The sequence below is a fragment of the Halomonas sp. XH26 genome (assembly GCF_024138895.1).
GTDB classification, from domain to species: Bacteria; Pseudomonadota; Gammaproteobacteria; order Pseudomonadales; family Halomonadaceae; genus Vreelandella; species Vreelandella alkaliphila.
In genome coordinates, this window is record NZ_CP071889.1 from 1,153,433 (window position 1) to 1,211,103 (window position 57,671).

49 protein-coding genes and 7 tRNA genes (1 of these 56 cut by a window edge) are annotated in these 57,671 nt (G+C 52.5%); 30 read left to right on the forward strand and 26 right to left on the reverse strand.

Annotated elements, in window-relative coordinates:
* Positions 1-56: 56 nt before the first annotated feature.
* Positions 57-539 carry a peptidylprolyl isomerase gene (locus J4377_RS05280; RefSeq protein WP_009722554.1) on the reverse strand — a complete coding sequence of 161 codons (483 nt, stop codon included), beginning with the start codon at positions 537-539 and terminating at the stop codon, positions 57-59.
* 179 nt (positions 540-718) lie between these two features.
* On the opposite strand from J4377_RS05280, the gene J4377_RS05285 reads away from it, so the two are divergent.
* Positions 719-1,000 carry a hypothetical protein gene (locus tag J4377_RS05285; RefSeq protein WP_120385505.1) on the forward strand — a complete coding sequence of 94 codons (282 nt, stop codon included), beginning with the start codon at positions 719-721 and terminating at the stop codon, positions 998-1,000.
* Between the two features lie 122 nt (positions 1,001-1,122).
* On the opposite strand, the gene J4377_RS05290 is transcribed toward J4377_RS05285, so the two are convergent.
* The 9 genes from J4377_RS05290 to J4377_RS05330 form a co-directional block, all read right to left on the reverse strand.
* A complete protein-coding gene (locus J4377_RS05290) occupies positions 1,123-1,590 on the reverse strand; it encodes a glycine zipper 2TM domain-containing protein (RefSeq protein WP_030070161.1) in 468 nt (155 codons plus the stop codon).
* A 269-nt stretch (positions 1,591-1,859) separates the two neighbouring features.
* Positions 1,860-3,458 (reverse strand): isocitrate lyase, encoded by a 1,599-nt coding sequence (locus tag J4377_RS05295; protein WP_120385504.1) that lies wholly within the window; start codon positions 3,456-3,458, stop codon positions 1,860-1,862.
* Between the two features lie 448 nt (positions 3,459-3,906).
* The gene (locus tag J4377_RS05300) at positions 3,907-4,329 is read right to left on the reverse strand and encodes a GNAT family N-acetyltransferase (RefSeq protein WP_198348432.1); all 423 of its coding nucleotides are present in this window, start codon (positions 4,327-4,329) and stop codon (positions 3,907-3,909) included.
* Between the two features lie 6 nt (positions 4,330-4,335).
* Positions 4,336-5,517: a cupin domain-containing protein gene (locus J4377_RS05305; RefSeq protein WP_253487272.1), complete on the reverse strand. Its 1,182-nt coding sequence runs from the start codon at positions 5,515-5,517 to the stop codon at positions 4,336-4,338.
* A gap of 55 nt (positions 5,518-5,572) precedes the next feature.
* The gene (gene purB, locus J4377_RS05310) at positions 5,573-6,958 is read right to left on the reverse strand and encodes an adenylosuccinate lyase (protein ID WP_095602361.1); all 1,386 of its coding nucleotides are present in this window, start codon (positions 6,956-6,958) and stop codon (positions 5,573-5,575) included.
* 93 nt (positions 6,959-7,051) lie between these two features.
* Positions 7,052-7,690 carry a high frequency lysogenization protein HflD gene (gene hflD / locus J4377_RS05315; RefSeq protein WP_095602360.1) on the reverse strand — a complete coding sequence of 213 codons (639 nt, stop codon included), beginning with the start codon at positions 7,688-7,690 and terminating at the stop codon, positions 7,052-7,054.
* Positions 7,687-8,829, reverse strand: a complete 1,143-nt coding sequence (mnmA, locus tag J4377_RS05320) for a tRNA 2-thiouridine(34) synthase MnmA (protein WP_198348431.1) — start codon at positions 8,827-8,829, stop codon at positions 7,687-7,689. The genes hflD and mnmA overlap by 4 nt, the downstream gene beginning before the upstream one ends.
* Before the next feature lie 73 nt (positions 8,830-8,902).
* Positions 8,903-9,352, reverse strand: a complete 450-nt coding sequence (locus tag J4377_RS05325; protein WP_253487274.1) for an NUDIX domain-containing protein — start codon at positions 9,350-9,352, stop codon at positions 8,903-8,905.
* 8 nt (positions 9,353-9,360) lie between these two features.
* Positions 9,361-9,963 (reverse strand): pseudouridine synthase, encoded by a 603-nt coding sequence (locus J4377_RS05330; RefSeq protein ID WP_253487275.1) that lies wholly within the window; start codon positions 9,961-9,963, stop codon positions 9,361-9,363.
* Positions 9,964-10,268: 305 nt separating this feature from the next.
* Here J4377_RS05330 and J4377_RS05335 point away from each other — a divergent pair, with 305 nt between their 5' ends.
* The 3 genes from J4377_RS05335 to clpA all read left to right on the forward strand — a co-directional run bounded on the left by J4377_RS05335 (position 10,269) and on the right by clpA (position 15,575).
* Positions 10,269-12,506, forward strand: a complete 2,238-nt coding sequence (locus J4377_RS05335) for an NADP-dependent isocitrate dehydrogenase (RefSeq protein ID WP_095602356.1) — start codon at positions 10,269-10,271, stop codon at positions 12,504-12,506.
* A 309-nt stretch (positions 12,507-12,815) separates the two neighbouring features.
* The gene (gene clpS, locus J4377_RS05340) at positions 12,816-13,160 is read left to right on the forward strand and encodes an ATP-dependent Clp protease adapter ClpS (protein ID WP_174412716.1); all 345 of its coding nucleotides are present in this window, start codon (positions 12,816-12,818) and stop codon (positions 13,158-13,160) included.
* A gap of 138 nt (positions 13,161-13,298) precedes the next feature.
* Entirely contained in the window at positions 13,299-15,575 is a 2,277-nt protein-coding gene (clpA, locus tag J4377_RS05345) for an ATP-dependent Clp protease ATP-binding subunit ClpA (RefSeq protein ID WP_095602355.1), read from the forward strand.
* 171 nt (positions 15,576-15,746) lie between these two features.
* Here clpA and infA read toward each other — a convergent pair whose 3' ends face one another.
* The 3 genes from infA to aat form a co-directional block, all read right to left on the reverse strand.
* Positions 15,747-15,965, reverse strand: coding sequence for a translation initiation factor IF-1 (infA, locus tag J4377_RS05350; RefSeq protein WP_007111068.1), 219 nt, complete (start codon positions 15,963-15,965; stop codon positions 15,747-15,749).
* A gap of 139 nt (positions 15,966-16,104) precedes the next feature.
* On the reverse strand, positions 16,105-16,839 hold the full coding sequence (locus tag J4377_RS05355) for an arginyltransferase (protein ID WP_038482539.1): 735 nt from the start codon (positions 16,837-16,839) through the stop codon (positions 16,105-16,107).
* 46 nt (positions 16,840-16,885) lie between these two features.
* Positions 16,886-17,638, reverse strand: coding sequence for a leucyl/phenylalanyl-tRNA--protein transferase (aat, locus tag J4377_RS05360; protein ID WP_120385496.1), 753 nt, complete (start codon positions 17,636-17,638; stop codon positions 16,886-16,888).
* Between the two features lie 118 nt (positions 17,639-17,756).
* On the opposite strand from aat, the gene J4377_RS05365 reads away from it, so the two are divergent.
* A complete protein-coding gene (locus J4377_RS05365) occupies positions 17,757-21,206 on the forward strand; it encodes a DNA translocase FtsK (RefSeq protein WP_253487282.1) in 3,450 nt (1,149 codons plus the stop codon).
* Positions 21,207-21,374: 168 nt separating this feature from the next.
* Entirely contained in the window at positions 21,375-22,028 is a 654-nt protein-coding gene (lolA, locus tag J4377_RS05370; RefSeq protein WP_038482548.1) for an outer membrane lipoprotein chaperone LolA, read from the forward strand.
* Positions 22,029-22,092: 64 nt separating this feature from the next.
* On the opposite strand, the gene J4377_RS05375 is transcribed toward lolA, so the two are convergent.
* The gene (locus J4377_RS05375) at positions 22,093-23,427 is read right to left on the reverse strand and encodes a replication-associated recombination protein A (protein ID WP_198348426.1); all 1,335 of its coding nucleotides are present in this window, start codon (positions 23,425-23,427) and stop codon (positions 22,093-22,095) included.
* A 254-nt stretch (positions 23,428-23,681) separates the two neighbouring features.
* Between J4377_RS05375 and J4377_RS05380 the strand changes: the two genes are divergently transcribed.
* From J4377_RS05380 to J4377_RS05400, 5 genes are all read left to right on the forward strand, one after another.
* Entirely contained in the window at positions 23,682-24,227 is a 546-nt protein-coding gene (locus J4377_RS05380) for a hemerythrin domain-containing protein (protein ID WP_038482554.1), read from the forward strand.
* Positions 24,228-24,340: 113 nt separating this feature from the next.
* Positions 24,341-25,138 carry a glutamate racemase gene (gene murI / locus J4377_RS05385; protein ID WP_038482557.1) on the forward strand — a complete coding sequence of 266 codons (798 nt, stop codon included), beginning with the start codon at positions 24,341-24,343 and terminating at the stop codon, positions 25,136-25,138.
* A 58-nt stretch (positions 25,139-25,196) separates the two neighbouring features.
* Positions 25,197-26,312: a tRNA (uridine(54)-C5)-methyltransferase TrmA gene (gene trmA, locus J4377_RS05390; protein WP_038482560.1), complete on the forward strand. Its 1,116-nt coding sequence runs from the start codon at positions 25,197-25,199 to the stop codon at positions 26,310-26,312.
* Positions 26,313-26,506: 194 nt separating this feature from the next.
* Complete coding sequence (locus J4377_RS05395; RefSeq protein ID WP_038482563.1) at positions 26,507-31,330, forward strand: NAD-glutamate dehydrogenase; 4,824 nt, start codon at positions 26,507-26,509, stop codon at positions 31,328-31,330.
* Between the two features lie 271 nt (positions 31,331-31,601).
* A complete protein-coding gene (locus tag J4377_RS05400; protein WP_120385490.1) occupies positions 31,602-32,615 on the forward strand; it encodes a quinone-dependent dihydroorotate dehydrogenase in 1,014 nt (337 codons plus the stop codon).
* Positions 32,616-32,686: 71 nt separating this feature from the next.
* Here the strand turns inward: J4377_RS05400 and rmf are convergent, their stop codons facing one another.
* Positions 32,687-32,896, reverse strand: coding sequence for a ribosome modulation factor (gene rmf / locus J4377_RS05405; protein WP_009722578.1), 210 nt, complete (start codon positions 32,894-32,896; stop codon positions 32,687-32,689).
* A 341-nt stretch (positions 32,897-33,237) separates the two neighbouring features.
* On the opposite strand from rmf, the gene rlmKL reads away from it, so the two are divergent.
* Both rlmKL and J4377_RS05415 read left to right on the forward strand, forming a co-directional pair.
* On the forward strand, positions 33,238-35,460 hold the full coding sequence (gene rlmKL, locus J4377_RS05410; RefSeq protein WP_253487300.1) for a bifunctional 23S rRNA (guanine(2069)-N(7))-methyltransferase RlmK/23S rRNA (guanine(2445)-N(2))-methyltransferase RlmL: 2,223 nt from the start codon (positions 33,238-33,240) through the stop codon (positions 35,458-35,460).
* A 19-nt stretch (positions 35,461-35,479) separates the two neighbouring features.
* Entirely contained in the window at positions 35,480-35,815 is a 336-nt protein-coding gene (locus tag J4377_RS05415) for a glutaredoxin family protein (protein ID WP_095602345.1), read from the forward strand.
* 98 nt (positions 35,816-35,913) lie between these two features.
* On the opposite strand, the gene J4377_RS05420 is transcribed toward J4377_RS05415, so the two are convergent.
* Positions 35,914-36,195 (reverse strand): hypothetical protein, encoded by a 282-nt coding sequence (locus tag J4377_RS05420; protein ID WP_038486583.1) that lies wholly within the window; start codon positions 36,193-36,195, stop codon positions 35,914-35,916.
* An 84-nt stretch (positions 36,196-36,279) separates the two neighbouring features.
* Here J4377_RS05420 and pdxB point away from each other — a divergent pair, with 84 nt between their 5' ends.
* Entirely contained in the window at positions 36,280-37,455 is a 1,176-nt protein-coding gene (gene pdxB, locus J4377_RS05425) for a 4-phosphoerythronate dehydrogenase PdxB (protein WP_120385489.1), read from the forward strand.
* Between the two features lie 97 nt (positions 37,456-37,552).
* Here the strand turns inward: pdxB and htpX are convergent, their stop codons facing one another.
* The 4 genes from htpX to msrB all read right to left on the reverse strand — a co-directional run bounded on the left by htpX (position 37,553) and on the right by msrB (position 41,340).
* Positions 37,553-38,458, reverse strand: a complete 906-nt coding sequence (gene htpX, locus J4377_RS05430; protein ID WP_038482579.1) for a protease HtpX — start codon at positions 38,456-38,458, stop codon at positions 37,553-37,555.
* Positions 38,459-38,564: 106 nt separating this feature from the next.
* Positions 38,565-39,812: a pyridoxal phosphate-dependent aminotransferase gene (locus tag J4377_RS05435; protein ID WP_038482582.1), complete on the reverse strand. Its 1,248-nt coding sequence runs from the start codon at positions 39,810-39,812 to the stop codon at positions 38,565-38,567.
* Between the two features lie 55 nt (positions 39,813-39,867).
* Entirely contained in the window at positions 39,868-40,821 is a 954-nt protein-coding gene (gene ylqF, locus J4377_RS05440; RefSeq protein WP_193085087.1) for a ribosome biogenesis GTPase YlqF, read from the reverse strand.
* 120 nt (positions 40,822-40,941) lie between these two features.
* A complete protein-coding gene (gene msrB, locus J4377_RS05445) occupies positions 40,942-41,340 on the reverse strand; it encodes a peptide-methionine (R)-S-oxide reductase MsrB (protein WP_038482587.1) in 399 nt (132 codons plus the stop codon).
* Between the two features lie 338 nt (positions 41,341-41,678).
* Between msrB and J4377_RS05450 the strand changes: the two genes are divergently transcribed.
* The 13 genes from J4377_RS05450 to J4377_RS05510 all read left to right on the forward strand — a co-directional run bounded on the left by J4377_RS05450 (position 41,679) and on the right by J4377_RS05510 (position 47,358).
* Positions 41,679-41,754: transfer RNA gene (locus J4377_RS05450), tRNA-Glu, on the forward strand.
* A 55-nt stretch (positions 41,755-41,809) separates the two neighbouring features.
* A tRNA-Gly gene (locus tag J4377_RS05455) sits at positions 41,810-41,884 on the forward strand.
* A gap of 21 nt (positions 41,885-41,905) precedes the next feature.
* Positions 41,906-41,981: transfer RNA gene (locus J4377_RS05460), tRNA-Glu, on the forward strand.
* Positions 41,982-42,008: 27 nt separating this feature from the next.
* Positions 42,009-42,083: transfer RNA gene (locus tag J4377_RS05465), tRNA-Gly, on the forward strand.
* 21 nt (positions 42,084-42,104) lie between these two features.
* Positions 42,105-42,180 (forward strand) — tRNA-Glu (locus J4377_RS05470).
* A gap of 32 nt (positions 42,181-42,212) precedes the next feature.
* Positions 42,213-42,287 (forward strand) — tRNA-Gly (locus J4377_RS05475).
* Positions 42,288-42,552: 265 nt separating this feature from the next.
* The gene (locus tag J4377_RS05480; RefSeq protein WP_198350203.1) at positions 42,553-43,515 is read left to right on the forward strand and encodes an ABC transporter ATP-binding protein; all 963 of its coding nucleotides are present in this window, start codon (positions 42,553-42,555) and stop codon (positions 43,513-43,515) included.
* Entirely contained in the window at positions 43,512-44,285 is a 774-nt protein-coding gene (locus J4377_RS05485) for an ABC transporter permease (protein WP_038482594.1), read from the forward strand. Before J4377_RS05480 ends, J4377_RS05485 begins: the two co-directional genes overlap by 4 nt.
* 58 nt (positions 44,286-44,343) lie before the next feature.
* A complete protein-coding gene (gene queF, locus J4377_RS05490) occupies positions 44,344-45,177 on the forward strand; it encodes an NADPH-dependent 7-cyano-7-deazaguanine reductase QueF (protein WP_253487302.1) in 834 nt (277 codons plus the stop codon).
* Between the two features lie 47 nt (positions 45,178-45,224).
* Positions 45,225-45,785 (forward strand): nitroreductase family protein, encoded by a 561-nt coding sequence (locus J4377_RS05495; protein WP_120385486.1) that lies wholly within the window; start codon positions 45,225-45,227, stop codon positions 45,783-45,785.
* A gap of 5 nt (positions 45,786-45,790) precedes the next feature.
* Complete coding sequence (locus J4377_RS05500; protein WP_038482601.1) at positions 45,791-46,309, forward strand: YiiD C-terminal domain-containing protein; 519 nt, start codon at positions 45,791-45,793, stop codon at positions 46,307-46,309.
* Between the two features lie 93 nt (positions 46,310-46,402).
* Positions 46,403-46,490, forward strand: a tRNA-Ser gene (locus J4377_RS05505).
* A 385-nt stretch (positions 46,491-46,875) separates the two neighbouring features.
* A complete protein-coding gene (locus J4377_RS05510) occupies positions 46,876-47,358 on the forward strand; it encodes a hypothetical protein (protein ID WP_253487304.1) in 483 nt (160 codons plus the stop codon).
* Between the two features lie 379 nt (positions 47,359-47,737).
* On the opposite strand, the gene J4377_RS05515 is transcribed toward J4377_RS05510, so the two are convergent.
* The gene (locus J4377_RS05515) at positions 47,738-48,523 is read right to left on the reverse strand and encodes a CLCA_X family protein (RefSeq protein ID WP_253487312.1); all 786 of its coding nucleotides are present in this window, start codon (positions 48,521-48,523) and stop codon (positions 47,738-47,740) included.
* 158 nt (positions 48,524-48,681) lie between these two features.
* Here J4377_RS05515 and J4377_RS05520 point away from each other — a divergent pair, with 158 nt between their 5' ends.
* Both J4377_RS05520 and J4377_RS05525 read left to right on the forward strand, forming a co-directional pair.
* Positions 48,682-49,419 carry a MauE/DoxX family redox-associated membrane protein gene (locus J4377_RS05520; RefSeq protein WP_198350206.1) on the forward strand — a complete coding sequence of 246 codons (738 nt, stop codon included), beginning with the start codon at positions 48,682-48,684 and terminating at the stop codon, positions 49,417-49,419.
* Between the two features lie 108 nt (positions 49,420-49,527).
* Positions 49,528-50,214: a type 1 glutamine amidotransferase domain-containing protein gene (locus tag J4377_RS05525; protein WP_253487314.1), complete on the forward strand. Its 687-nt coding sequence runs from the start codon at positions 49,528-49,530 to the stop codon at positions 50,212-50,214.
* Positions 50,215-50,343: 129 nt separating this feature from the next.
* Here J4377_RS05525 and J4377_RS05530 read toward each other — a convergent pair whose 3' ends face one another.
* From J4377_RS05530 to J4377_RS05545, 4 genes are all read right to left on the reverse strand, one after another.
* Positions 50,344-52,002 carry an alpha/beta-hydrolase family protein gene (locus J4377_RS05530; RefSeq protein ID WP_198350207.1) on the reverse strand — a complete coding sequence of 553 codons (1,659 nt, stop codon included), beginning with the start codon at positions 52,000-52,002 and terminating at the stop codon, positions 50,344-50,346.
* Between the two features lie 116 nt (positions 52,003-52,118).
* Positions 52,119-52,916: a MipA/OmpV family protein gene (locus J4377_RS05535; protein WP_038482627.1), complete on the reverse strand. Its 798-nt coding sequence runs from the start codon at positions 52,914-52,916 to the stop codon at positions 52,119-52,121.
* Between the two features lie 320 nt (positions 52,917-53,236).
* Positions 53,237-53,452, reverse strand: coding sequence for a hypothetical protein (locus J4377_RS05540; protein ID WP_253487316.1), 216 nt, complete (start codon positions 53,450-53,452; stop codon positions 53,237-53,239).
* A gap of 390 nt (positions 53,453-53,842) precedes the next feature.
* The gene (locus J4377_RS05545; RefSeq protein WP_253487317.1) at positions 53,843-55,141 is read right to left on the reverse strand and encodes a M20/M25/M40 family metallo-hydrolase; all 1,299 of its coding nucleotides are present in this window, start codon (positions 55,139-55,141) and stop codon (positions 53,843-53,845) included.
* 157 nt (positions 55,142-55,298) lie between these two features.
* Between J4377_RS05545 and J4377_RS05550 the strand changes: the two genes are divergently transcribed.
* Positions 55,299-56,762, forward strand: coding sequence for a sodium-dependent transporter (locus J4377_RS05550; protein ID WP_253487325.1), 1,464 nt, complete (start codon positions 55,299-55,301; stop codon positions 56,760-56,762).
* Here the strand turns inward: J4377_RS05550 and J4377_RS05555 are convergent.
* Positions 56,724-57,671, reverse strand: the 3' portion of a protein-coding gene (locus J4377_RS05555; RefSeq protein ID WP_253487332.1) for a Y-family DNA polymerase. The gene runs 399 nt beyond the window's last position; only the last 948 of its 1,347 coding nucleotides appear in the window; its start codon lies beyond the right edge, outside the window — the gene reads right to left on this strand; its stop codon occupies positions 56,724-56,726. The two genes, J4377_RS05550 and J4377_RS05555, sit on opposite strands and share 39 nt — an antisense overlap.

Sequence of the window (57,671 nt, forward strand, 5' to 3'; positions counted from 1 at the left end):
GAGCGCCCATTAAAAAGGGCGGCTCTAGGCCGCCCTATAAGCACGCGTTAAGCAACTTAGTGCTCTACGCCGCCTTCGCCGTGCACATGACCGTGCTCGACTTCTTCCTGGCTCGCTTCACGAACGGTTGCAATCTCAACATCGAAGTTAAGATGTTGGCCAGCCAGCGGGTGGTTGCCATCAACTACAACTGTGTCGCCTTCAACTTTCTTGACGGTCACCATCAGCGGGCCGCCTTGAGTCTGGGCTTGGAACTGCATGCCCGGCTCAATGCTTTCAACACCTTGGAACGCATCGCGAGGTACTTCTTGCATCAGCTGTTCTTGAACTTCACCGTAGCCCTCTTCAGGGGTTACTTTTACGTTCAGCTTATCGCCTTCGGCACGGCCTTCGAGTTCTTTTTCCAGACCCGGAATAATGTTGCCAGCGCCGTGTAGATACGTCAGCGGCTCACGGCCTTCGGAACTGTCTAGCACTTCACCTGCATCATTGGTCAGGGTGTAGTGGAACGCGACAACCGAGTTTTGCGCAATTTGCATTTAATAACCTTTCGGTGAGTGCATGTCCCAACATGGTAACGCGTGAGAGCCTGCTTGTCAGGGGGTAAGCAGGCTTTTTCCTCCTCTCACTCCTTTGGCGCTATTGCGCCACGGGGTAACCGGGGATACCCTACGACAACTTCTTTTCCCCCTTTAGACAACATTCACTGGAGCTGGTTATGACGATCTTCTTGATTTGGGTTATCGCCTTTGTGCTAATTGCCTACTTTGCGAACAAACGCTGGGATAGCAGTGTCAGTCAGGGGCTGGATAAAATGCTGCCTGAGGTATTAAAAACACATGGTGAAAATCGCTATTTATGGGTGGCAGCATTAGCCGTATTGGGGGCTACAACGCTGATTCGTCCAGTCGATATCCTTCTGGTCGTTATCCTGTTGACCATTATTGGTTTAGTAATCGCAAAGCTGGCAAGCTGGGCGAGCAATAAAGTAGCTCACTAAATTATGCCTTGTTAGCCATTAACGAAGGCGACAAAAATGCCCGACCAAGTAGGCTTGGTCGGGCATTTTTCTATTACGGCGCTACCTGTGTTACTGGCTAGGAAGCGTTTGGTAATACGAACTTAGTATGGAGCTACGCTTAAGTTAGCGCCGCTACCGATCAGGCGAACACGCTGGCCTGCTTGATATTGACGGTCTGCGCTTTGAACCACGATCACATCTGTGCCGTCGTCGCGACGAATTTCCATTTCCAGCGCATTAATGCGGTTAGCGCGATCTTCTGCTGCGGTACCGGCAATTGCGCCACCTAATGCGCCTGCAACGGTTGCTAGCTGACGACCAGAACCACCGCCAACTTGACTGCCCAGCAGGCCGCCGATGACCGCACCGCCACCGCCGCCCAACAGGTTGCCTGTACGGCTGTCTGCCTGGATTTGTACAGGACGGACCGCCACGATGGTGCCATAGGTCACGCTTTGGCCTGTTTGCGCTTGATTACCACGGTACACATCACCTGAATAAGGCGCAGTGTTGGCACAGCCTGCCAGCGTGAGAATGCTCAATGCTGCAATAGGTAGTAAACGTTTCATTCAAACCTCCAGTGTGTCTTGACCCGCATGGCTGCTAAGCCGTAGCGGTGGTAATACGTAAGCTAGTTATAGAACAGCGTTCGCCAAAGATAACCTAAGCGGCTAGTTTTGACTAGCCATCAGCAAGAAAGATCACGAACTTAAGTGTAGACAAGTATTAAGAAAGCAATGTGTAAAAGCGTGCACAGTGTTTGAGAAGGAGGGGGGAGGGAGTGCTATAAAAAATACAGGGAGCCTAAGCCCCCTGTTGTGTCGTGATAATTAAGTGATTAGCCGAACTGGTTCATGGTGTTGTCTTTACCACCAGCTTTAAGTGCCGCATCTCCGTGGAAAAACTCTTTATGGTCGTCGCCAATATTAGAGCCAGCCATGTCCTGGTGTCTTACGGTAGCGATGCCTTGACGAATCTCCTGACGCTGTACCCCTGCGACGTAGGCCAGCATGCCTTCATCACCGAAGTAGCCTTTAGCCAGGTTATCAGTTGATAGTGCCGCTGTGTGGTACGTCGGCAGAGTGATTAGGTGGTGGAAAATACCGGCTTCACGAGCGCCATCGCGTTGGAAGTTACGTGTCCACTCATCCGCTAGTTGGCCAAGTTCAGTGTTGTCGTATTCAACACCCATTAGCTTGTCACGCTGGTAAGCGGAAACATCTTTGCCTTCTTTTTCCCAGGCATCAAATACTTGCTGGCGGAAGTTCAGCGTCCAGTTAAATGACGGTGAGTTGTTGTAAACCAACTTGGCATCGGGCACGACGGCGCGGATGCGGTTAACCATGCTGGCAATTTGGCCGACGTGTGGCTTCTCGGTCTCAATCCATAGCAGGTCAGCACCGTTTTGCAGGCTGGTGATACAGTCAAGCACAACGCGGTCTTCGCCAGTGCCCGGTTTGAACTGGTAGAGGCCTGACGCTAAACGCTTCGGCTTAACCAGCTTACCGTTTTGTTTGATAACCACGTCACCATTATTGATGTCGCTAGCATTTTCGATGACATCGCCATCTAAGAAGCTGTTGTATTGGTCACCTAGATCGCCAGGTTCGTTAGTCACTGCAATTTTCTGAGTTAAGCCTGCGCCTAGCGAGTCAGTACGCGCCACGATAACGCCATCTTCGATGCCGAGCTCAAGGAAGGCATAACGCACTGCATTGATTTTTGCCAGGAAGTCTTCGTGGGGAACGGTGACTTTACCATCTTGGTGGCCACACTGCTTCTCATCGGAAACTTGGTTTTCAAGCTGGATACAGCAAGCGCCCGCTTGGATGAATTTCTTGGCCAGCAGGTAAGTCGCTTCAGCGTTACCAAAACCGGCATCGATATCAGCAATGATCGGTACGATATGTGTCTCGTAGTTATCGATTTTGCTGATTAGCTCTTGCTCTTGAGCGCTGTCGCCTGCTTCTTTGGCCTCATCCAGGGCACGGAACAGGTGGTTAAGCTCCCAAGCATCTGCCTGCTTCAGGAAGGTGTACAGCTCTTCGATCAGATCAGCGACGGATGTTTTTTCATGCATGGACTGATCGGGCAGTGGGCCGAACTCGGAGCGTAAGGCGGCTACCATCCAGCCTGACAGGTAGAGGTAACTGCGCTTCGTCGTGCCAAAGTGCTTTTTAATGGAAATCAGTTTTTGTTGGCCAATAAAACCGTGCCAGCACCCCAGAGACTGCGTGTACTTAGACGTGTCGGCGTCGTAGGCCGCCATATCGTCACGCATAATTTTTGCAGTGTAGCGTGCAATATCCAAACCGGTATGAAAACGGTTCTGAGCACGCATGCGTGCAGCGTATTCAGGTTTGATCGCTTCCCATTTGCCGCCTTGAGCTTCGCGCAGTTGGGCCATTGCTTTGATATCGTCGAGCAGTCCTGACATAAGCTGTTTCCTCCGGGGTCATGATAGCTATTTCGCAAGTTAGCTTATTCTTATGCTGCACCTGCGAAGATGTGTTCAGCATTATCGAAATTTAAAGCGCTGTCTCTACGCCAATTGTCTCTGAGCAAAACGTCTCTTAGTCAAACGTCGCATCGGAGAGTAGTCATTGTTGAGACGCTTGTTTAAACGTCGGTTACAGCGTTTCCAGTTTGGCTACCTTCGATGTTGCGCCATAACGCTGCGGTGCAATAACTATCAACGAGAACGGCAGGTTCAACAATTGTCACTTGGGGGCAGAAGGGGTTGTAGTTCAACTACAGGAGCGTGCTGAAACGCTCTGTTTGTGTAGTCGTTTTTCGTCAGGTGAGCTGAAAATGGAGCAAAAAAAAGCGCCACATAGCAGTGGCGCTCTCATTGATTGATCACAATCGTAGTGAAAAAAAAGCAACTACAGCGTTAGCAGCATTTCCCGGTGAGGTATTCCGGCATCCATAAAGGTGCCACCATGCGCCACAAATCCCAAGCGCTGGTAAAAGGCGAGAGCGTGCAATTGAGCGCTCAGCGCTACATGGGTATGGCCTGCTTCTCGAGCAGCCTGAATGGCAGCTTCCATGAGTTGATAGCCAATGCCAGCGCCACGCGCGCTATCGAGTACCGCGACGCGCCCAATATGGCCATCGGGCAGCAGTCGCGCAGTCCCCACGGGCTGATCCTCAAGATAGGCAATGAAGTGGCTGCACTCATCGTCATGGCCATCCCACTCCTCCTCTTGGGGCACGCACTGTTCTTCGATAAACACCACGCGGCGGATCTCGGAAGCTATATCCTTTAGCGTACTCCAATCACCGTTAATAATTGTTGTCGTCGACACCGCTAGCTACTCCTCATCATCCTCTTCGCCCATAAAGCCTAAGCTTCCAGTGTTTACTAACTGTGTTATCAGCGCTGCTGCCCCATCAATGGCAAGTACGTCTTCATACATAGGCGATGGGTCTGCAAGCCGCTTGGCTAACTCGATTGAACAGGAGTGTCCGTCGCCGTCGACAAAGAGCGTGGTGCCGTTGGCATCGCTTCGCCAAGCAACGCGGGAACCCGGCATATGAAAAAGTGGTTCACCGTCTTGTAGTTGCGCAACAAGGTCAGCTTCCGTCATTGGCTCTTCAAGGGGCGCTACTTGGTCAATGTATTTCGGTTGGGTCATGACGCGACCAAACCACTGGGCTATTTGCTCAGGATTGTCCAAGGTGGAAAGTACGAACTGGCGCATACGTTCAACGGCCGCATCATCTAGTTCACCAACTTGGCTTGCAGGAGACATGCCTGCATCGCTATAGCGGTGGGAGTCAGAAAGCTGCTCTCCTAGATAGTCGGCGTAGGATGTGAGGGCTTCATCCGCTGATGGTGCCCTAAACCCCACTGAAACAGTCATGCAGTCGTCGGTTTGGCTAACGCCGTGGTGCGCCCAGCCAGGGGGGAGATACAGCATATCGCCCGGTGATAGTGTCCAGTCAGAGTCAGCTTCAATCTCAAAGGTTTCAAGAATACGTAGATCGATACCTTGGATAATGGGCGCGTTGTCTGGCTGCTTACCGCCTAGTTGCCAACGCCGGTGGCCGCTAGCCTGTAATAGGAAAACATCGTATTGGTCGATATGTGGGCCGACGCTACCACCGGGTGGCGCATAGCTGACCATGATGTCGTCTAACCGCCAACGGGGAAGGAAATCAAATTCATCCATTAGTGCAGCGATAGACGGTACATAGTGATCGACGGCTTGAACCAGGAGGCTCCAGTTGCCTTCCGGTAACCGCTCAAAGGTAGCGTCGTCAAACGGGCCGTGGGAAACCTGCCAGGGGCCATCAGGCCCATTTTCTTCCACAAGGCGCGCTTCTACACCGGGTTCGCAGGCAAGCCCGGCTAGCTCATCGGGGTCGATGGGGCTAATAAAGTCGGGGATAGCGCCACGAATCAGCAGCGGCTTCTGCTGCCAGTAATTGGCCAAGAAGTCTTCGGGCGTTAAATCGCCCAGCAATGTGAGTGGCTTATCGTGTTGGCTCATGGCGTTATCCTAGTTCAAATGAGCGCTGCGTCTTACTAAGGACGCAGTGCGTCGTTTAGAGTGCAGCAAGCCGCTGGTTAAGTGCTTCGGCTTGAGCCTTCGCATTACCAATATAGCTGGCAGGAGAGAGGGCTTTCAGCTCATTTTTAACCGGCTCGGGTAGTTCAAGCGTATCAATAAAAGCAGCAAAGCCTGCTTGGTCAATACGCTTGCCGCGGGTTAATTCTTTAAGCTTTTCGTAGGGTTTTTCGATGCCATAGCGACGCATGACCGTTTGAATTGGCTCAGCCAGTACTTCCCAGCTGTTATCCAGGTCTTCAGCTAGACGCTCAGGATTTGCTTCAAGCTTACTGATACCCTTGAGGCTAGCGTGATAGCCAATCAGGCCGTAAGCCAAGCCAACGCCTAAGTTGCGCAACACAGTGGAATCCGTTAGGTCGCGCTGCCAGCGTGAAATCGGTAGTTTCTGGGCCAAGTGATTAAGCACGGCATTGGCCAACCCAAGGTTGCCTTCCGAGTTTTCAAAGTCAATTGGGTTAACTTTATGCGGCATGGTCGATGAGCCAATTTCGCCTTCGACGGTGCGCTGCTTGAAGTAACCCAGCGAAATATAGCCCCACACGTCGCGATCAAAATCGATCAAAATGGTGTTGAAACGGCAAACTGCATCGAAAAGCTCGGCAATGTAGTCGTGGGGCTCAATCTGTGTGGTATAGGGGTTGAAGCTTAGTCCTAAACCTTCGACAAAGGTGCGTGCGTTGGCTTCCCAGTCAATGTCTGGGTAGGTCGTCAGGTGGGCGTTGTAATTGCCTACAGCACCGTTAATTTTACCCAGAATCTCAACGCGTTCGATTTGTTTGAGCTGGCGCTTAAGCCGGTAGGCCACGTTGGCCATTTCCTTGCCTAGCGTTGTAGGGCTGGCGGTTTGTCCATGGGTGCGCGATAGCATCGGTTGAGCCGCATGCGCAATGGCCAATTTGGCAATCTCATCAGCGACTTCATGCAGGGTAGGTAGAGTGGCTTTTAGACCATCTGCCAGCATAACGCCGTAGGAAAGGTTATTGATGTCTTCGCTGGTGCAAGCGAAGTGAATAAATTCAGTGACCGCGTTGAGCTCGGGCTGCCCCGCAATCTTCTCTTTCAAGAAATACTCAACCGCTTTGACATCGTGGTTGGTGGTGCGCTCTATTTCTTTAATGCGTTCGGCATCTTCGACAGAAAAGTCACGAATCAGCTGCTCAAGAAAAGCCGTCGCTTCCACTGACAGCGGCGGTACTTCGACAATTTGGCTGTGGTCCGCAAGGCGCTGCAGCCAGCGCACTTCCACAATCACGCGAGCACGGATAAGACCGAATTCGCTGAAGTGCTCCCGTAGTGCGGCGGCTTTTGCGCCGTAGCGTCCGTCAACGGGGGAGAGGGCGGTCAAAGCAGAGAGTTGCATGGCTTAGTTTCCAAGGTGGTCTGAAGTCAATGGTTCGAACAGCAATATGTCGAAAAGAAATCGCTCGAAGTGCCTCGATGATCTTTGGGCGCTTTAGCCAAGGCTATCAAGCGCGCGCCTCAACGCTTTACGCTGGAAAACAAGCTTCCAGCGACGGCCGCCTTGCTGGTGCCATAGCAGCGCAAAACGTATGCCCGCCATCAAACAAGCGCGCACCCGCTCGGGCATCATGCGAGTCTGCAGTAAAGAGGGGTCGCCCTGAACCACGATGCGGGTTTTGAACGTCGAAATGGTTTCTTGGTAGGCATCGCCCAGGCTTGCAATCACATTTTCATGAGTGCTGCCGAAGTGCTCTGCCTGTCCCTGTACGTGGGATAGCTTTTGACCAAGTAAATCCATCATATGGCGGTCAGTGCGCAGTTTATTCATTAACAGTAGCAGCGAAAAACCGTAGCGGAGAACCACAGGATTGGCTTGTTTGCGGCCAACAAGGGCTTCGAGTGTTTCTAACCCGCGGCGTAAATTATTGGGGTGGCCGCCATAAATAGCTTCAAAGCTTTCCGGGTTGGTGTCCACGGTTGCATTGATGAGTGTTTCCCAGGCGCGAGGATCTACTTGCCCAGTACGCGCGAGTTCATCTACCAAACTAGCGGATTGGAAGACGCCGGCCAGTGCCAGTGCTTGGCGAGCGGCTTGAGAATCCGGCGCGCGATGAATAGGGGTAGCGCTCATGCAGCGGCCTCCGTGGTATTCCAAGTGGCGCGAATAACGCCGCCGCCTAAGCAAATTTCACCATCATAAAGTACCAATGACTGGCCTGGTGTGACCGCCCACTGAGGATCATCAAACACCACCTCAACAGTGCCGTCGGGCAGCGCATGGATTTCACATGGGCAATCACTTTGACGATAGCGGGTTTTGGCGGTGTAACGGCCCTGTGCGGCAGGCGGTTCACCTGCTACCCAATCCATGGCTTCAGTGGCCAACGCATTGGTGAACAGCAGGTGGTGATGCTTGCCTTGGACGACAATCAATACATTACGCTCAAGGTCTTTGGCCGCTACGTACCATGGGTCTTCCGAATAGTTGGCGAGACCACCAATGCCTAACCCTTGGCGCTGCCCGAGGGTGTAGTACATCAGTCCCATATGCTTACCAATGACATCGCCTTCGGGCGTTTCAATATTGCCGGGTTGTGCGGGCAGGTATTGCTGCAAAAAGTCGCGGAAGCGGCGCTCGCCGATAAAGCAAATACCAGTAGAGTCTTTTTTCTTGGCGGTAATAAGATCGTGCTGTTCAGCCAAGGCTCTAACGGCAGGTTTTTCAAGCTCACCAACCGGAAACAGGGTGCGCGCAATCGCTGCTTCAGGCACCGCGTGCAGGAAATAGCTTTGATCTTTATTGCTATCCACACCTTTTAGCAGGCGCGGGCGTCCTCCGCGAACTCCTTGGCGAACATAATGCCCGGTTGCGATTTTATCTGCGCCTAACATTTCAGCGTAGTCTAGAAAGACCTTAAACTTGATCTCTCGGTTGCACAGGATATCGGGATTGGGCGTTCTGCCCGCTTTATATTCGGCTAAAAAATGCTCGAAGACGTTATCCCAATACTCGGATGCGAAATTGGCCGTATGCAATTTGATGCCCAGCTTCTCACACACAGCTTCTGCATCGGCAAGATCTTCTTTTGCCGTGCAGTATTCGGTGCCGTCGTCTTCATCCCAATTCTTCATAAACAGGCCCTCAACCTCATACCCTTGTTGGAGTAGAAGGAGAGCAGAAACCGATGAATCAACGCCGCCCGACATGCCAACAATTACTTTTTGGGCCTCGGGCGCTTCAGGAATAGACGTGCCATGGGTGGATGTCATTGGCATCCTCAGTTGAAGTGGTGTGCAATTGGATGCTGATTATACACGATGGAGGCTTGGTGCTTCGAGTGCTTCACTCATGAATCACGGCCAGGGGATAACATTGGCCGTTAATGGCGTTTTCGATCCGTTTAAGCACCAGGGGGCTGCGCAGCCTACCGGCATTGCCGAGGGCTTTGATGTCATTTAATGTGAGCCAGTGAGTGGCGGTGATGTCGCTATCAATGGGGGACGAGAGCATGACGTCTGGTGTGGCTATAAAACCATGGCTATGAAAGGTAAGGCCTTCTGGCGTGTGGAAGACATAAAGACCTAAGTAGTCGGTTAGCGTCACCTGCCAAGCAGTTTCTTCTTGCACTTCACGCAAGATGGCTACCATAGGACCTTCGCCTTGCTCTACATGTCCAGCCGGTTGGTTAAACACGGTTTGCCTACCGCCGCGGGCTTCTTCCACCATCAAAAAGTGGTCATTGCGCTGAATCACGCAGGCAACGGTACTTCTGATGATGGCATTTTTTATCATCTCACTGCTCATTTGGAGTGCCTGTGCCGAGATGCGCCGCTGCGCTTTGGCGCTTTAGTGGGGCGTGGAGCGTGCAGTGTTTGTTTGCGCCACTCGCCTGGGGCCAAGTCGCCAAGTTGCCATGTGCCAATCGCCGCGCGTATCAATCTCAACGTCGGAAACCCTACATGGGCGGTCATGCGCCGTACTTGGCGGTTGCGGCCTTCGCTGATTGTTAACTCTAACCAACTGGTGGAGGGGTGGCGCTTAGGGTCAATCCTTGGGTCGCGTTGTGCGATGACCGGTGGCTCAATGCGCCGGGCTTTTGCTGGCTGGGTTGGGCCATCTTTTAAGGTGACACCGTTTTTCAGAGCACTAATTGCCTCATCATTAATCTGCCCTTCGAGCTGCACCCAGTAAGTTTTGGGCTGCTTGTGACGTGGGTGAGCGATACGGTGAATGAGGCTGCCGTCATCACTTAATAACAGCAGGCCCTCAGAGTCATAATCAAGCCGCCCTGCGGCGTACACGCCAGGCACATCTATAACATCGGCTAATGTGGCGCGGCCTTGTTTGTCGGTAAACTGAGAGAGCATACGATAGGGTTTATGCAGTAAATATAAAGTGCTCATGATCTCTTTAGAAGGGTGCCCTTGATTTGTCGACAATCTCTCATGCGATTAAAATGCAGCGCTGGTATACTTTGAGGCTAATATTTCAAAGGCAGTTCTTGAAAAGCCGCCTTTGAATAGCGTTTATGTCGTGCCGGAGTTGTCGTAATTTCCACTGAAATAACCACCGTAAAAACCACCGATTGATAACCGGGAAAGCCAAATTAAATGGCCCCGCCTGCTTCGCGGCATGGTCTCTCGTTGAAGAAGTCGCGTCGCTCAGGATCTCTATAATCACAGCGATAGAAAAAAGAGGTTAACGCAAAATGTCTAAAACGCCGAAGATCATTTACACGCTCACCGACGAAGCGCCTGCGCTCGCGACATACTCTTTGCTACCGATTATTGACGCTTTCACCGACGCTGCGGGTATCGAGGTGGAAACCCGGGATATTTCCCTGGCGGCTCGCGTTCTCTCTTTATTTCCCGACTACTTGACCGAAGAGCAGCGTATCGAAGACCACCTGGCCGAATTAGGTGCGCTGGCTAAGGTTCCCGAAGCCAATATCATCAAATTACCGAATATCAGCGCCTCTATGCCGCAGCTGCGGGCGGTGATCAAAGAGCTGCAAGAACAAGGTTACAAGCTGCCCGAGTATCCGGATGACCCAAGCAGCGATGAAGAGAAAGATATCAAGGCGCGCTATGACAAAGTGAAAGGCAGCGCAGTTAACCCCGTATTGCGTGAAGGTAACTCTGATCGTCGCGCACCGAAGGCCGTGAAAGAGTACGCCCGCAAGTACCCGCATTCTATGGGGGAGTGGAGCCAGGCGTCGCGTACCCATGTTTCACACATGCATAGTGGCGACTTCTACCACGGCGAGAAGTCGATGACCTTGGATCGCGCACGCAACGTCAAGATGGAGCTGATCACTGCCAGCGGTGAAACCAAGGTGCTCAAGCCTCGGGTCGAGCTGCTGGACGGCGAAATCATTGACAGCATGTTTATGAGCAAGAAAGCGCTGCTGGAGTTTTACGAGCGTGAAATCGAGGATGCGCGTAAGACCGGTGTGATGTTCTCATTGCACGTAAAAGCGACGATGATGAAGGTCTCGCACCCCATCGTGTTCGGGCACTGCGTCAAAATTTTCTACAAGGACGCCTTTGAGAAGCACGGTGAGCTCTTCAAAGAGTTGGGTGTCGATGTTAACAACGGCATCGCTAATCTCTACGATAAGATTGCGACCTTGCCAGAATCCCAGCGTGATGAAGTCATTAGTGACCTGCATGCGTGCCATGACAAGCGCCCAGAGCTGGCGATGGTTGATTCGGCTCGCGGCATCACCAACTTCCACTCACCCAGTGATGTGATTGTCGATGCTTCGATGCCGGCGATGATTCGCGCTGGCGGTAAGATGTACGGTGCTGATGGTCGTCTCAAGGACGTCAAAGCCGTTATGCCTGAGTCGACGTTCGCGCGTATTTATCAGGAAATGATCAACTTCTGTAAATGGCACGGCGCGTTTGATCCGGCCACAATGGGTACCGTTCCCAATGTTGGTTTGATGGCGCAAAAAGCCGAAGAGTATGGTTCTCACGATAAGACCTTCGAGGTGCCAGCGGATGGTGTTGCCAACATCACTGATCTGGACACGGGTGAAGTACTGCTATCACAGACAGTGGAGCAGGGCGATATCTGGCGCATGTGTCAGGTCAAAGATGCGCCGATTCGCGACTGGGTGAAGTTGGCGGTTGAGCGCTGCCGTGATTCTGGTATGCCGACGGTGTTCTGGCTTGATCCTTACCGTCCGCACGAGAATGAGCTGATCAAAAAGGTCAAAACGTACCTTAAAGATCACGATACAGATGGCCTCGAAATCCATATCATGTCTCAAGTTCGGGCGATGCGTTACACCCTTGAGCGCGTGATTCGTGGTCTCGATACGATCTCGGTGACGGGCAATATTCTCCGTGATTACCTGACAGACCTATTCCCGATTCTTGAGTTGGGCACTAGTGCCAAAATGCTTTCTATCGTGCCGTTGATGGATGGCGGTGGTCTGTTTGAAACGGGTGCCGGTGGTTCCGCACCTAAGCACGTTCAGCAACTGCTTGAAGAGAACCACCTACGTTGGGACAGCCTTGGCGAGTTCCTGGCGCTGGTTGCTTCTTTGGAACACCTCGCTAAACGTTTTGGCAATGACCGTGCTAAGTTGCTGGCGAAAGCGTTGGATGAAGCTAACGGCAAGTTCCTTGAGAGCAATAAATCACCTTCGCGCAAAGTGGGTGAGCTTGATAACCGAGGAAGCCACTTCTATCTAGCGCTCTATTGGGCAGAAGCACTAGCCGCTCAGGATCAAGACGCTGAGCTGAAAACACGCTTTGCCCGTTTGGTAGAAACGCTGAAAGCCAATGAAGCTAAGATCATTGACGAACTGAATGGCGTGCAAGGCCAGCCTGTTGACCTTAAAGGCTATTACCACCCGAATGGGGAAGTGGCTAGTCAAGTCATGCGCCCAAGTAAGACGCTCAATGAAGCCCTTGCAATGGTCGCAAACGGTTAAGACTTAAATCACCAGCAGTCTGCGTTGCCGCTGGGCAATACGCATGAAAACGCTGTGATATCCCTCGCCCGCTTTGGTGGGCGAGGGTTTTTTGTCTTATTTAGTATGCTAATTTTGTATTTTCCATGAACCCTTGCTGGTAACGGGCGTCTTACTTTGGAGAGCAAAATCAGAGTGATTAAATCTAGCTTAGTTAAAGTTAGTGAGTTTCAAGCTAGGATGGATGATTCAAGCGCCGTAAGACACCACTTGCCAGCTAAGAGACAATAACCCTTGCTGCTTATGCCTACTACAGACAGCCCATACGTCATGGCTATCCTGCACGCAGGAATGACTCGGCCAGATGCGCCTGAATATGATGATGATCTAGCCGTTCAGCCAGCTGAGCCAGAGCTTGCTCGGCCGCCGTTGTACAAAGTGATACTTCACAATGATGATTTCACACCGATGGAGTTTGTTGTTGAGGTATTACAGGAATTTTTTAATATGGATAGTGAGCAGGCGGTTCAGGTCATGCTTGCGGTGCATACCCAAGGTAAAGCGACGTGCGGTATCTTTACACGGGATATTGCAGAAACGAAAAGTTACCAAGTCAATGAATATGCCCGCGAATGCGAGCATCCTTTAATGTGTGATATCGAAGCTGCTGACTGAAAGCGTTGAAAAAAATTAGCGATGGGCCTTGCAAGTGCGCCATTTGTACCCGATGTTGAAAGTGCCGGTCGACTAAACTGATCCGACGCAAGCCCTAGGTGGCGACACGCCCTAGGTAGTAGCGAAAAGGGGACTGCCATGCTGAGCAAAGAACTTGAACTTACCCTGAACACGGCCTTCACCGTGGCTCGCTCAAAGCGCCACGAGTTTATGACCGTTGAGCACCTGCTCCTGGCGTTGTTGGATAATGCGTCAGCAGTTGACGTGTTAAAGGCGTGTGGGGCGAATCTCGATAAGCTGCGGTCCGATCTGCAGGATTTTATTAATTCGACCACACCATTGATTCCTGAGAGTCAGGCGGATCGCGAAACCCAGCCTACCCTTGGGTTTCAGCGCGTATTGCAACGTGCTGTATTTCATGTGCAGTCATCTGGAAAGAGTGAAGTGACTGGCGCTAATGTGCTGGTCGCTATTTTCTCTGAGCAGGAAAGCCAAGCCGTTTACTTCCTCAAGCAACAAAGCGTTGCGCGCGTAGACGCTGTTAACTATATCGCTCACGGTATTTCTAAGGTGGCTGGCCATGGGGCTGCTCCATCGCCGTCTTCTCAAGAGAGTGAAGATGCTGAAGAGGGTAGTTCTGAAGGGGCTGCGCATCCGTTAACCGGTTATGCTACCAACCTGAATGAGCAGGCGCGTCAAGGCAAAATAGATCCATTGATTGGTCGCGATCATGAACTTGAGCGCGTGGTGCAAATCCTTGCCCGCCGGCGCAAGAATAACCCGCTATTGGTCGGCGAGGCTGGTGTTGGTAAAACCGCTATCGCAGAAGGCTTAGCAAAGCGCATTGTTGAAGAAGATGTGCCGGATGTGATTGCCGATGCAGTGGTTTACTCGCTTGATATGGGAGCGTTGTTAGCGGGTACTAAATACCGCGGTGATTTCGAGAAGCGCCTAAAAAGCTTGCTTAGTGAATTACGCAAGCAGCCTAACGCCGTGCTCTTTATTGACGAGATTCATACCGTAATAGGCGCGGGTGCTGCCTCGGGTGGCGTAATGGATGCGTCTAACTTGCTGAAGCCCTTGCTTTCCTCCGGTGAGTTGCGGTGTATCGGTTCGACAACGTTCCAAGAGTTCCGCGGTATTTTTGAGAAAGATCGCGCCCTGGCTCGTCGGTTCCAAAAAGTGGATGTGCTAGCACCCTCTGTGGATGACACCATCAAGATCCTCAAAGGGTTACGTTCGCGCTTTGAAGAACACCATGAGCTTAAGTACACCGATGGCGCGCTAGAGAGTGCCGCTCGTTTGGCTGATCGCTATATCAATGACCGTTACCTACCCGATAAAGCCATCGATGTGATTGATGAGGCAGGCGCGCACCAGCGTATGCTACCGCCAGAAGTGCGGACTAACACTATTGATGTTGAACAGGTAGAAGCGGTAGTGGCGTCTATTGCGCGCATTCCGCCAAAGAGTGTTTCAAGTTCTGATCGTAAGTTGCTAGAGAAGCTCGACCGCGACTTGAAAATGTTGGTGTTCGGTCAAGATGAGGCCATCGATACTCTCTCCGCTGCCATTAAGCTTTCCCGTGCCGGTTTGAAATCGCCAGATAAGCCAGTAGGTAGTTTCTTGTTTGCTGGCCCAACCGGCGTTGGTAAAACCGAAGTGGCTAAGCAGTTGGCGCATATCATGGGTATCGAACTAGTACGCTTTGATATGTCGGAGTACATGGAGCGTCATACTGTTTCACGCTTGATTGGTGCCCCTCCAGGCTATGTTGGCTATGACCAAGGGGGCCTGTTAACGGAAGCCGTCACCAAGCAGCCGCATTGTGTATTGCTGCTAGATGAAATTGAGAAGGCGCACCCTGAAGTGTTTAACCTGCTTCTGCAGGTTATGGATCACGGTCGTTTGACAGACAACAATGGCCGCGAGGCGGATTTCCGTCACGTGATCCTGATCATGACCTCGAACGCAGGGGCAGAGCAGGCATCACGGCGCTCTATCGGTTTCCAAAGCCAAGACCACTCAACCGACGCGATGGAAGTGATTCGTCGCACCTTCTCGCCTGAGTTCCGCAACCGCTTGGATGGTATTATCCAGTTCCATGCGCTGCAAACGTCTGTTGTGCGTAACGTAGTCGATAAGTTCCTGATCGAGCTACAGGCACAGCTGGACGAAAAGCGTGTACAGCTTGAAGTGGATGATACCGCGAGAGACTGGTTGGCAGAGAAGGGTTACGATCCCGATATGGGAGCACGCCCAATGGCTCGCTTGATCCAGGAGAAACTGAAGAAGCCGTTGGCTGAGATGATCCTATTTGGCGAGCTGGCTGATCAAGGCGGCATTGTGCACGTTAGCCTTGAAGAAGGTGAGCTGCATTTGTCAACGGAGTCGGAGATGGCGGATGCGCCCTGAAAAGGGCGCTAAGTCTACATTAAGCCCTTATCTCATGCCTCACTAAAGCACAGCGCCCTGTCATCCGACGGGGCGTTGTCGTTTCCAGAGAGCGGCGCCGTACTTACGCTATATTTTCAGTCAAGATGCGTGCATGCGCGGGCAGTATTTGCTTGTAGGCGTTACCAAGGCTTAGCGCGAGCGATAAACAATACGGCCTTTTGACAGATCGTAGGGCGTCAGCTCTACTTTTACCTTGTCACCTGTCAGGATGCGGATGTAGTTTTTGCGCATCTTGCCTGAAATATGAGCGGTGACGACGTGGCCGTTTTCCAGCTCAACACGGAACATGGTGTTGGGAAGGGTATCAACAATAACGCCTTCCATTTCAATATGATCTTCGCGTGCCATATAGGCAGATCCTCACTTATTTAACGTAATGGTTTGGTCTAATTAGTCACTTCAATGGGTGTCGTCAGGTGACGGTTACCCAGCAAGCAGCGCTATATTGTGCCGTAAGCCTGCCATCAAGGCAAAAAAGCTGGCAAGTTTAGCAAATTAAAGGCCGCCAATGTCGCCCGTCGAGCACCTCTATTGGGGTGAACGCGCGCTTGTAACGCATCTTACGGCACTCTTCAATCCAATACCCAAGATACAAGTGGGGGAGAGACTTTTCACCACACAGCTCAATAAGTTTGAGAATAGCAAACGTTCCCAGTGATCGCTTTTCCAAGGCCTTATCGACACTGAAAAACGTGTAAATAGCCGATAGCCCATGTTCAAGTTGGTCAAATGCCGCGACCGCGACGAGCTTCCCATCCAGGTGCATCTCTAAAAGGTGTGCATAGGGTTCTTCGAGCGTTAAAAAGGTACGATACTGCTCCCGGCTAGGCGGATACATGTCACCATCGGCGTGGCGTAAGCGGATATAGTCTGCATAGAGTGCATAATGCTCTGCCTCATAGCGTGCAGGCACTACACGTGTAGCAATATCGGCATTAAGACGCCGGAGTTTGCGTTGGGTGCGATTAGCGCTAAAGTCGCTGATAGGAATGCGTACTGAGCGACAGGCATTGCAACCCTCGCAGTGAGGGCGATATAGGTGGCGACCGCTGCGACGAAAGCCGAGTAACGAAAGTGAGTCATAAACGCCGGGAACGGGAGATTCCTGGGGATCCAGAAACAGAGTGGTTGCCTCTTTGCCAGGAAGATAGCTGCAGGCGTGGGGAACGGTTAGGAAGAAGCGCAAATCCCGCACAGGGCGGCGAGGAGCGTTACTACTCACGGCTTGCCTCCTTGCTTAGTTTGAACATGGACTAGTTTGAATACGCTTACCATTCTGAAGAGTGGCCTGAGGCAATGGCACCAAGCCACGGTGATCCAGGTATAGTAGGTGCTTCATTGGTCATATTCGTTAAGTTAAATGCCTCGTTAGGCAACCACTTTTCAAGATAGTTGATGAACGTCTTACGAGCGACTGTTGTCGCACCAAGGCTCGCCAAGTGAGGTGTGTGCATCTGGCAGTCGATCAGTTTACCCTCATGGTGTTGCATAGCATGGGCTAAGTGGGCGAGGGCGATTTTAGAGGCATCGGGCACTTGCGAGAACATTGATTCACCAAAGAAGATTGGCCCCATTGCTAATCCATAAAGCCCGCCAACCAGTTGGCCTTCAAGATGTACTTCAATGCTATGCGCGATGCCTAGCTCATGTAGACGTTGGTAAGCGTGACGCATATCTTGATTGATCCAAGTGCCTGGCTCCCCAGAGCGTGGCGCAGCGCATGCTTTAACAATGTTTTCAAACTGTTGATCCACAGTGACGATAAAGCCACCATGACGCAATCGCTTAACAAGGCTACGACGTCGTTTAAACTGTGGTGGTTGCAATACCATACGTGGGTTGGGGCTCCACCACAAAATAGGTTCATCATCGCTATACCATGGAAAAATACCTTTTCGGTAAGCGTGGATTAACCAGTGGGGGGAGAGCTCTCCGCCTGCGGCAAGAAGGCCGTTCGGTGACTCGAGGGCAAGGTCGGTAGACGGAAAGATAGGCTGTGGCGATGAAAGCCAAGGTAGCATTGTTTGCTCCTGTTACTGAACACTTCGATAGAAGCGCTGTGACGGCGAAAGGATGCTCGGTATGATGCAAACTCGCAAGTGGATTAAAGACACCATTGAGGTGTAAAGGGAGAATCGCTTGAAAGTAAATAAGGCGGTAGACAAGCGAACGCAACGTAACTCGCGTCAACCATCATCAACGGCCTCAACTGGGCGAGTTAAAGCCGCAAAGGATAAAGCTCGTCGATTTGGCCTGCGCTTGCAGGGCTCGGCGCGCGAAGGCGTGGTCGTGGTGCTGCTTGCGCTGTGCGTATTTTTGTTATTGGCACTGTTTAGTTATGACCCTGCCGACCCAGGTTGGTCTTATCAAGGGCCGGAAACGGATGTTCATAACTGGATGGGGCCTGTTGGTGCTTGGCTTGCGGACGTGCTTTATTCGCTGCTGGGAGCAAGTGCCTTGTGGTGGCCGGGAATGTTTGGTTATGCAGCCTGGTGGCTAATGAGGTCACGCCAAGTGCGGTTTGATATCGATCCGGTAGCGATTGCTGTCCACACCGGAGGATTAGTGCTGCTTATCTTCGGCACGACGATGTTGGGTGCGCTGCATTTTTATCATCCTGACAGCATTTTGCCTTACGCCTCTGGCGGTATATTGGGCGAAGGGTTAGTCAGCACTCTAAAACCACTTGTCAGCAATGGTGGTGTTGGTCTTATTTCTGCTGCGCTAATCTTGATCGGTTTTCCACTGTTTAGCGGCATGTCGTGGTTACAGGTGGCTGATGAGCTTGGTCGTCGTCTGTGTAAAGTAGGGGGCTGGTTCAGCGCTCGGCGTGCTAAAGGGCGTGAGAGGCGCTCCCAGCGTGCTGCTGTGCGTGCCGCCGCGAAAGCGGCGTCTCAGAAAGTAAAAGAGAAACCACTAGCTGAATTTAAAGCGGCTAAGCCAGAGAGTGACTCGCAACGCCCAAGTCCAAAAGAGAGTAGTCACCAGCAAGCACCCGCCCAAGAAAGCAGCCGCGTACGTCGTGAGCCTAGTTTTTCAACCACTACGACAGATACCTCAATTCCATGGGCAGCGGCTGCATTTTCAGGGGCGTTGCCTGAGGAAGAGATGCCCAAGCGTGCATCCTCAACTGCGGCTGAACAGCCTGCTTCTGAGATGGACGCCCCTCAGGATGTTCCGTCGGTTGAGCCTAATGACCAGCCGCTTGAAACCACGGCTGAAGAGCGGCGTGAAGCTAAAGCAGAAGTTAAAACAGAGCCTAAAATAGAGCCTGTTGTGAACAACGATGTGGAAAAGGTTGCGGAAGACGCTGTAGAAGACGCCGAGGAAAAATTGCCCAGCGCGCCTCGCGAGGATGCTTTTGCGGTGCGCATCAAGGACGAAAGCAGCGAGCCAACACTTTCAGTACCGCTCTCCGCGAGAGAGGCAGAGCCAACGTTCGATCGGCCAGCGCGTGATGAGCTAGCCGGTGAAAAATCGGCTTCTCATCCTGCACCTAGTTTTCAGCCAGCAGAAACGCAGCCATTTACTTCATCGGCAGACGTATCACGCGATGAAACAGAGCATCAAGCTACGTCTCAGGCGATGTCTTATGCAGCGCATGAAATAAAACAGCATGATGCAGCTAAGCAAGGCGACGACGTTGAACGCGAGATGGCGCCTGTTTCTACCAGCATGCCTGAACCCGAGCATACGCCCGCAATCACGCTGCGAGATGCTGGTGACTCTCGCCCTGTACATGCGACGCCCCCTGAGCCTCGTTCCGAACGAGTACCTGAAGTCGTGCCAGAGCCAGTATGGGATGATGAGGAAGATGATCTCCCTGTCGCACGACCAGCCGTTACTGCTACGCGCCAAGAGCCAACGCTACATGATTCTGATGTATCCAGGACTGAGGTATCCAGGGCGGAGGCACCCAGGGTTGGGGTTCCCCAAGGTGAGTCTTCTGAGACGGTGGATTCAAATGACATGTCTGCCGACGAGGCGTCTTCTGAGGAAAAAGAATCTGACAATGGGCCTACTCTGTGGACCGTTGAGCATCTGCAGAGCCAGCGTCCAGCGTTTGAAACATTTGATGAGCCAGAAGGGGATGTGCCCAGTCTCCAGCTGCTGACGCCTCCAGAGCCGCATGAGCCAAATTACACGGACGAGCAGCTTGCTGATATGGCGGAGCTCTTGGAAGTGAGGCTGCGTGAGTATGGTGTTAAAGCGGAAGTCGTTGATACATGGCCTGGCCCTGTGATCACCCGATTTGAAATTAAGCCAGCGGCTGGGGTGAAGGTTTCCAAAATCAGTAACCTTGCTAAAGACCTAGCACGCTCGTTAATGGTCAAGAGTGTACGTGTGGTTGAGGTAATTCCTGGACGTCCAACGGTCGGCATTGAAATACCTAATCCCCATCGAGCAATGATTCGTCTGCGTGAAGTAATTGACTCTGACCGTTATCAACAAGAAAGCTCGCCACTGACCATGGCGTTGGGTCAGGACATTGGCGGCGGGCCCGTTGTCGCTAATCTAGGTAAGATGCCCCATCTTCTGGTTGCTGGTACGACGGGGTCTGGTAAGTCAGTGGGTGTTAATGCCATGCTGATTTCCATGCTGCTAAAAGCGACCCCAGATGAGCTGAAGCTGATCATGGTTGACCCAAAAATGCTGGAGCTGTCAGTTTACGATGGCATTCCACACCTTTTGGCTCCCGTGGTCACGGATATGAAAGAAGCTGCAAATAGTCTGCGCTGGTGTGTTGCGGAGATGGAGCGCCGCTACAAATTAATGGCGGCAATGGGGGTGCGTAACATTGCAGGCTTTAATGGTCGTTTAGATGAGGCTGAGAGTGCCGGCGCACAAGTTGCCGACCCGCTTTGGGAGCCACAGCCATGGGAAATGCATCAAACGCCGCCAATCCTTGAAAAACTGCCCTACATCGTGGTGGTGATCGACGAATTCGCCGACATGTTTATGATCGTCGGGAAGAAAGTTGAAGAACTCATTGCTCGCTTGGCACAAAAGGCGCGTGCAGCGGGTATCCACCTGATTTTGGCTACTCAGCGCCCCTCTGTTGATGTGGTGACCGGGCTGATTAAGGCGAATATTCCGTCGCGAATGGCCTTCCAGGTATCGTCGCGGATTGATTCGCGTACCATTCTGGATCAGGGGGGCGCCGAGAGCCTGCTCGGCCATGGTGATATGCTTTACTTACCCGCTGGCTCAGGGCCACCTAACAGGATTCATGGTGCTTTTGTAGACGATGACGAAGTGCACCGGGTCGTGGATGATTGGAAGCGACGTGGCGCGCCTGAGTACATTGAAGAGATTTTGTCAGGCGGTGTAACCGCCGATGCACTGACGGGTCTTGAGGCTGAGGGCGTAGATGGCGATGATGCTGAGCAGGATGCGCTTTATGATGAGGCGGTTCAGTTCGTTACCGAAACACGCAAAGCTTCTATATCTGCCGTTCAGCGTCGCTTCAAAATCGGTTATAACCGCGCTGCACGCCTGGTGGAAGCAATGGAAGGTGCCGGTGTGGTTACCTCTATGGGATCTAACGGTGCCCGTGAAGTGTTGGCACCGCCACCGATAGGCCACTGACTTGTCTGTTAATTAGTGCCCGGCGCTTGGCTCAATAATGCAATAAGCGTGAAAGTCGCGCCGTAGGTGAAACCCTGCGGCGCGTTTTGCGTCTGAGAGGCTACACGGATCGTCTTAACGCTCCTTGCCTTGTCCGCTATCCGGCAATGACTGCCTAGGGAGAATATAATGCGCGATACACATACTCGACGCTCATCAGCGTTAGCGTTAGCAGCCAGTGCGCTAGGGTTAGCCTTTGCATCGCCTATTGCGTGGGCAAACGAGGCTGCAGAGCGCCTTACTGAGCGGCTTGACCCGCTTGAGAACTATCAAGCGACGTTTGAACAGCAAATTTTGGACGGTGGAGGTGAGCGTTTACAAAGCGCGCGTGGAGAAATGTGGCTCTCGCGCCCTGGCATGCTACGTTGGGAAGTAGATGCGCCTTATACGCAAGTCGTCGTCTCGGATGGTGATGATGTTTATCTCTATGACCCTGATCTTGAGCAAGTCACCGTTCAGGCAATGGATGACCGGGTCACTCATACACCCGCGCTGTTGCTTTCAGGCAGTGCAAGCGATTTAACTGCTAGCTATGACGTATTTCATGAGCAGCAGAACGGTGATGACGTATTTACGCTGATTCCTATCTCAGCGGATACGTTATTTGAAGAGCTAAGCATGGTCTTTGACAATCAGACCTTAACGGAACTGTGGATGATGGACAGTACTGGTCAGCGTACCGCGATTACGTTTAGCGACATTACCCGTAACGGTAGCATTGACCGCAGCTTATTCAATTTTGATATTCCTGAAGGTACGGATGTTATCCGCGAAGAGCTGTAAAAAATGTTGTGAGAAGAGCAATACACTCTCGCAATAATGTCGCACGATGAATAGATCAGGCACCTTATGGTGCCTGATCTGCTTCTAGGTCCTGCTGTTCCCGCCACGCCATTATCTCACCAAAGCGTTTCTCCTGACCAAAGACGCTCGGTTCATAAAATCGTGTTTTAGGTAAATCATCAGGCCAACAGTCATGAGCGCTGCCAGCAGGGTAGCCATAAGTTTCGTTATGCGCGTAGCGATAACCTTGGCCATGTCCTAGCTGCTCCATCAGTTTGGTGGGAGCGTTACGAAGATAGCTGGGAACTTCCAGCTGTGGTTGCTGCTGCACAAACTGCTGTGCAGCCTTCCAGGCACGATCAATACGATTACTTTTAGGAGCAACCGCTAAATGAATAGCGGCGTGGGCGATCGCCCGCTGGCCCTCGTAATCGCCTAAACGTAAATAGGCATCCCAGGCAGCAATGACCAGGGGGAGTGCTCGAGGGTCAGCATTTCCTACATCTTCTGAGGCAATCGCCGTTAAGCGGCGCACAATATCAAGCGGGTCGCCGCCGCCCTGTAAAAAGCGTGCCATATACAGCAGGGCTGAATCAGGACGTGATGAGCGAATTGATTTATGAACGGCTGATAATAAATCGTAATAAGCGTCACCCTGCTTATCAAAGGCGCTTGATTGATGACCTACCACATCGGCTAACACCGCTTTGTGTAGCACCTCTTTATCACCATGCTGTTCAGTAAAGTCGCAGGCCGTTTCTAGTAGTCCCAGCGCGCGACGTGCGTCGCCTGCACTGGCATGAGCAAGTGCCTCTAATACTCCCTCTTCCATCTCGATGCGGCGCTTCCCCAGGCCATGCTCCGCATCGTTTAATGCTTGAGATAACACCTGTAGAAGTTCGTCATGGCTCAGCGGTTTAAGTACATAGACCCGAGCACGGGAAAGTAGCGCTGAGTTGACCTCAAAAGAGGGGTTTTCTGTTGTTGCGCCGATCAGTGTTAGCAGGCCGGACTCCACATGGGGCAGCAACGCGTCTTGTTGACTCTTGTTCAATCGGTGGATTTCATCTAAGAATAGAAGTGTGGGTGATGTGCGTTGCTGTGCTCGCTCTACTGCTAAACGAATTTCTTTTACACCGGCCATGACGGCACTTAAATGCTCAAGATGAGCGCCAGAAGCGCGTGCTAGTAACTCTGCTAGCGTTGTTTTCCCCACACCGGGCGGCCCCCATAAAATCATTGAGCGCACGGCACCGGACTCTGCCATACGACGTAGGGGTTTTTCAGGCCCCACTAATGCTTGCTGGCCGACGTAATCGTTAAGGGTTAGAGGGCGCATACGGTAGGCAAGGGGCGCGTCTTCACTCGTGGTAACGGACACGCGGTCAAAAAGATCCATATAAACGTTCCCTATAAATTTCCATCGTAAATCTTGCCGTTGAACAATCAACGATTAACAAGTGTCTGTGGTAAATAATGTTACGTCGGGCTACCTTTGGGCATAACCGACGGATAAGCGCCTGCTTGCCTAGGTAATGCCAAAGGCGCATGGTAACGATTAACACCAGTGTAGTTGAACCCAGCTCATGCCATGCGCTTAAGCGCTAGTAGGCAATGGGCGAAAGGTAAGGCACTTACAAAGGAGACGGCAAGATGTTAAACCAACTGCGTCTAGATCATGCCAACATGGCGCGAATGCTCCATGTGTTGCAGCTAAAACAAAAAACACTCGTGAGCGGTGAACGGCCCGACTTCCAGTTGATGCGTGAGGTGGTGGACTACATTTTGTCTTATATGGATGGTTTTGCTTCTCCGCTGGAAAAGATTTGCGTGGAACGTCTGCAAGAGCAGGCTCCTGAGCACCTTCCATTGATGGAGCAAATGGCCAGTGACTATCGAAAATTAAAGCCGCGCCTGTCCCGTTTATCCAATGATATCGACATGATTCTAATGGATAACGTGCTCCCCATGGATCGCTTTGCAGAGGCGTTGAAAGCGTACCTTGATGCACACCGTGCCTATCTCCGTCATGAGAGAGAGGGTCTGTTCCCGTTGATAGATAAGCATTTCAGCGAAGAGGATATGGAGGAGCTTCGTCAAGCGTTACCTGAGGGGGCTGAAAAAGAACTAGAGCGTTTACAACAAGCGTACCCCGAACTTTACGCTGAATTGCGTGGTGCCGAAGTGCCATCAATGTAGCGCGCAAGCTGATCACTCAAGGTGTAACGGGGCGTGTTAAACTAACGCCCCGTTTTTTATTGGCGGCTTGAGGAGGGTGGCATGTACAACGCGTATCGGATGGCTAAGCAGTGATGTCTGGGCCTGTACTACTGTTTGATTCAGGTGTGGGCGGCCTTTCGGTTGCCCATGCGCTTCGCCAGCATTATCCGCATCTGGCAATGTGTTATGCCTGTGATAATGCGTGGCTACCCTATGGCCTACGTGATGATGTGACGCTCTCACAGCGTATTGTCTCGGTATGTAAAGCGGCAGTAGATGCCTGTCAAGCGAGTGTCTTGGTAGTTGCTTGTAATACCGCTAGCACCCTAGCGTTAGAGGGATTGCGTGCAACTTTAGATATTCCGGTTGTTGGAACTGTGCCTGCTATCAAGCCTGCTGCGTTGAGTAGTCAGACACGTCACATTGGCTTGCTCGCCACAACGGCGACCGTCAATAGGCCGTATACTCAGACGTTAATTAATAGCTTCGCGAGTGACTGTGTGGTCACCAGGGTGGCGGCAGATGCACTGGTCACAGAAGCGGAAGCGTGGCTATCCGGCATACCGATTAACGAGCAGCGATTAAGCCTAGCGCTAACACCTTTATGGCAGGCTACCCAGGCTAACCCAGCACTCGATACGGTTGTGCTGGGCTGTACCCATTTCCCACTGTTGAAAACTGAGCTAATCCGGTTGTCGCCGGTACCCTTGGTGTGGGTGGATTCTGGCGACGCAATTGCCCGTCGGGTAGGGCAAGTGGTACCGACCATAGCCAACAGCGCTCAAGATGGGCGTTGCTTCACGACAGCATCGGCGTCGCAACTTGCTAACGGGTTGGCACGCTTTGGTTTTCACGCACCACAACGATTAACGATTCCTAACGCGGTGTAGTCCCTCTGTTAGGTTGTTTGTTTCTATTGATGTTTTTTTAATTAAATGAGGAACTACCTTGGCGATCCCCACTGTAGAACCAGAACGCTATGCCGAACAGCTCGCTGAAAAGCAAGCCTACGTGGAGAAAACCTTTGCAGCGTTCACCACGCCCACGCTTGAAGTCTACCCCTCACCGCCAAGCCACTATCGGCAACGCTGCGAATTTCGTATTTGGCATGAAGATGATGACCTCTTCTACGCCATGTTTGAGGTCGATTCGCACAATCCCAAAAACAAGCGTGTCGTGCGTTTGGATCAGTTCCCTGTCGCTAGTGAGCATATCAATGCGCTGATGCCGCGTCTGCGAGAAGCGTTTCTTGCCAGCGATGAACTTCGTCGGCGCTTATTTCAAGTTGAGTTTTTAACCACGTTGTCGGGCGAAGCCTTGGTAACGCTGATCTACCACCGTCCGCTAGGCGAAGCCTGGGAAGCCGAAGCGCGCGCACTGGAGGAGACGCTTGGCATCATGATTATTGGTCGCTCTCGCAAGCAGCGCTTGGTGCTAACCCGAGATCATGTGTGGGAGCGCTTAACCGTTGATGGCCGTGAACTGGTGTATCAACAGGTCGAAAACAGTTTTACTCAGCCGAATGCGCATATCTGCCAGACCATGCTTAGCTGGGCCAAGGAGGCCACCGCTGGACGGCAGGGTGAAGACTTGGTGGAGCTTTACTGCGGTAACGGTAATTTTACCATTGCGTTAGCGGATAACTTCCGCCGCGTTTTGGCGACTGAAATTTCCCGCACCTCGGTTGCCAGCGCTAACGTCAATCTGGACGCTAACGGTGTAGCTAATGCCCAGGTCGCAAGAATGTCCGCTGAAGAGTTCGCCTTGGCGCTAAAGGGCGAGAAAACAGGTCGCCGAGTGGCGGAGATGGCGTTGGATGCGTATGAGTTTTCCACCGTGCTAGTCGATCCACCAAGAGCGGGTCTGGACGCCGAAAGTTGTCATCAAATCAGCGAATACGCTCAAATCGTCTATATTTCATGCAATCCTGCAACGCTAGCCGAAAACTTAACCATACTGACTCAAACACACCATATTGAACGGTTCGCGCTTTTTGATCAGTTTCCGTTTACCGAGCATTGTGAATGCGGTGTATTACTCACACGAAAGAGCGCTGGGCAATAGAGAAGTTGCCGATAATGTTTAAGAGCTCTTGTCAATAGTGCTTATGATGCATAAGCGGCATACACCATGAATAAGCTGTCAGATGGTTAGGGGGATAAGCAACGGTAGCGTAAGCTAGTGGATAGTGTGGCCTAAAGGCCTATTGTCCTTCGTTTTTTGGCCTAAATTGTGGCCCCAGGCAGTCGAGGTGATGGATGCATTACGTTGCGATTGAAGAGAGTCGGCGGGATCTTTTGAAGCAGCTACAAGAGCGATTGGATGCGCGACTGGAGCCGGAGCGAGCGGCAGATGTCGAAGCCTTTGCTCGCCACTTCTACGCCACGGTACCCGTTGAAGACTTGGTTGACCGGCGTTTAGACGACTTGTATGGGGCCACACTGTCGATTTGGCAGTTTTTACAGCATCACGATCCCCAAAATCCCAAGGTGCGCATCTTCAACCCCGACTTTGAAGAGCATGGCTGGCAGTCAACCCACACCTTCGTTGCCGTTTTGCACGAAGATATGCCATTTTTGGTTGATTCGGTACGGATTGAGCTTAATCGTCGCGGACTGACGGTTCACGCTATTCAGAACGCTGTGCTTGCCGTGGCGCGTGACGGTCAGCATCAGCTCAAAGCACTTGCCTCGCCAAGAGATGAAGATGCGCCTGAGGCGCGTGAGTCGCTGATGGTTATTGAAGTGGATCGTCACTCGGATCCTGAATCGCTGACCAAAATTGAGAATAAGTTACATGAAGTGCTACGTGATGTTAGAACCGCAGTCAGCGATTTTGACGAGATGTGCGGTCAAATCACGTCGGCTATTCAAGAGTTAGAGAAAAACTGCCCCCCGCAAATTGATCCTGACGATCATGAAGAGGCCATCGCGTTTTTAGAGTGGCTGCTCAAAGACAACTTTACCTTCCTGGGTTACGACGAGTACCTGCTGGAAGGCAAAGAGCTGCAGCGCGATCCTAATAGTGTTCTGGGGGTTTTCCGCCTTGATCAGCCGCGTTACCGTGAGCGTATTCGCACTGAAGAGGGGGTTGATGAGAATGGCGACTATGTATTAGTACCCCAGCTACTGTCGTTTGCTAAAAGCGCGCATCACTCCCGGGTGCATCGCCCCACGTACCCAGACTACATTACCGTTGATCGCTATGACGACGACGGCAATGTGATCGGCGAGCGGCGCTTCTTTGGCTTGTTCACATCTACGGTTTATAACGAATCGCCACGCAATATTCCGCTGCTGCGTCGCAAGTTGAAAGCCGTGATGGATATTGCCGGGTTTAACCCCCAGGGGCATAACGGTAAACAGCTGTTGCAAGTGTTGGAAGTGTATCCGCGTGATGACCTATTCCAGATCAGCACCGAATCCCTGGCCAGCACGTCGCTCGGTATTCTTAATATCCGCGAACGCCGCCAAGTGCGCTTGTTTATTCGCGCGGACGTCAGCGGTAAGTTCTACTCTTGCTTAGTCTTTGTTCCAAGAGATGTGTTCTCTACCGACCTGCGCCAGCGCATACAAACGATGCTATGCGATGAACTAGACGCTCATTTTGGCGACTTTAACACCTATTTATCAGAGTCGGTTTTAGCTCGTATTCAGCTTATTCTGCGCTTTAATGGTGAAGGACCAAGTCAATACGATCTTAAGCGCTTAGAAAGCAAAGTGGCACGTTTGGCACGTAGCTGGCGTGATGAGCTTCAGGAAGCGATGATTGAAGGCTTTGGTGAAGAGCGTGCCAATCACCAAATGGATAACTTCCATGACGCATTCTCGGCCAGTTACCGAGAAGATTTCAACGCGCGCACAGCAGTGTTTGATGTTCAGCATCTACTGACCCTGGATAGCGGTGACGATCTCTCGTTGTCACTTTATCGCCCCCTGGAAGAGCAAGCGGGCGGTATGAACTTAAAGCTTTTCCATCGTGAAACGCAGATCCCGCTGTCTGATGTGCTACCGATGATGGAAAACCTGGGATTGCGCGTTATTGGCGAGCGTCCTTATGACATTAATGCTCCGCAGCAGCGTTACTGGATTCATGACTTCGAGCTGGAACATAGTCGCGAAGGCGTTAATTTAAGCGAAATGCGTGACACCTTCAGCGAAGCGTTTAAGCGTATATGGGCCGGTGAGGCGGATAACGACGCTTTTAACCGTCTGATAATTGGTGCTGGCCTTGATTGGCGTGAAGTCGCCATGCTGCGCGGTTATGCCCGTTACCTTAAGCAGATTCGCTTTGGTATGTCGCAGGATTACATCGCAGCTACTCTAGCCAATTACCCGGTAATCACTCAGGCGCTCGTTGAGCTATTCCGCTTGCGCTTTGATCCCAAGCATCAGCCAAGCAGCTTAGATGACTGTATTGCTCGTTTAAATGAGAACCTGGAAAGTGTCGCCAGCCTCAATGATGACCAGTTGCTGCGTCGCTTTATGGAGCTTATTCAAGCGACTCTGCGCACTAACTACTACCAGAAAGCGGATGATGGCCGTTTTAAAGATTACATCTCCTATAAACTGGAGCCCTCGAAAGTTACGGGCATGCCCAAGCCCCGTCCGGCATTTGAGATTTTTGTCTGTTCACCCCGCGTAGAAGGTGTTCACCTGCGTGGTGGTAAAGTCGCTCGCGGTGGCTTGCGCTGGTCAGATCGCCACGAAGATTTCCGTACGGAAGTGTTAGGCCTGGTAAAAGCCCAGCAGGTGAAAAATGCGGTTATCGTGCCTGTGGGAGCTAAAGGCGGTTTCGTATGCAAACGCATGCCAGAAAATGCTGATCGTGAAACCCAGCAGAAAGAAGGTATCGCCTGCTACAAAATATTTATTCGCGCACTGCTGGATGTCACTGACAACCTAGTGGGTGGTGAAGTTGTGCCACCGCAAAATGTGGTACGCCATGATGGCGACGATAGCTACCTTGTCGTTGCTGCTGATAAAGGGACCGCAACTTTCTCGGATATCGCAAATGAGATATCCATAGAGTATGGCCACTGGCTCGGGGATGCCTTTGCTTCTGGCGGTGCTAACGGTTACGACCATAAGAAAATGGCAATTACCGCGCGTGGTGCCTGGGAATCCGTCAAGCGTCACTTCAAAAACCTCGACGTGAATACCCAACAAGATTTGTTCACGGTAGTGGGCATTGGCGATATGGCCGGCGATGTTTTCGGCAATGGCATGCTGCTGTCGGATAAAATCCAGCTGGTAGGCGCATTTAACCACCTGCATATTTTTGTCGATCCGAACCCCGACGCAGAAGCGGCTTTCGCCGAGCGTAAGCGCATGTTCAATCTGCCGCGCTCCAGTTGGGAAGACTACAATGCTGAACTGATTTCACAGGGGGGCGGTGTCTTTAGCCGCAGCGCGAAATCGATTCCGATTACTCCGGAAATGCAGCAGGTGTTTGGTATCGAAGAAACGCGCCTTTCACCCAATGATCTGATCCGCGCCATGCTGAAGGCCAAGATTGATCTGTTGTGGAACGGTGGTATCGGCACCTATGTGAAGAGCTCCGATGAAACCGACGCCGACGTGGGCGACAAAGCCAACGACGCGCTGCGTATTAACGGCGCTGAGTTGAATTGCCGCGTTGTTGGTGAGGGCGGAAACTTGGGCTTGACCCAGCGTGGCCGGATGGAAGCGGCCGCTAAAGGTGTGCGCGTTTATACAGACTTTATCGATAATGCGGGCGGGGTTAACTGCTCTGACCATGAGGTCAATATCAAGATATTGATTGATGAAGTGGTTAAGCGTGGTGACATGACCGACAAACAGCGTAACCAGCTGCTATCAGATATGACCGAGGAAGTTGCTAACCTAGTCATTCTCGATAACTATCGTCAAACCCAAGCGCTGGATCTGTCAGAAATTCTGTCTCACCAAGGCATGGGGCCATACCGTCGCTTTATCAGTGAGCTTGAGTCAGCCGGTCAAATTGATCGTGAATTAGAGTTCTTGCCTGGCGATGATGTGCTTAAAGAGCGCGCCAGTCATGATCAGGGCATGCGGTTACCTGAGCTGTCGGTGCTGATTTCTTACGCTAAGAGCACCCTGAAAGGCGATTTGATCAACTCTGATGTGCCGGATGATCCCTACATTCATCGTCATTTAGAACGCTTGTTCCCTGAGGTGTTGACGGAACGCTACCAGACCGAGATGTACGACCACCGTCTGAAGCGTGAAATTGTTGCCACCCAAGTGGCCAACGATCTAGTTGACCACATGGGTATCGTCTTCGTTCGTCGTCTAATGGACTCTACCGGCGCAGGTCGAGCTGATATTGCTCGTGCTTACGTGGTCGCTCGAGACGCGTTTAACCTGACGGCACTGTGGGAACAGATTGAGGCGCTGGACAACCAAGTGCCGAACCGTGTGCAGTACTCAATGATGCTCGACCTGATGCGCATGATTCGCCGCGCGACGCGCTGGTTCCTGCGTCAGCATTTGGGACTGTCGACCCAAGATACAATTGAGTACTTCGGACCTCGCCTTGCTCAACTGCAAGAAGGGATTGGTGAACTGCTCAGCGGAGAAGAGAAGGCGACATGGCGTAAGCGTTGTGACGAGCTGCTAGAAGCAGGTGTGCCAGAAGCGCTAGCCTCTACGGTGGCTGCATCGCCTAGTCTCTATGCAGGTTTGGGCATTATTCACGCAGCACGGGTCACCAATGAGAAGCCTCAGCGTGTGGCCGAAGTGTTCTACGAAATTGGCAGCCGTCTAGAGCTACCTTGGATTATCCAGCAGGTGACCCAGCTGGAAGTGCGTGATGCGTGGCAAGCGCAAGCGCGAGAAACCTTCCGTGACGATATTGATCGCCAGCAACTGGCACTAACGACCAGTGTTCTGAAGCTGGAAGCGGGTAGTCGTGACACTCAAGAGCGTGTGGCTCAGTGGCTTGAGCAGCACGCCGAGCTACACCGCCGCTGGTGCCACCTGATTGACGAGGTGCGCGGTGGCAGTGAAGGTGGTTTTGCACTGTTTGCCGTCGCCGTACGTGAACTGGTCGACCTTGCTGAAAGTGATAGCGAAGCGTAAGTCGCAAGCTAGCTATCGACTTGCTCGATAAGTAACACCACCTACCGCGCCCTGAATCAGGGCGCGGTTTTTTTATAACGGTTCTTGAGACCGTTCTTGATACCGCTCTAGTGATCGCTTTTTCACGGCATTGCCTTTCTCGCCGCTCAGCGCTGCGAAGATAACTTGATTTACGCTATACTCTGCGCGCCGCGCGCTATGTCGTCTATTTGCCCACATGTAGCGTGTTCGCTCGTCTGCTTTATGCCCACTGCTCTGGAGAGCCTCGCTGATGTATAACTTCGCCCGTTCGCTGTTGTTTCGACTCGATCCAGAAACGTCTCATGGGTTGGCGCTGGGTGCGTTAGATACTCTGCATCGGGTGGGTGGTGTGCAGCGGGTATATGGTGAGCCTGTGAGCGACCCTGTCGAACTGATGGGGCTGCGTTTTAGTAATCGGGTAGGGCTTGCCGCAGGGCTGGATAAAAATGCCGATCACTTAGATGCGCTGGGCGCGCTGGGCTTTGGGTTTGTAGAAGTAGGCACCGTGACGCCCAAAGCGCAGCCAGGCAACCCGAAGCCACGCCTGTTTCGGCTTGCAGGCCACGAGGCGATCATTAACCGCTTTGGATTTAATAACAAAGGGGTTGAGCACCTTGTCGCCCAGGTGAAAAAGCGCCACTACAGAGGCGTTTTGGGTATCAATATTGGCAAAAACTTAACCACCTCTGTGGAAAATGCGCTCGATGATTACCTGCTTTGTTTAGAGGCGGTGCACAGCGTGGCTGATTATATTGCGGTCAATATTTCCTCGCCTAATACGCCCGGGCTGCGGACATTACAGTTTGGCGAGCAGCTGGATGCACTGCTTGGGCCTATTCGTTCGCGCAGCCAAGCGCTGGACAGCGCGTTAGGCCGCAAGGTACCGCTACTGGTTAAAATCGCCCCAGATATGAGTGAAGAAGAGGTCGCCCTGGTGGCTGGCAGTATTGCTCGTAATGCGCTGGATGGTGTTATTGCGACAAATACTACGATAGCTCGCGATGCCGTTAAGAGTGACCCTCAGTCAGAAGAGGCGGGTGGGCTTTCTGGAAAACCCGTTTTTGAAGCATCGAATAGGGTGATTCGCCTGTTACGCGCGCAACTGCCAACGCTGCCTATTATAGGTGTGGGCGGGATTGATAGCGGTGAGGCTGCTGCTGCTAAAATTGCCGCTGGCGCAGACTTGGTGCAGCTCTATTCAGGGTTGATCTACCAAGGGCCTGGGTTAGTGAAAGCGTGCGCCGAGGCATTGAAACAGCCATAATTGAGCAATAAAAAAGCCCGCTTGTCAGCGGGCTCCGTACTCCAAATGTCATGTTTAAAAAGGTAAAAAAACTAGGTCATCACCATGGGGTTTTTATGGATACCGGAGACGCCGGTCATCCCGTCCCACTGATCACCGCGACCTTCACGCCAACCACTCATCCAATATTCGCGTAAATTGACATCTTGACTGGGGCAGTCATCTCGGGAGCGACCCGTAATGCCCGCTTTATAGCCGTGAACATAAGCCCGTTGGAAGCGATCACGTTTTTGTCGTTTCATTGGCTAACCTCTTTTCACGAAAGCCTTTGATAAGAAAAGCACGCTGGGCAAAAATGCTATATTTGCATCAGTGCTATTTCGATAGATAACTTTGGCAAGCCGCCACTCAACGCTAGTGCCTAGCACTCACGTGCTGAACGGGCAAAGCGGCAGACTCGACAAATTAGGGTCTTGAAAGCAAGTTGCTAATAAAACCCTGACAAACAACGCATGCGTTTTTCAGTAGCTACACTCTTATTGTTAGCTCATTATGGGGTCACTTGTCGACCATCAAATTGTCATAAGACGTAAACTCATTTGCCATATATAGGAATATCGCGCTCTTACGCGCGGCGATAAACATGACTGAGTCGAGCCAAACTGCCCCTCTAAACCTCCTTGCTACCTGCCCCAAAGGCATTGAAGGCCTTTTAGCTGATGAGCTTTCAGCGCTAGGAGCCGAGCCAGGTAAAACGACCGTGGCGGGCGTTTATTTTTCCGCCAATCTAGCAACCGCCTATCGCATATGCCTATGGTCACGGCTAGCTAACCGCATTATTTTGCTGTTGGCTCGGGAGCCGATGGTTGATACCGCTGAGCAAGTGCGTGACGTGGTTGCCCGGCTTCCCTGGACACAGCATTTAACGCCAGGCAAAACGCTGGCGGTAGATTTTCATGGTCGCAGCGACCACATTCGCCATACTCGGTTTGGTGCCCAGACGGTGAAAGATGGCGTTGTTGATTCGCTGCAGCTAGCAGGTCAGGAGCGTCCAAATGTTGATACCAAAACGCCTGATCTGCGCATCTACGCCCACCTACACCGCGCTAACTTAAGTCTGGGAATTGATCTTTCAGGCGAAAGTTTGCACCGCCGTGGCTACCGCCGTGATGTTGGACATGCACCGCTGAAAGAGAACTTGGCAGCCGCATTGCTAGTGCGTGCTGGCTGGCCTGAACGAGCAAAAGCCGGTGAGCCGCTGTTAGATCCGCTATGCGGTGCAGGCACGTTGCTGATTGAAGCGGCGCTAATGGCTGCCGACCAAGCGCCCAATCTCAATCGGGAGCGCTTTGGCTTTCAGGGCTGGGCAGGCCACGACGAGCCGCTGTGGAAAGAGTTAAAGCGCGAAGCTGAGGCACGGGCGTCGATAGGCCGTAAACGCTGTAAAACGGCGCTGGTGGGCTTTGATCAGAGTCCGGCGGCATTGACAGCAGCGAAAGCTAACGCCATGCGTGCGGGCATTCCTGCGCTAATTACCTTGCATGGGCAGAGCCTAAGTCAGCTAAGCAGGCCAGAGACTATTACTGCCGAACGTGGGCTATTGATAACTAACCCGCCTTATGGCGAGCGCTTAGGCGAATTGCCTGAGTTGGTGCGTTTGTATGCCCAGCTGGGAGAAAAGGCGAAAGCGCTGTTTCCCGGTTGGACACTGGCGCTGTTTACCGGTAACCCCGATTTGGGGCATCGCCTTGGGCTACGTGCTCACAAGCAGTATGCGCTGAAGAACGGTGCTCTGGATGCGAAGTTGCTGCTGATGGAAATTGCCACTCACACGGCCAGCATGCCAGGCAGTGACAGCGTTTCTTCTGTCTCAGAAAATGGTGGAGAGGCGCAGCAAACAAGTACCAGTGCCAAGCCTGCTGTGTCGGAAAATGCCCAAATGTTTGCCAACCGACTGGCGAAAAACCAAAAACGTCTGAAAAAGTGGCTCAAGAAAAGCGCTGAGACTTGCTATCGTGTTTACGATGCTGATATGCCGGAGTATGCGTTGGCAGTCGATCGTTACGGTGACCGAGTGCACGTTCAAGAGTACGCCGCACCCAGCTCAATCAACCCCGCTCAGGCGCAAAAGCGCTTGTTTGATGCCTTGGAAGTGCTGCCAGATGCCCTCGGCGTCGACCCAGGCAAGGTGTATATAAAGCGTCGTGAGCGGCAAACTGGCAGTGCCCAGTACCAGAAACGGGATGCCAGCGGTGAACGCTTTGAAGTGCAGGAAGGTGACGCTCGGTTGTGGGTTAACCTGCGTGACTACTTGGATACCGGCTTGTTTTTGGATCATCGCCCAGTGCGCCGCCTGCTTAACGAGATGGCTAGCGGGAAGCGCTTCTTAAACCTGTTTTGCTACACTGCCACAGCAACCGTGCAAGCAGCCTTGGGCGGTGCAAGCGACAGCGTCAGCGTCGATATGTCGAATACCTACCTTGAGTGGGCGAGAGACAACTTTGCGCTGAACAAGCTGGACCCAAGGTTACACCGAGTGGTGCGGGATGACTGTTTCCGTTGGCTTGAAACCGCGAACGCCGAGTTTGACCTGATCTTTATGGACCCGCCGACATTTTCTAACTCCAAGAAAATGCGCGATACCCTTGATGTTCAGCGTGACCATCCGCGGCTGGTGGAACTGGCCATGGCGCGTCTTGCGCCCGGCGGTACCCTGGTGTTCTCGAACAATCAGCGGCGCTTCAAGTTAGACGAGGGGCTCAGCGAGCGCTACGCAGTGGAAGATATTACATCGCGTACGTTTGATCCGGATTTTCAACGCCGAACCAACCTGCATCACGTGTTTTTGCTACGCCATAAAGCGTAAGGGCACAAAGAGATCGGATATGATTCAGCTGTCGATTTATACAACGTTAGGCTGCCACTTGTGCGCTCAGTTAGAAGCGCTGGTGGTAACGTTGGCGAACCAAGAGGTATCGCTGCATCACATTGAAATCAGCGACGACGATACGCTAGCGGAGCGTTATGGCGTACGCATTCCGGTTTTGATGGATGCTAATGGGGAAGAGCTGGATCGAGGCTTTGATCTTGATAAGCTGAGCGCTTGGTTACAAGCGCGCGGCTGGTTGGATGAGGCTGCGCTGGCGGCACTTACCACACCGCCCGAAAATGCGCCGCCAATTGGCGCGCATCAGCGCAATGGACGGCGCTACTTGGGTTGAGATAGCCCTTGAGACAGTCCTTGAGACAGCCCTTGAAACCGCTCTTAAACCAGCCTTTAAGGTTTGAATCATTGTCGCTAACATGGAGTTCGATGCACCTAAAGTGCATCAAGTAGCGACAACTGCCGCATGGCTTCCTGTCCTTCGGGCGTATGATCGGCTGCTTCCAGTACCTTGCGAAACCCTCGCGAGGCCTGGATAGTGGCCTCATCTTCCATCCACATTTGTGCTTGCTCCAGGGTATCTGCCAACTGATGCTTTAGCCCGCCAAACTGGGTGCCGATTTGCCCCCAGGCGCGGCTGAAAATCCAGTCGCCAAACATATCCTGGTGAATATGCACCAACACATAGTCATGGTCGGTTTCCCAGCGTACGATCACACCCATCTCCTTAACTGCTTCTTGATCATGCCTGCACAGCAAGCCGTTGCGGGCGTATTGTAAAGCCCGGATACGAAAACGCCTATGAAACTTGTTATCGACGCTAATATCCCCGCCGCAGACCTCTGTTTTGAGTCGTTTGGCACGCTGCATCGCTTGCCCGGGCGTGAGATTCGTACTGCCGATGTGGCTGATGCCGACGCACTGATAGTGCGCTCGATTACTCAGGTCAATCATGCGTTGTTGGCACAAAGCCCTGTCCGTTTTGTGGGTACCTGCACCATTGGCACTGACCATATTGATCGCGCGTTATTAAGTGATCGCGGCATTGGCTTTGCTAGTGCGCCTGGCTGTAATGCTGACGCCGTGGTGGACTACGTGCTTAGCAGCTTGCTGCTGATGAGTGAGCGACAAGGTTGGTCGTTGCTGACACGTAGGGTGGGTATTGTGGGGGCTGGCAACGTTGGCAGCCGTTTGCAGCAGCGTTTGCAAGCATTGGGTGTGGAAACCATGGTGTGTGATCCGCCTCGCGCAGAAAAAGAACATCCTGGAAAAGGGCCCGCAGCAGTGCAGGAGGCGGGCCTGTTTTGCTCGCTGGATAGCGTCATCGAACACTGCGACGTAGTGTGCCTGCATACTCCGCTGGTGAAAGAGGGCCCCCATGCCACGTATCAACTGCTTAATGCTGAGCGTATTAATGACCTAATCCCTGGGACCGTGTTGCTAAACGCCGGGCGGGGCGACTGTATTGACGGTCTGGCGCTACGTAGTCGTTTAGCGGGTAAAGGGGATATCACGGCGATTCTCGATGTTTGGGAAGATGAGCCGGAGATTGATGCCGGGTTGCGTGATTTGGTAGCGCTGGCGACACCACATATTGCCGGGCATAGCCTTGATGGCAAGTTGCGTGGTACGTGGATGATTCAGCAGGCGCTGGCTCAGCATATCGAGCGGCCAAGTGGCGTTACGTTTAGCGAACTCTGCCCGCGACCCGCGCTGTCAGCATTAACGCTGCAGCAAGCGATGCCGATAGAAGAAGCACTCCGGCTATGCACGCGCGCGGTTTACGATGTGCGCCGCGACCACGATGCGTTGCAGCGGCACGTGTTTCACCAGGGAATCAAAAAGGGCTTTGATGACTGCCGGTCAAATTACCCACTGCGTCGAGAGTTTGCCACGCTGCGCGTGTTGTTAGAGAACGACGCAACGGTGTTGGAAGCGCCATTGCTGGCGGCTGGTTTTCAAGTGCGCTGCGTATAGCTGTGTGGTGACGGTGTGTTGATTGTGAGGTGGTGTTTAGAAAGCACAAGGCCCGCATTTGCGGGCCTTGTGTGTTATGCAGCTAGCGAACATGCGTTTACTGACGGTAAGCCGCTTCTTTCAAAGCGCGAATGCGATCGTCCAGCGGCGGGTGGCTGGCGAACAGCTGCTCTAGCAAAGAGCGGGTTTGGCCTTTAGTAATAGCCATCGCGCGCAGGGTATCCGGCATCTGGTCAGGCATTTCAGTTTCCGCTTTCAGACGTGCCAGCGCATTCACCATTGCGCCGGTGCCCGCTAGGCGTGCGCCTGCCTCATCAGCACGGTATTCACGATAGCGTGAGAACCAGGCAACGATTGCAGAGGCGACAAGACCAAAGACGATTTCTGCCACGATCACCACGGCAAAATAGCCGATAAAACCAAGGCCACCTTCGCCGTCGCTACGGCTTCTTAAGAAGTTGTCGACTAACTGAGCCACGACCCGAGCAAAGAACATAACAAAGGTATTCACGACGCCTTGAATCAGCGCCAGCGTGACCATATCGCCGTTGGCGACGTGGCCGATTTCGTGGGCCAGCACCGCGCGCACTTCTTCAGGGCGCATACGGTTTAATAGGCCCGCTGAAACGGCGACTAATGCATCGTTCTTATTCCAGCCGGTGGCAAACGCGTTGGACTGCTGAGCAGGAAAAATGCCCACTTCTGGCGTTTTAATACCCGCTTCGCGGGAAAGTTCAGCCACCGTATCCAGCAGCCACTGCTCCGTTGAATTAGAGGGTGTTTCGATAATCACGGTGCCAGTCGAACGCTTTGCCATCCACTTGGAAATAAACAGCGATATTAGCGAGCCGACCATGCCGAAGATAAAGCAGAAAATCAGCAGGCTAGTAAAGTTGATACCCTGACTACTTAGGTAACTTTCCACCCCAAACAGTCGCAGCGTTAAGCTGGCAACCAGCAACACCGCTAAGTTAGTGGCTAAAAACAGCACAATTCGCATCATGGTGCAGGTTCTCCCTCAAAGGTCATTAAAAAGCGTTAGTGGAATGACAGTTTAGATACGTGCTGTTAATGTCAGTTTCAAGTCGCCGTTTTATTGATGGCTATTTTTATTGACGATAACGAGACAAGAAATTAGCAAAGCGATCAAGCGCATCACCCAACTGATCGGCCCATGGCAGAGTAACAATGCGCACGTGATCCGGTTCTGGCCAGTTGAACGCAGTGCCTTGCACCAGCAGGATTTTTTCCTGGAGCAATAAATCCAGCACCAGCTGTTGGTCATCCTTAATGTTAAACACCTTGGGATCTAAGCGGGGAAAGGCATACAGCGCGCCTTTAGGCGTCACGCAAGAGACCCCTGGAATGGCGTTAAGCTTTTCTATCGTAATATCTCGCTGAGCCAATAGTCGGCCGCCCGGCAGAATCAAATCATTGATTGACTGGTAGCCACCCAGTGCGGTCTGGATAGCGTGCTGGGCTGGGACGTTAGCGCACAGGCGCATTGAGGCCAGCATGGTTAAGCCCTGAATGAAATCACTGGCACGCTGTTTGGCTAGCGTGCCGGAAATGGTCATCCAGCCGGAACGAAAGCCCGCGCAGCGGTAGCTTTTCGATAGCCCATTCATGGTAATGACCAGTTGGTCATCATCCGCCAATGCACCCGTGGCAGTGTGCTCTACGCCGTCATAAAGAATCTTGTCGTAGATCTCATCGGAGAACACCACCAAATTGTGCTCTTGGGCAATATCCAGCACTTCCCGTACCACTTCAGGCGGGTAAACCGCGCCGGTAGGGTTGTTCGGATTGATAATCACAATAGCCCGGGTGCGGCTGGTAACTTTGGCGCGGATGTCTGCTATGTCCGGTGCCCAATCGGCTTGTTCATCGCACAAGTAGTGTACGCCGTGACCGCCAGATAAATTCGCTGCGGCGGTCCATAGCGGGTAGTCAGGGGCAGGGATCAGTACTTCATCACCGTCGTTTAATAGCGCCTGCATGGACATCACGATCAGCTCGGAAACGCCGTTGCCGATGTAGATATCTTCAATGCCAACCCCAGGAATCCGTTTACGTTGGCACTCTTGCATAATTGCCTTACGCGCCGAGTAAAGGCCTTTAGAATCACAGTAGCCCTGGGCAGTGGGCAGGTTGCGCATCACGTCTTGAAGAATCTCTTCCGGTGCCTCAAAGCCAAATGGCGCCGGGTTGCCAATGTTAAGCTTTAAAACTCGCTGGCCTTCTTCTTCCAGGCGCTTGGCATGGTCGAGCACTGGGCCGCGAATGTCGTAACAGACGTTATGCAGTTTGTGCGATTTTTTCAGCGTGTGTGATTCTGTAGGCTGCGGGGTGTCCATGGGGGTTATTATCCAAAATGTCCTGTGGCCGTGGGTGTTACTGATGATCAGCCCATTATGCGTCGGATTGTAGGTGGCTGTCTTCGTCGTTTTGTATCGGTGGCGGTGGAATATCACCTGGGGTTTCTAAAGTAAGCCTACCGAGCTTGCCATCGCGTAGTTCGTGAAGCAGTACTTCGGCACCGCGGTGTATGTCGACCTCGCCACCGGGGCGTAAGCCGCCGCGCTTACTCGCAATTTCTTTCAAAATGGCGTGGCCGTCAAAACCGGCAATGGCTAAGAAGTCCGGCTTTTGCGGGCCATCAGCATCCACCTCTTGCGCTACGGGCGCTTCATAAGTCGGCAGCGCCTTTAACTTATAGCGGGCGGTCAACTCTGCAGGATAGCGCTTGGCAAGCTCGGCACTGGTGACGATGGCTACATCGGTATACTCAATCGCAGTATCACGAATTGCACCGCTAGCAGCCAGACGATAGGCGCTAGCCTGGTCTTCAATTTTTGGCCATAGCACCCCAGGGGTGTCGATCAGCGCGACGCGGCCGTCGATACGCACCTTTTGTTGGCGCTTGGTGACCGCGGGCTCATTGCCAGTTTTAGCAATTTTGCGGCCAGCAAGCCCGTTGATCAGCGTCGATTTTCCGACGTTGGGAATGCCCATCACCATCACGCGGACATCTCTATCTGCACGTACCGCGCCTGCCAGCTCGTGGCATAGCTTAGGGATTTTTTTAAGCTCGCGAATATTGGTAGTGGTAATTGCCAGGGCGCGGGTATCTTCTTGGGCATCGAAAAAAGCTACCCACTCAGCAGTACGTTCAGGGTCGGCAAGATCCGCCCGCGACAAAATCTTCAATACCGGCTTATGGCGAGTCAGCTCGGCCAGCATCGGGTTGGCGCTGGAGTAGGGCAGACGCGCATCAAGTACTTCAATCACGACATCAATTTCGGGCAGCGCGTCCTTAATCTGGCGGCGGGCCTTGTTCATATGTCCGGGGAACCAGCCGAGCATGAGTTTCTCCTAATTAGCGCAAAGCAAATACAAGCACGAAAAACGGGCACAAAAAAAGCGGGCTGCCATTCTAGCAGATGGCGCCCGCCTTTCTGACGTTGAACGAGGATTTAGTGACGATTACTCGTCAGGATGAAACTCTAGTGACACCGAATTGATGCAGTAGCGCAACCCCGTCGTGTCTGGCGGACCGTCAGGAAATACGTGACCCAGATGGGCATCGCAGTGGGAGCAAACAACTTCAGTGCGCCGCATGCCGTGGGAGGTATCGCTGTGCTCTTCAATGCAGCGTGTTCCCAGTGGGCGATCAAAGCTTGGCCAGCCGCAACCCGCATCAAACTTATGTTCGTTTTCAAACAGCGGCGCATGGCAGCACACACAGTGGTAAATACCTTGGGCATCACTGACCTGATAATCTCCGGTGAAGGGGCGTTCAGTGCCTTTCTCACGTGCCACATGGTACTGTTCCGGGGTGAGTTGCTTGCGCCATTCATCAGGGGATTTTTCTATTTTCGCCATGGGGATCTCCTCTCCCTCTGGTTATCGTTAAACAGAGGCTTACTAAGCAGGCTAGCGTATCACTACGCACAGTGACAGTAGATAGCCTGTTCAGGTTCAGCATGTGTGAAAGGTAAGAAAACCGCCAGTGTGGCGTTTACACGCTAGCGACATTACCGTGACGGTGTAGCAAGTATATGAGAAATAAGCGGGTGCTCTTATATAAAGTGCTGGGGGGATCAAAGCACCCCATTTAGCAGGCGCGGCTCGTGGCAGGATAAAACGTTTCGATTTCAGAGTGCTTGACAGCACATTAAGGGCTGAGTAATATACGCGCCACCTCGACGAGGCAATGAAACGTCCCATTCGTCTAGTGGTCTAGGACACCGCCCTTTCACGGCGGTAACAGGGGTTCGAACCCCCTATGGGACGCCACTTACTCTTATAGAGTTAGTGGTATAAAGTAAGAGGTCGTCAAGGTATCGGAATTGCGGGAATAGCTCAGTGGTAGAGCATCGCCTTGCCAAGGCGAGGGTCGAGAGTTCGAATCTCTTTTCCCGCTCCAAGCATTTCATATGCTTACAGTGTCCCATTCGTCTAGTGGTCTAGGACACCGCCCTTTCACGGCGGTAACAGGGGTTCGAACCCCCTATGGGACGCCAATCCGATTTGCGAGTAATGCAGGTTAAGCGGGAATAGCTCAGTGGTAGAGCATCGCCTTGCCAAGGCGAGGGTCGAGAGTTCGAATCTCTTTTCCCGCTCCAAGCATTTTATATGCTTACAGTGTCCCATTCGTCTAGTGGTCTAGGACACCGCCCTTTCACGGCGGTAACAGGGGTTCGAACCCCCTATGGGACGCCATCTCGCATTTTTCGTAGCACTGTTTGTTGTACGCGGGAATAGCTCAGTGGTAGAGCATCGCCTTGCCAAGGCGAGGGTCGAGAGTTCGAATCTCTTTTCCCGCTCCATACAACGGTTCTACATAGGTGCCAAGGGTCGAGAGCTGGAGCGCCAGCCCGGTCGAATCTCTTTTCCCGCTCCAAGCAAACACTCTCTTTTTATCCCCCTTTATTGCTTGTTTTCCTGTGTTTTTTGAACACCGTATCGCACATCAATTGGCGATATTTTTGCGTGGCTGTCTTTCGAGCGACTTGAAAAAACATACGGATGCCCCGATATCCTCTCGTCTAACTTGTTTTTCTTGTGCTCCCCATTTGCTGACAGGACATATTCATGGCCGAACCGGCATTGTCTATCCGTGGCCTCACAAAAGTGTATGGCAACGGCTTTCAAGCGTTAAAAGGTATTGATTTAGACGTCCAGCAGGGCGATTTTTTTGCTTTGTTAGGACCCAACGGCGCGGGTAAGTCGACCACCCTGGGGGTGGTCTGCTCGCTGGTGCAGAAGTCCGCCGGTAAGGTGTCGATTTTTGGCATCGACATCGATAAAGACTTCGCGAAAGCCAAATACCAGCTTGGCGTGGTGCCCCAGGAATTCAATTTTAATCAGTTTGAAAAGGTCATTGATATCATTCTGGCCCAGGCGGGTTATTACGGAATGACCCGTAAAGAGGCGTTGCCCCGTGCTAAGCAACTGCTCACGGACCTTGGGCTATGGGACAAACGCAACGGCAGTGCGCGTATGCTTTCTGGCGGTATGAAGCGTCGTTTGATGATTGCCCGTGCGCTGATGCATCGCCCAAAGCTACTGATTCTTGATGAGCCAACAGCGGGTGTCGACATCGAGCTGCGCCGCAGTATGTGGGAATACATGCGGCGTATTAACCGCGATGAGGGCACTACCATTATTCTCACGACACACTATCTCGAAGAGGCCGAGAGCCTGTGCCGCAATATCGCCATTATCAATCAAGGCGAAATCGTGCGTAACACCAGTGTGCGTGAACTACTGACCGAGCTGAACACTGAAACCTTCCTGCTCGACTTGTCCGCCCCGGTTGAGCAAGCGCCCGTCATTGAAGGATTTGAAATTCAGCAGATCGAGCCTTCCCAACTGGCGTTAGTGATTCATCGTGGTCAGCAGCTTAACGATGTGTTCAGTGCCTTAAGCGAGCAGGGGCTAAACGTGGTTTCCATGCGCAACCGCGCCAACCGCTTAGAGGAGATGTTTGTTTCCATGGTGGAAAGTAGCCAGCAAGCGATTGATCAACGCAAGCAGCAGGAGGCGCGGGCATGAATGCAACGCAGACCCTTATCGCGCTGTGGACCTTAGTGCTTAAAGAGATCAAACGCTTTACGCGGATTTGGCCGCAAACCTTGCTGCCGCCGTCAATTACCATGGCGATGTACTTCATCATCTTCGGTAACTTAATTGGTTCGCGCATTGGCGATATGGACGGCTTCAGCTACATGGACTTCATTGTGCCAGGGCTGATTATGATGTCGGTGATCACCAACAGCTACTCCAACGTGGCCTCTAGCTTTTTTTCCAATAAGTTTCAGCGCTCTATTGAAGAGATGATGGTCTCTCCCATGCCTAACTGGGTGATCTTATCCGGCTTTATTTTGGGCGGTATGGCCCGTGGCTTGGGGGTGGGGTTAATTGTTACGCTGGTGTCGCTGTTCTTTACCCGTTTAACTGTCGAGCATCCACTGCTCACGGTGCTGGTCGTTGTGCTGACCTCGGCGCTGTTTTCCATCGGCGGTTTTATTAACGCGCTGTTGGCCAATAAATTCGATGATATCTCCATCGTGCCGACGTTTATTTTGACCCCGCTGACGTATTTAGGCGGCGTGTTTTACTCGATTTCGATGCTGCCCGATTTCTGGCAGGGCGTCTCCATGCTCAACCCAATACTGTATATGGTGAACGTCTTCCGCTACGGCTTTTTAGGCGTTTCTGACATTCCGGTCGTCTGGGCGCTGGCCGCTATCTTTGCCTTTATCGTTGTGCTGTTTATGGTGGCACTCACCATGCTAGAACGCGGCAAAGGCATTCGCAGTTAAACGTGTGATAACGCCCAGTAGAAAAAAAGCACGCTACTAATCAAGAGAGCAACCCGTCATGGCACACCGCCCCGATACTTTAGAACACGCGCCCTTAGGGCGCGATTCCGCCTACCCTGAGCATTATGACGCTGGGCTGTTGTATCCTATTCCCCGTGCTGCTAACCGTGCCCCATTGGGCATTGAAGACAGTAAGCTACCGTTTGTGGGGGAAGATGAGTGGCACGCGTTTGAAGTTTCCTGGTTGAATAACCGTGGTAAACCCATCGTGGCGGTTGCCCGTTTTCGCCTGCCTGCGGATTCACCCAACCTGATCGAATCCAAATCCTGGAAGCTCTATCTCAATAGCCTAAATCAAACGCACTTTGAAAGCCGAGACGCGGTGCAACGTGTGCTTGTTCGCGACCTAGCCGCGGCGGCGGGTGCTGCCGTTAGCGTAGAGCTATTAGGTGTAGACGACGTTGAGCTTACCCCCCAGCGCTTGCCGGGCGAATGCCTGGATGACCTGGATATCGACATCAGCGATTACACGCCCAGTGCAGCGCATTTGGCCGTCAGCGAAGAGATTGTTGAAGAGACACTGCATTCCCATCTACTTAAATCTAACTGCCCTGTGACTGGCCAACCCGATTGGGGTAGCGTATTAATTCGCTATAAAGGCCCTAAAATCGACCGTGAAGGGCTGCTACGCTACCTAATCGGTTATCGTCAGCACCAGGACTTTCACGAGCACTGTGTCGAGCATATTTTTACCGACCTGATGCAACTGGCTAAGCCTGAAGAGCTACTGGTGCTGGCCCGCTATGTTCGCCGCGGCGGGCTTGATATCAGCCCATGGCGAGCAACTCCAGGATTAACGCCGCCCAGCCCATTGCGCCTAGCAAGGCAGTAACAACGGCGCTAACCTAGCGCTCAACGATCAATAAAAGGGGAGTCATAATGGACGCACTCACGCTGCTTCACGAACGTAGCTCTATGGGGAAACTCACCGAGCCTGCGCCCAGTACCGACCAGCTCAGCGCTATCTACCAAGCTGCGCTGCGCGCCCCAGACCATAAAGAGCTGCGCCCCTGGCGGTTTATCGAATTTGTCGGCGAAGGGCGCGAGCGCCTTGGTGAGCTGTTTGCAGAAGCAGAGTTTCAAGAAGACCCCAGTGCCAGCGACGACACACTAAATTCCGCACGTAAAAAACCGCTGCGTGCGCCGATGATCATTGCCGTGATTGCCAAGGTCACCCCGGATATTCCGGGCGTGCCGAAAATGGAGCAGGTGATTTCCGCCGGCTGCGCCGCCCACGGTATTTTGCTGGCCGCCCACGCGCTAGGATTAGGTGCCATGTGGCGCAGCGGTAAGTACGCCTTTGACCCCGTGGTGCGTAAAGGCCTATCGCTAGACGAAAATGACGAAGTGGTCGCGTTTATCTATCTGGGTAGTCTGGCAGGTCGCCATAAACCGCTACCTCAGCACAATGTGGAAGACTTTGTAGAGCGTTGGGATTAACGGTAATGAGCCAGCCACGTCAACCAGGAGTGCCTTACCCCCGTTTGCCACTCCCTGAAACCCAGGAAGACCTTGTCGCCTTTCAGCGGTGGCTAGGGGAAGCAATTCCCATGGTGGGCGCACTGGGAATTCAGGGCATGACCCAAAGCGCCGCCCGAGAGGGCGGGGCCTTGACGTGGGAACTAGCGCTTAGCCCCAATCTAAACGACAAAGGTACAGGCTTCGGTGGTGCGTTAACGGCGCAAACCACGCTGCAGGGCTGGTGTTGGGTAACGCTATGGCTGCGTGCCCAAGGGCGGGCGCAAGATGTTGTGGTAGCCGAAGCCAGCCAGCGCTTTCTTGCGCCAGTCACTAGCGACTACCGCATCATTTGCACTCCCAGCGACTCCCAAGGCCCTGAGCAGCTAGCGGAAAAGCTTAATGCGCGGGGCAGGGGCAGTATTGCGCTCACTCAGCAGCTCTACTGTGGCGACACGCTCTGCCTGGAAGCCAGCGGGCGCTACGCCGTACTGCCTGTTGCTTAAATCTTTAAAAGGCTTGCTATTTTAGGTCTTAGACCATAGAATATGCGCCGTTCTGTTGGGAAAGGCAACGCCTTAACAACCGAGCGAAAAAGTGGAGAGGTGTCCGAGTGGTCGAAGGAGCACGCCTGGAAAGTGTGTAAGTCGAAAGGCTTCGAGGGTTCGAATCCCTCCCTCTCCGCCAAAGAATATAGAAAAAGCCCGCTGAGCAATCAGCGGGCTTTTTCGTGCCTGCCATTTAAGTTATCCACATGCAGTTTGCGCTACGTTAGTCCTGTTTTTGCCCATACCAGGTGACAAGTGTGGAGGGCTTCGCTATTTTCATCTTAAGAATGGTGAGCAGTTTGGGCGGCTTTTTATCCGGAGTAGATATATGCGCTGAGATTATATATTTACGTGGCCTTTAGCTTTATATGTTGAGCCCTATCGTGCTGAAAAGAAAATATGAATCAATAGGTCTTTTAATAAGGCCAATCACGGCGATAGGTAATAGCTTTTTCGTTTTGGCTTCATCTTTACTAAAAAGCTGTGCGTTTTGACAGTTTTAAACACTCAAAAAGGGAAGTCTCATGGATGCCGTACAGAAGGATACAACACAGTTTTTCTTAGATAGTTGGCTTGCAGAAGCAGTTCATCGGTGTAGCTCTTTTTTGCATAGCGCTAATAAGCCATTTTCATTTGATGATGATTTTCATCGGCGACGAATGTTTGAAGAACACTACGCTCTCACGGCTACTGTCATGGGTGTTCGCTTTGCAAAGCAGCTAGTCCATCACACTCCAAAAGAATTAAAGGAGAGCCTGGAATCATTTATTATCGCAACCCAAGATGCGGTTGATGTTCGTGACATGCGTGAACACTCAGATGAATATTTTTTAGGCAGGGGGCGTAAGAAAGAAGAGTTCTTCAAGGGTAGTGGGCAAGGCGTCCAATGTGACATGTCCTCGTCAGTTCAGAACGAAAATGGCTACATGCTTGGCAATCTGATAGCCATGGAGACGGTTCGAGATGAGTGTCAAGCTCTGCTCCAGTACATCCGCGACAATGCTTAACAAATCATTCCAGTTTGCTCCGGTCCTGACGGGGCTCCTCTGGACAGCTTTTTCTCCGCTTCGCCGCTTAAAAGACTATCGCTAAGTAATGGCGTTATACCACAGTTATCTAACGCACGTTCGTGTCAGTTACATGCTTTAGCAATCCACCCACCGCAGTTCCTCAATCACCCCGCACTCGGCGATGAGGTGGCCATAGTTAGCTGAGTATCACTTCCATTTAAAAGGGAAATATGCCGCTGAAACCTATCCCTGCGACGGCGACGATTACAACAACGATAACGACAATGGTGGTGGTAGATGGCATTTTTCTCTTCCTTTGAGAAATGAGTGTCATTGAAGCGTAGCCGTCATTGGCGTGTTTCGCACATCCCGCGTTTTATGAACGGCTCTCTTTGCTGAGTGCTTTCCCCAAACTGGCAAAATACGCGCTGAACAGCGCGTTGATGCGTTCGCGCTGTTCGCCTTGTGGGTACAGGCCGCGTTCTGCTTCGGGAGAGGTTTTGGTGCCTTTCACCAGGAAGTGGTTTTTGATACTGGCGTCTTGCACGAAGGCTTCAAAGGCTCGGGCGCATAGCTCTTCTGGCTTACTGTAATAGAGCTGGCCGTGAGCTTTGTCCATGGCGGCGGAGTGGGTGAAAAGCGCGCTGGGTTGCTGGCCGTCGGGGTGAAGCAGAATAGCGTGGAAGCAGGCGAGTAGGCGCTGGTTGAGCGGGTGGTTAATCGGGGCTGCATCCGCTAGCCATGCTGCCGAAGCGAAGGTGCTAGTCGGCACATTGTCAAAACACTTCTGGGCAATGTAGTGATCGAAGGCGTGAAACCATTCATGGGCAATGCTGCCAGGCCCCGCATTCTTAGCGAGCGAAAAGCTGCGCTGGCTGGGGTCGTAATGGGCAGAAACGCCGGGTCTACCACCGCTGCCGTACTGTAGGACTAACGAGCCACGTAGCGAAATCAGCGCTTCATTGCCGTGCAGTATCAGCATTAAATCGCACAGCGCATCGTGGAAAAGCTCGGCGGCGCGGTCGCGCTCGGCGGTGGTCACCCAGCGGCCTATTTCAATTGAGCGAAAATCGAACTGGCGACGGATCAGCGCAAAGCTGCTGGCACGTTCCGGGCGGTGCATTGGCCCTTGGCGGTAAAACTCTCGTGCTTCAATGCTCACGGCGTGCTCGCTAACCTAAAAAAGAAGTTCACTGAGCTATCTTATCGAAGGTAGCGAGTCAGCGCCAAAGGCTGTTCGGCAAGACCGGCTAAGGTGTCTACCCTTATACCTAGGCAGCGAATGATTGGCTGCACTGTGTTCCACATCAGGGAGGGAGTATGGCAACGGCACATGTTTATCGCATGAAAACGGATGCGCACCAGTGCCCCTTTGGTTTGAAAACCGTTTCATTGCTGCAGCGTAAGGGCTACGAGGTGCATGACCACCCGTTAACATCCCGCGACGAAATCGATGCATTTAAAGCGAAAGAGCAGGTCGATACGACGCCGCAAACCTATATTGATGATAAGCGCATCGGTGGCTATGAAGAGGTGCGCGAGTATTTGGGCTTAAGCGTGCCGAGTGCTCAGGAAACGTCTTATCGGCCAGTGATCGCCATTTTTATCACGGCGCTGTTGATCGGTTTGGCGGTTAGTTGGCTGGCCCATGGGGCGCTATTGACTGCGCGATTACCTGAATATGCAGTGGCTACCGCCATGGTGCTGCTTGGGTTGCAGAAGCTTCAAGACGTGGAAAGCTTCAGCACCATGTTTCTGAATTACGATTTGCTGGCTAAGCGCTATGTCCCCTATGGGTATGTTTACCCTTATGCGGAAACCTTTGCGGGTATATTGATGTTGGCGGGGGCATTGATATGGCTGGCAGCACCGCTGGCGCTGTTCATTGGTACGGTGGGTGCTGTGTCGGTGATTAAGGCGGTGTATATCGATAAGCGAGAACTGAAATGTGCCTGTGCGGGCGGTAATAGCAATGTGCCGCTGGGCTTTATTTCGTTGACGGAAAACCTTGTCATGATCGCCATGGGGTTATGGATGCCGCTGAAGAGTCTGCTGTAACGCAAGTGAGTAGAAAAGGTCATACGCCTTGTAACCCAGAAAACACGCCCCAAGGTAGAGTAAGTAACGCAAGATGCTATCGCACGCTTCACACTTAGGAGTCATTAGATGAGCAAGCGTATTTTGGTGGTGCTGACATCACATGATCAGTTAGGAGACACCGGCGAAAAAACTGGCTTTTGGTTAGAAGAGCTAGCAGCGCCGTACTATGTCTTTAAAGATGCAGGTGCAGACGTAACGCTGGCCTCGCCAAACGGCGGGCAGCCGCCACTTGATCCGAAAAGTGACGCAGACGATAGTCAAACCGATGAAACGCGGCGCTTTAAGCAAGATGATGAAGCGAATGCGGCGCTAGCGGCAACGCACCGCCTTAGCGATATGAGTGCTGATGATTTCGATGCTGTGTTCTACCCAGGTGGCCATGGTCCGCTGTGGGACTTGGTTGACGATAAAGACTCTATCCAGCTGATCGAAAACTTTATTGCCCAGGGCAAGCCAGTGGCATCGGTTTGCCATGCGCCTATCGTGTTGATTAATGCAAAAAACAGCAGTGGTGAACCGCTGGTAAAAGGGCGCCAAGTGACAGGTTTCACCAATGGCGAAGAAGATGCGGTTGGTCTAACGGATATCGTTCCACATTTGGTGGAAGACGCGTTGCAGCAGTGTGGAGGTATTTATAGCAAAGCAGACGACTTTACGCCGTATGTGCGCGAAGACGGCCAGCTAATTACTGGCCAAAATCCGCCTTCTTCTTCGGCTACCGCCGAAGCACTGATGGCATGGCTGGCCCGTTAAGTAGTTCTTTTTTAGCATCAGAAACTATGACGGCGGGCATAATGCCCGCCGTTTTTATGTGCGACTATGAAAAGCTATACGTCAATATGGGCGTGCGCAGTTAACAAGTAGGAGTGCATGCCTTTGTGTTTAGTGGCGTTGAGTAAAGCGATCACGTAGACGTTGGAGCGCTTGTTCATTCCAGCCGGGAGGTTCGGATAGTGCTACCCAGGCATCAATATAGTGTTTAGCTGCAATTTCATGCCCAAAGCCTGATGGGGCGCTGCTGGTGGCTAAGTCGGCTAGCAACTGCAGCATGGTCACGACTGGGTACCAGCGTAATTGCGGTGAAACATCGGGGGCACGCGGATCACGCATCCAATCGGGTTCGCGCCAGAAAGCTTCTGGTTCAAAAAAAGTAATGGGGTCGCTGCCGTATTGTAGATAAGCAATACGAAAATTTCCCCACTTGCCTGTGGCTTCATCCAACCCTTGGTATTGGTTCATGAAGCGGACCACGTTGCCATTATGGAACGTGGGTAGCCATGCAGGGCTACCTGGATCGCGGTCGGCGGTAACATTGCGCCATGTATCGCTGCGAAAGGGAGGGCCGGCCCACAGTGCGCCGTGGAAGGGGTCATTGATGATGTCGTATAAATCAAAGGAGAGATCTGAATTAAGTGCGCCTAAACTTAGCCCGAATAGGTATAGTTTGGGGCGTTGATCGCGGGGCATCGCAGACCAGTACTCGTAGATGGTAGTGAACAGTGCGCGAGCATTTTCGACGCCGTACTCCGCTTCGGAAATTAGCGATAGATGGCTGGGGAGGTAGGAGTATTGTGCTGCTACTGTTGCAATGTCACCTCGGTGAAGGTATTCCACGGGGTCTTGAGAGCCGGGATCTATCCAGCCGCGGCCGGTGGGCGTGGCTAGCACCAGCGTAGAGCGTTCAAAACCACCTACGCGAATCAGTTCTTCAAGGGCAAGTTGGGCTCGCTCAATAGGCGTGTCGGCAGCATTGAGGCCTACATAGACGCGGACCGGCTCTAGGGCTTGTTCGCCTAGAAACTCACTGATTTCAGCACCGGTTGGGCCATTAGTCACAAAACGCCTGCCTCGGCTACCTAGCGCTTCCCAGCTAATCAATGAATCGGCGCTACCTGGTTTCATAGGGTCGTCAGGTGGGTCGAGGTCATCCTGGAATATTTCATCCATTTCTTGATAGGAACGGTCAGCCACTTTCAATGCATAGGTAAAAAGTACGCCTTCAATGACCATCCAAAATAGTGCGAAAGAAGCGACCGTTCCCAATACATAGGCAGTGCGGCGGGGGAGTATATGGGCGAGTTTGTGAGAAAGCAGTTTGAAGGTGCGCTTGAACAGCAAACCAATAATACTCAGAAACGCGAAGATGCCCAGTGCAATGAGTGCAATAGAGAGCGGGCGAGTGCCTTCAGCAGGAGTCATGCCCATTAGCTCGCGAATACTGTCCTGCCACTCAGCAGCACGCCAAAGAAAAATAATTGAGATGCTTAAACAGACTAGCGCCGCTAGCCATTTCAGGTAGCGTTTTAATGTGGGATTTGGCTCTGGCAAGTGCAGGTAGCGCCAAAGCATATGACTAATCACGCCAAGGGCATAACCTGCTGTAAAGCTAAGCCCGGAAACAATCCCTTGGGCCACCAGCGGACGAGGAACTAAGCTTGGAGTTAACGAGAGGGCAAAAAATAACGTTGCTAGCACTAACCCTGTTCCCGAAAGGCGGTTAAGGCTTAAGACCTTCCCTAGTCGCTTGGCGCTATTATCCATTGCTTGCTCTCGAGTTATGAAACGATGCATTAAAGTCTTATATAATAAAGATAGTGTCAACTGCCAGTATCAATAACGACCGATTTTAAAAAACGCCGACTTTAGAAGTTATAGCTTTAAAAACGATAACTTAGCGATACTCCGGTGAGGGCTTGCCAGTTGCTGCCTAGCTCATTAACGATTGGGCTGTCGGCAGCACTGCCAGTTAGGTGGGTTGTGCCGACGAAGCCAGTGGCTGTCCATTCAGGCGTCAGGAAGTAGCTGAGGCTAGCATTCACCCCCATTCGCCAGTAACCGCCGTCTGGGGCATAGGCAGCCACGCCGCTACGTGCGCTGTCTTGCATTGATACGCCAAACAGCGACTCGGTCCATTTCTCGTTTGAATAGGTAACGCTGGGCGTTAGCGTGAAAAGTGTCCGTTCACTAACCGGCATACGCAAAGCAGCATTGGCTGAAAACTTTGCGCCTTCAACGTCGCCGCTTACCGGCGTGCTGCCTGCAACGCTATAACGCCAGAACCCTTGTTGATAGCTAACCCGCAAACCTAACGTGGCCCCTGCATCGACTTTTTCAAACTGGCTGATATCGCCCTTATTGTCTCGCCCAAAGGTGTAGCCAATGAACGGCGAAGCGGTCCAGTTACCGTTACGGACAGCGTGCCACTCAATACCGTTGCGCACGTTGATTGAGAGCTGATCGCCGTATGTCAGGTTAAGGACAGGCCACGCTCGTGTGTCATAGTCGTCGCTGCCTAGGTAGTCAGGTGAGTAGGTCACGCCTGCGCCGATACTGCCTTCCCAGCTGTCTCCCAATGCGGGAGCGGTTAATGCGATGCTAAAAGCAGCCGCTAACCAGGGGGTAAAACACTTATATTTAGAAGCGCTTTGAGTCGCGCGAGAAACGAAAGTCGTCACGGGGTGTCCTTTTAATTATTCAAACGTGCGTGATTGTATGTTTTTGATTCAAGCGACTGCAAGCTCTCTAGAGGCCTGTGTGGTTCATGAATTGAAACTATTTCTTGTTTCATAGCTTAGGTTAGATAATTCAACAGCTATAGGGCGCACTGTGTGCACATAGCGCAGGGATGGCGCTACAGGGAAGTGCAAGCAGGGAGTGCTTGTGGTGCACAAGGACGCATGAACAGGAGGTTCGTGAAGGAAGCTCAAGGAGGACCTGATAAAACCCCGGCCAGTGCGATGGTCGGGGTTTTTTTATGGGCAAACGGCACTGCTGACTAACAAGCGTGATGATAAAACAGTGCGCTGAGTTTGCTCATTGGTGTGGATACCGCCGTTTGGCAATTCATGCAGCGTAGTGTCGCGCTGTCTTTGCCGGTGCCCTCAAGGCGAAATCGTTTTAGGTACGACGTTGTCGAGGATTCCGCGTTGCCGCAATGACGGCAAATAATATCCACGCCGTATACAGTCGGGCTAATCATAATATGTCTCACGCTGACCTCCTACCGCAAGGGAGTTAATGGGCTCAGTCGTGGTAACGTCCGTGTAGAAATGCATCCGTGACGATGCTTAAAAAGTATAAACAGCAAACGGCTAGTTCGCCATTTATATAAGCAGCTATCTATTTATGAACGAGTAGTAAAAAATTCATGTTTTGATATCCCAGGTTAATGTTTTTGACATATATGAGGTTCAAGGTGAGTAACAACACAGGGAAAGGTGTTAGGGATAACGACCAAGCAGGAAAGCTTGTTAAACCAGGGATGCATGGACAGGATGTTCGTGAAGAAGGATTACGGAGGAAATACCACTACCCCGGCCAGGAATGGCCGGGGTTTTTTTATGCGAGTGCCTAACTACACTCGTTCTTCAGTAGCTCTTTGCTACTTTTTCGCTTTTTTGGGCTTTGAGGCTTTTTTATCTTCATCATTATCAGACTTGTCACTGTCAGGCTTGTCGCTACCCTGATGGCTAAGCGGGCTGGCTTGGTCAAGCCGTGGGTGGTTGTCCAGGAATTCCCGCTGAAGATCGGGTAGGGCATCCAGTGTTTTTAAGGTGTGGGTCAGCGCGTGAATTGCTGCGAGCACATCCTGGGTGTTGCCGGTTTCGGAAATAGTGTGCATGTTGCGGATCGGGAAGCCGATTGAGGTAGCTGCGCTATCAATAGAGGCCAGCACGCCTGCCATGCCGTCAGTACCCGTATCCACGCCCACGATGTCACGCTGCAGGGGAATATCCTGCTCTTTGGCGGCGCTGGCGATAATGCGGTTGAGCTGTTCGCTGGCAATAGAACCTACCGCCATGGTGAAGCCTTTGCCCATCTCTAGCGGCTGCATGCGTTTGTCGCCAATACCAGGAGCAGCTACGTAGTCGTGGTTAACGTCTACGCCAATCAGCGCGTCTGGCTTTAGTTCGCCAGCCAATACGCGGCTGCCAAAACGGCCAATTTCTTCGTAGCTGGCAATGGCAAACAGCACGCGTACGTTTTCGGTGCCGCCAGCTTCTGCGATTAACTTCGCCACTTCTGCGGTAACAAAGCAGCCCAGGCCATTATCCAGGTAAGCGCCGTAGAAGGTGTTCGGGCTAAAACCAGGGCGAATGGGGCGGTCGAAAATAATCGAATCACCCGGGCGAACGCCTAAATTCAGCACTTGCTGCTTTTTATTTTCGCCATGGATTTGCAGGTCCAGGTAGATCTGCTCTTTTTTGATACCTTTGCTGCCATCGCGCTGTGCAGGATCAGAAAAGTGAATAGCGCCCAGGGCTTCTACTGTACCGCCTTGGATGCAGCGGTAGCTGCCGGGGGCGTCAGGATCCTCGCTGAATAGCTTCACTTCGTGGCCGATAAGTACGGTAGGCAAGAAGGAGTCAGTGTTGATCCAGATCTTGCCGTCTTCGCCAATCGAGCGAACCTGCATGCGGATTTTGTCTGCATGGCCGATGATCATCACTTTGAACATGTCATCGCGGCCAGGATGGGTATCCAGTACCACGCCAGCATTGCCTTTAAACTGATGCAGATGCCAGCCGCTGGGCGCGAAGCTTTCGAAGTAAGGCTTCAGTACGCCGTAGGTCATGGCGCCTTCCAGGCCTACCGGGCTAGGGGCGGCAAGAATGTCGCGCATGATGTTGAATTGCGCGTCGGGCATGGGTTGCGTCCAGGGTTTGGCGCTGTCGCTCATATTAAGCTCTCTCCATTGGGGGGTGTTTATCACTAACTAGTCTGCCAGATTCTTGCTTCAGATGCGCATGGCTGGTTCGCCTAGTGAGACAAGAGTTTTGGGCTTTGGTTATAAAATCCTCTAGGATAGGCGCTTTTTTCTGACAAGGTGGAAGGTCATGGCGTCTTCTGGGCAACCTCGCACTCAGTGGCTGGGCCGCTGGGGCTTTATGCTGGCAGCCACCGGTTCGGCGGTGGGGCTGGGCAATATTTGGAAATTTCCCTACATCACCGGGGAGTATGGTGGTGGAGCCTTTGTGCTGGTGTATCTGGCGTGCATTTTAGCCGTCGGCGTACCAGTGATGATGACCGAGATTGCCTTTGGTCGCCGTGGGCGCGGCAGCCCGATTGATGCGATACGGCGCGTCGTCAATGAGTCTGGCCGCTCCTCTGCCTGGTCGTTGATTGGTTGGATGGCCATGCTCTGCGGCTTTATGATTCTGTCGTTTTATGTCGTGGTAGCTGGCTGGTCGTTCTCCTATTTATGGAAAATGCTCACCGGCGGCCTCGCGGGCAGTAGCGTTGATGATATGGCGGCGGTCTTTGGGGCCAATAATGCCAACCCGTTCATTCTGGGCGGTTGGAGCACCCTGGTGGCAGTGCTGACCATGGTGATTGTGGGCAAAGGCGTTCAGGAAGGTATCGAGAAAAATGTCAGTTGGATGATGCCCGGGCTGGTGCTCATGCTCATTCTACTGATTATTTTCGGGGTGTTTTCCGGTGGGTTTGGTGAGGCTGTGAGCTTCTTGTTCTCGTTTAACGCGGGAAGCCTCTCTAGTGAAGGCATGCTGGCGGCGTTGGGCCACGCCTTTTTCACGTTGTCGTTGGCATCCGGTGCAATCCTCACCTACGGTAGCTACTTGCCCAAAGGTGCGTCAATTGGGCGTACCACGGTAAGCGTGGCCATTGCCGATACCGTGGTTGCGTTAATGGCGGGGTTGGCGATCTTCCCGGTCATTTTTGCTAACGGTATGAATCCTGGTGAAGGGCCGGGGCTTATCTTTATGAGCTTGCCGCTGGCCTTCCAGGCGATGCCAATGGGCACGCTATTTGGCATTCTGTTCTTCTTGATGCTCTCGATGGCGGCGCTGACCTCGTCTATTTCGATGGTGGAAGCCACGGTGTCGTGGTTATGCGATAACAAAGGCATGACCCGCAAATCTGCCTCTTGGGCGACGGGCATCGTGCTATGGCTGGTCAGCACGCTGGCGATGCTGTCGTTTAACCTGGGCGCTGACTGGACCCTGGCGGGTAAAAACTTCTTTGACTGGCTGGATTATTTGACCTCGCGCTGGATGATGCCGCTGGGTGGATTGGGTACGGTCGTGTTGGCGGGGTTTGTGCTGAAAAGTGAGACATTCCGCGATGAACTGGGCCTTGCACCGTTGCCTTATGCGCTATGGCTGACCATGGTGCGTTACGTTAGTCCGTTGGGTATTTTGGTTATCTTTGCTGATGCCTTGGGGCTTTATCAAGTTTCGTTCGCGGTGCATTGGCCGTGGCTGCTAGCGGTTTTGGTGGTCATGGTTGCAGTGGGGGAGACCCTAAGCCCTCGGCTGCGCCAAGCGCTGCGCTCGCGCTAGCCGCTGTTGTTCACGCTTCACCCTGGCAGCTGCAATGGCGCCAGGGTGAGTGCCTGCCTCCATGAGTTCGTCCCAGCAGGTGGTGTAACGGTTAGAGCGGTGCGCACAGCGCAACTGCCACGGTGCTTCCGCCTCTGTCATTCCAAAGCGAATCGTGCCTTGCCCCATGCGCTGATTAATAGCGTCAATGGCGTTCATCAAGTGCGGGTGCGCTTTATGTGAAGGCTGCAACAGCGAAAGCTGATACTGCTGTGCATCGACTAAGTCCAATAGCATGACACCGGCCTTCATAAACTGAAAACTCGGCCGATACATCTGTTCCAACCCTTCGCGGACGGCTTCTAAAATGATGCGGGTATCGTCACTTGGCGAGGCTAGGGGAATCATCGCGCTAGGTGAAAGCTGAGGCTGGTCTTTACGATGGCGGTTGGTGTTTAGAAATAGCAATACGGCGCGAGTAAGGCTTTTCTGCTGGCGCAGTTTTTCGGCACTGCGCTGAGCATGGCGGCGCAGCGCTGCGTGCAATTCCGCTTTTACGCCGGTTGCTTGGCCAAAAGAGCGTGACGTCATAATACGCTGACGCGGCTCTTCTAATGCGTTCATTTCCAAGCATGAGGTGCCACGTAGCTCTAGCGCTGTACGCGCAAGCACCACTGAAAATCGTTTGCGAAGTTGCTTTGGATCGCACTCCCGCAACTGCCACGCCGTGCGAATACCACTCACCGCAAGCCGTTCTGCTAGGCGTCTGCCGACGCCCCATACGTCATTCACCGGCAGCTGTTTAAGCAGCGCCGTAGTGGTCGGGCTGTTGGCAGTGAGTAGGCAGACGCCTTGGTAGTGAGACTGCTGTTTGGCAACGTGATTAGCGAGCTTGGCTAGCGTATGGGTAGGTGCCAGCCCTACGCATAC

Bases quoted from the DNA above. Each gene is read 5' to 3' on its own strand.
- msrB (WP_038482587.1), bottom strand. From the start codon at position 41,340: ATGGCGAAAATAGAAAAATCCCCTGATGAATGGCGCAAGCAACTCACC.
- J4377_RS05280 (WP_009722554.1), bottom strand. From the start codon at position 539: ATGCAAATTGCGCAAAACTCGGTTGTCGCGTTCCACTACACCCTGACC.
- J4377_RS05495 (WP_120385486.1), top strand. From the start codon at position 45,225: ATGGACGCACTCACGCTGCTTCACGAACGTAGCTCTATGGGGAAACTC.
- clpS (WP_174412716.1), top strand. From the start codon at position 12,816: ATGGCTATCCTGCACGCAGGAATGACTCGGCCAGATGCGCCTGAATAT.
- J4377_RS05325 (WP_253487274.1), bottom strand. From the start codon at position 9,352: ATGATAAAAAATGCCATCATCAGAAGTACCGTTGCCTGCGTGATTCAG.
- J4377_RS05525 (WP_253487314.1), top strand. From the start codon at position 49,528: ATGAGCAAGCGTATTTTGGTGGTGCTGACATCACATGATCAGTTAGGA.
- rmf (WP_009722578.1), bottom strand. From the start codon at position 32,896: ATGAAACGACAAAAACGTGATCGCTTCCAACGGGCTTATGTTCACGGC.
- purB (WP_095602361.1), bottom strand. From the start codon at position 6,958: ATGCAACTCTCTGCTTTGACCGCCCTCTCCCCCGTTGACGGACGCTAC.
- queF (WP_253487302.1), top strand. From the start codon at position 44,344: ATGGCACACCGCCCCGATACTTTAGAACACGCGCCCTTAGGGCGCGAT.
- J4377_RS05395 (WP_038482563.1), top strand. From the start codon at position 26,507: ATGCATTACGTTGCGATTGAAGAGAGTCGGCGGGATCTTTTGAAGCAG.
- J4377_RS05415 (WP_095602345.1), top strand. From the start codon at position 35,480: ATGATTCAGCTGTCGATTTATACAACGTTAGGCTGCCACTTGTGCGCT.
- lolA (WP_038482548.1), top strand. From the start codon at position 21,375: ATGCGCGATACACATACTCGACGCTCATCAGCGTTAGCGTTAGCAGCC.
- J4377_RS05335 (WP_095602356.1), top strand. From the start codon at position 10,269: ATGTCTAAAACGCCGAAGATCATTTACACGCTCACCGACGAAGCGCCT.
- J4377_RS05485 (WP_038482594.1), top strand. From the start codon at position 43,512: ATGAATGCAACGCAGACCCTTATCGCGCTGTGGACCTTAGTGCTTAAA.
- mnmA (WP_198348431.1), bottom strand. From the start codon at position 8,829: ATGACATCCACCCATGGCACGTCTATTCCTGAAGCGCCCGAGGCCCAA.
- ylqF (WP_193085087.1), bottom strand. From the start codon at position 40,821: ATGCTCGGCTGGTTCCCCGGACATATGAACAAGGCCCGCCGCCAGATT.
- J4377_RS05380 (WP_038482554.1), top strand. From the start codon at position 23,682: ATGTTAAACCAACTGCGTCTAGATCATGCCAACATGGCGCGAATGCTC.
- J4377_RS05285 (WP_120385505.1), top strand. From the start codon at position 719: ATGACGATCTTCTTGATTTGGGTTATCGCCTTTGTGCTAATTGCCTAC.
- J4377_RS05400 (WP_120385490.1), top strand. From the start codon at position 31,602: ATGTATAACTTCGCCCGTTCGCTGTTGTTTCGACTCGATCCAGAAACG.
- aat (WP_120385496.1), bottom strand. From the start codon at position 17,638: ATGCTACCTTGGCTTTCATCGCCACAGCCTATCTTTCCGTCTACCGAC.
- J4377_RS05510 (WP_253487304.1), top strand. From the start codon at position 46,876: ATGGATGCCGTACAGAAGGATACAACACAGTTTTTCTTAGATAGTTGG.
- J4377_RS05550 (WP_253487325.1), top strand. From the start codon at position 55,299: ATGGCGTCTTCTGGGCAACCTCGCACTCAGTGGCTGGGCCGCTGGGGC.
- J4377_RS05375 (WP_198348426.1), bottom strand. From the start codon at position 23,427: ATGGATCTTTTTGACCGCGTGTCCGTTACCACGAGTGAAGACGCGCCC.
- J4377_RS05290 (WP_030070161.1), bottom strand. From the start codon at position 1,590: ATGAAACGTTTACTACCTATTGCAGCATTGAGCATTCTCACGCTGGCA.
- J4377_RS05480 (WP_198350203.1), top strand. From the start codon at position 42,553: ATGGCCGAACCGGCATTGTCTATCCGTGGCCTCACAAAAGTGTATGGC.
- pdxB (WP_120385489.1), top strand. From the start codon at position 36,280: ATGAAACTTGTTATCGACGCTAATATCCCCGCCGCAGACCTCTGTTTT.
- J4377_RS05500 (WP_038482601.1), top strand. From the start codon at position 45,791: ATGAGCCAGCCACGTCAACCAGGAGTGCCTTACCCCCGTTTGCCACTC.
- clpA (WP_095602355.1), top strand. From the start codon at position 13,299: ATGCTGAGCAAAGAACTTGAACTTACCCTGAACACGGCCTTCACCGTG.
- J4377_RS05545 (WP_253487317.1), bottom strand. From the start codon at position 55,141: ATGAGCGACAGCGCCAAACCCTGGACGCAACCCATGCCCGACGCGCAA.
- rlmKL (WP_253487300.1), top strand. From the start codon at position 33,238: ATGACTGAGTCGAGCCAAACTGCCCCTCTAAACCTCCTTGCTACCTGC.
- hflD (WP_095602360.1), bottom strand. From the start codon at position 7,690: ATGAGCGCTACCCCTATTCATCGCGCGCCGGATTCTCAAGCCGCTCGC.
- J4377_RS05305 (WP_253487272.1), bottom strand. From the start codon at position 5,517: ATGAGCCAACACGATAAGCCACTCACATTGCTGGGCGATTTAACGCCC.
- J4377_RS05330 (WP_253487275.1), bottom strand. From the start codon at position 9,963: ATGAGCACTTTATATTTACTGCATAAACCCTATCGTATGCTCTCTCAG.
- murI (WP_038482557.1), top strand. From the start codon at position 24,341: ATGTCTGGGCCTGTACTACTGTTTGATTCAGGTGTGGGCGGCCTTTCG.
- J4377_RS05435 (WP_038482582.1), bottom strand. From the start codon at position 39,812: ATGGACACCCCGCAGCCTACAGAATCACACACGCTGAAAAAATCGCAC.
- infA (WP_007111068.1), bottom strand. From the start codon at position 15,965: ATGGCACGCGAAGATCATATTGAAATGGAAGGCGTTATTGTTGATACC.
- J4377_RS05295 (WP_120385504.1), bottom strand. From the start codon at position 3,458: ATGTCAGGACTGCTCGACGATATCAAAGCAATGGCCCAACTGCGCGAA.
- htpX (WP_038482579.1), bottom strand. From the start codon at position 38,458: ATGATGCGAATTGTGCTGTTTTTAGCCACTAACTTAGCGGTGTTGCTG.
- J4377_RS05520 (WP_198350206.1), top strand. From the start codon at position 48,682: ATGGCAACGGCACATGTTTATCGCATGAAAACGGATGCGCACCAGTGC.
- J4377_RS05530 (WP_198350207.1), bottom strand. From the start codon at position 52,002: ATGGATAATAGCGCCAAGCGACTAGGGAAGGTCTTAAGCCTTAACCGC.